The organism is Streptacidiphilus sp. MAP12-33 (genome assembly GCF_041261265.1).
GTDB lineage: Bacteria > Actinomycetota > Actinomycetes > Streptomycetales > Streptomycetaceae > Streptacidiphilus.
Window position 1 is genome coordinate 56,267 of record NZ_JBGCCA010000035.1, and the last position, 57,671, is coordinate 113,937.

Annotated in this window: 46 protein-coding genes (2 of these 46 running past the window's edge); 22 read left to right on the plus strand and 24 right to left on the minus strand. The window is 71.9% G+C overall.

Annotated features, from left to right (window positions below; translation table 11 throughout):
• On the plus strand, positions 1 to 897 hold the 3' portion of the coding sequence (locus ABH931_RS29820; RefSeq protein WP_370119937.1) for a phosphodiester glycosidase family protein. 276 nt of this gene lie to the left of the window's left edge; only the last 897 of its 1,173 coding nucleotides appear in the window; its start codon lies off the left edge, out of view; the stop codon is at positions 895 to 897.
• A gap of 64 nt (positions 898 to 961) precedes the next feature.
• Here the strand turns inward: ABH931_RS29820 and ABH931_RS29825 are convergent, their stop codons facing one another.
• From ABH931_RS29825 to ABH931_RS29860, 8 genes are all read right to left on the minus strand, one after another.
• Positions 962 to 2,248, minus strand: a complete 1,287-nt coding sequence (locus ABH931_RS29825; protein WP_370119940.1) for a thymidine phosphorylase — start codon at positions 2,246 to 2,248, stop codon at positions 962 to 964.
• Positions 2,249 to 2,406: 158 nt separating this feature from the next.
• Complete coding sequence (locus ABH931_RS29830; protein ID WP_370119943.1) at positions 2,407 to 2,790, minus strand: cytidine deaminase; 384 nt, start codon at positions 2,788 to 2,790, stop codon at positions 2,407 to 2,409.
• Between the two features lie 7 nt (positions 2,791 to 2,797).
• Positions 2,798 to 4,114 carry an ABC transporter permease gene (locus tag ABH931_RS29835; RefSeq protein ID WP_370119946.1) on the minus strand — a complete coding sequence of 439 codons (1,317 nt, stop codon included), beginning with the start codon at positions 4,112 to 4,114 and terminating at the stop codon, positions 2,798 to 2,800.
• On the minus strand, positions 4,111 to 5,457 hold the full coding sequence (locus ABH931_RS29840; protein WP_370119947.1) for an ABC transporter permease: 1,347 nt from the start codon (positions 5,455 to 5,457) through the stop codon (positions 4,111 to 4,113). Before ABH931_RS29840 ends, ABH931_RS29835 begins: the two co-directional genes overlap by 4 nt.
• The gene (locus ABH931_RS29845; RefSeq protein ID WP_370119949.1) at positions 5,454 to 7,088 is read right to left on the minus strand and encodes an ABC transporter ATP-binding protein; all 1,635 of its coding nucleotides are present in this window, start codon (positions 7,086 to 7,088) and stop codon (positions 5,454 to 5,456) included. Before ABH931_RS29845 ends, ABH931_RS29840 begins: the two co-directional genes overlap by 4 nt.
• Positions 7,089 to 7,243: 155 nt before the next feature.
• Complete coding sequence (locus tag ABH931_RS29850; RefSeq protein WP_370119951.1) at positions 7,244 to 8,335, minus strand: BMP family protein; 1,092 nt, start codon at positions 8,333 to 8,335, stop codon at positions 7,244 to 7,246.
• 361 nt (positions 8,336 to 8,696) lie between these two features.
• Positions 8,697 to 9,941, minus strand: a complete 1,245-nt coding sequence (locus ABH931_RS29855) for an amidohydrolase (protein WP_370120076.1) — start codon at positions 9,939 to 9,941, stop codon at positions 8,697 to 8,699.
• Between the two features lie 147 nt (positions 9,942 to 10,088).
• Positions 10,089 to 11,672, minus strand: coding sequence for a methylmalonyl-CoA mutase (locus tag ABH931_RS29860; RefSeq protein ID WP_370119954.1), 1,584 nt, complete (start codon positions 11,670 to 11,672; stop codon positions 10,089 to 10,091).
• A 126-nt stretch (positions 11,673 to 11,798) separates the two neighbouring features.
• Between ABH931_RS29860 and ABH931_RS29865 the strand changes: the two genes are divergently transcribed.
• The 6 genes from ABH931_RS29865 (at position 11,799) to ABH931_RS29890 (ending at position 17,212) form a co-directional block, all read left to right on the plus strand.
• Positions 11,799 to 12,545: an SDR family NAD(P)-dependent oxidoreductase gene (locus tag ABH931_RS29865; protein WP_370119956.1), complete on the plus strand. Its 747-nt coding sequence runs from the start codon at positions 11,799 to 11,801 to the stop codon at positions 12,543 to 12,545.
• Positions 12,546 to 12,926: 381 nt separating this feature from the next.
• Positions 12,927 to 13,463, plus strand: coding sequence for a 2-oxo-4-hydroxy-4-carboxy-5-ureidoimidazoline decarboxylase (locus ABH931_RS29870; RefSeq protein ID WP_370120079.1), 537 nt, complete (start codon positions 12,927 to 12,929; stop codon positions 13,461 to 13,463).
• A 303-nt stretch (positions 13,464 to 13,766) separates the two neighbouring features.
• Positions 13,767 to 14,144 (plus strand): succinate dehydrogenase, cytochrome b556 subunit, encoded by a 378-nt coding sequence (gene sdhC, locus ABH931_RS29875; RefSeq protein ID WP_370119959.1) that lies wholly within the window; start codon positions 13,767 to 13,769, stop codon positions 14,142 to 14,144.
• Between the two features lie 14 nt (positions 14,145 to 14,158).
• Complete coding sequence (locus ABH931_RS29880) at positions 14,159 to 14,629, plus strand: succinate dehydrogenase hydrophobic membrane anchor subunit (protein WP_370119962.1); 471 nt, start codon at positions 14,159 to 14,161, stop codon at positions 14,627 to 14,629.
• Positions 14,630 to 14,657: 28 nt separating this feature from the next.
• The gene (gene sdhA / locus ABH931_RS29885; protein WP_370119964.1) at positions 14,658 to 16,412 is read left to right on the plus strand and encodes a succinate dehydrogenase flavoprotein subunit; all 1,755 of its coding nucleotides are present in this window, start codon (positions 14,658 to 14,660) and stop codon (positions 16,410 to 16,412) included.
• Positions 16,412 to 17,212, plus strand: a complete 801-nt coding sequence (locus ABH931_RS29890) for a succinate dehydrogenase iron-sulfur subunit (protein WP_370119967.1) — start codon at positions 16,412 to 16,414, stop codon at positions 17,210 to 17,212. The genes sdhA and ABH931_RS29890 overlap by 1 nt, the downstream gene beginning before the upstream one ends.
• Positions 17,213 to 17,276: 64 nt before the next feature.
• On the opposite strand, the gene ABH931_RS29895 is transcribed toward ABH931_RS29890, so the two are convergent.
• Positions 17,277 to 18,062 (minus strand): hypothetical protein, encoded by a 786-nt coding sequence (locus tag ABH931_RS29895; RefSeq protein WP_370119969.1) that lies wholly within the window; start codon positions 18,060 to 18,062, stop codon positions 17,277 to 17,279.
• 47 nt (positions 18,063 to 18,109) lie between these two features.
• Positions 18,110 to 18,391 (minus strand): SCO4848 family membrane protein, encoded by a 282-nt coding sequence (locus ABH931_RS29900; RefSeq protein WP_370119972.1) that lies wholly within the window; start codon positions 18,389 to 18,391, stop codon positions 18,110 to 18,112.
• A 95-nt stretch (positions 18,392 to 18,486) separates the two neighbouring features.
• Here ABH931_RS29900 and ABH931_RS29905 point away from each other — a divergent pair, with 95 nt between their 5' ends.
• Positions 18,487 to 19,710 (plus strand): D-alanyl-D-alanine carboxypeptidase family protein, encoded by a 1,224-nt coding sequence (locus ABH931_RS29905; protein WP_370119975.1) that lies wholly within the window; start codon positions 18,487 to 18,489, stop codon positions 19,708 to 19,710.
• 16 nt (positions 19,711 to 19,726) lie between these two features.
• Here ABH931_RS29905 and ABH931_RS29910 read toward each other — a convergent pair whose 3' ends face one another.
• The 3 genes from ABH931_RS29910 to ABH931_RS29920 form a co-directional block, all read right to left on the minus strand.
• Complete coding sequence (locus ABH931_RS29910; RefSeq protein WP_370119978.1) at positions 19,727 to 20,596, minus strand: YihY/virulence factor BrkB family protein; 870 nt, start codon at positions 20,594 to 20,596, stop codon at positions 19,727 to 19,729.
• A 67-nt stretch (positions 20,597 to 20,663) separates the two neighbouring features.
• Positions 20,664 to 21,419: a decaprenylphospho-beta-D-erythro-pentofuranosid-2-ulose 2-reductase gene (locus ABH931_RS29915; protein WP_370119980.1), complete on the minus strand. Its 756-nt coding sequence runs from the start codon at positions 21,417 to 21,419 to the stop codon at positions 20,664 to 20,666.
• 94 nt (positions 21,420 to 21,513) lie between these two features.
• Positions 21,514 to 22,863 (minus strand): FAD-binding protein, encoded by a 1,350-nt coding sequence (locus tag ABH931_RS29920; RefSeq protein WP_370119983.1) that lies wholly within the window; start codon positions 22,861 to 22,863, stop codon positions 21,514 to 21,516.
• Positions 22,864 to 23,052: 189 nt separating this feature from the next.
• Here ABH931_RS29920 and ABH931_RS29925 point away from each other — a divergent pair, with 189 nt between their 5' ends.
• The 7 genes from ABH931_RS29925 (at position 23,053) to ABH931_RS29955 (ending at position 37,216) form a co-directional block, all read left to right on the plus strand.
• Positions 23,053 to 24,048: a decaprenyl-phosphate phosphoribosyltransferase gene (locus ABH931_RS29925; RefSeq protein WP_370119986.1), complete on the plus strand. Its 996-nt coding sequence runs from the start codon at positions 23,053 to 23,055 to the stop codon at positions 24,046 to 24,048.
• Positions 24,045 to 25,829, plus strand: a complete 1,785-nt coding sequence (locus ABH931_RS29930; RefSeq protein ID WP_370119988.1) for a hypothetical protein — start codon at positions 24,045 to 24,047, stop codon at positions 25,827 to 25,829. The genes ABH931_RS29925 and ABH931_RS29930 overlap by 4 nt, the downstream gene beginning before the upstream one ends.
• Before the next feature lie 77 nt (positions 25,830 to 25,906).
• Positions 25,907 to 27,724 (plus strand): hypothetical protein, encoded by a 1,818-nt coding sequence (locus ABH931_RS29935; RefSeq protein WP_370119991.1) that lies wholly within the window; start codon positions 25,907 to 25,909, stop codon positions 27,722 to 27,724.
• Between the two features lie 86 nt (positions 27,725 to 27,810).
• Positions 27,811 to 31,956, plus strand: coding sequence for a CDP-glycerol glycerophosphotransferase family protein (locus tag ABH931_RS29940; RefSeq protein WP_370119993.1), 4,146 nt, complete (start codon positions 27,811 to 27,813; stop codon positions 31,954 to 31,956).
• A gap of 196 nt (positions 31,957 to 32,152) precedes the next feature.
• Positions 32,153 to 32,968, plus strand: a complete 816-nt coding sequence (locus ABH931_RS29945; RefSeq protein WP_370119996.1) for a TylF/MycF/NovP-related O-methyltransferase — start codon at positions 32,153 to 32,155, stop codon at positions 32,966 to 32,968.
• 199 nt (positions 32,969 to 33,167) lie between these two features.
• The gene (locus ABH931_RS29950; RefSeq protein WP_370119999.1) at positions 33,168 to 36,053 is read left to right on the plus strand and encodes a CDP-glycerol glycerophosphotransferase family protein; all 2,886 of its coding nucleotides are present in this window, start codon (positions 33,168 to 33,170) and stop codon (positions 36,051 to 36,053) included.
• Positions 36,050 to 37,216 carry a glycosyltransferase gene (locus tag ABH931_RS29955; RefSeq protein WP_370120001.1) on the plus strand — a complete coding sequence of 389 codons (1,167 nt, stop codon included), beginning with the start codon at positions 36,050 to 36,052 and terminating at the stop codon, positions 37,214 to 37,216. Before ABH931_RS29950 ends, ABH931_RS29955 begins: the two co-directional genes overlap by 4 nt.
• Positions 37,217 to 37,367: 151 nt before the next feature.
• Here ABH931_RS29955 and ABH931_RS29960 read toward each other — a convergent pair whose 3' ends face one another.
• The 3 genes from ABH931_RS29960 to trpS are packed head-to-tail and all read right to left on the minus strand — an operon-like array spanning position 37,368 to position 41,127.
• Positions 37,368 to 39,551, minus strand: coding sequence for a CDP-glycerol glycerophosphotransferase family protein (locus tag ABH931_RS29960; RefSeq protein WP_370120004.1), 2,184 nt, complete (start codon positions 39,549 to 39,551; stop codon positions 37,368 to 37,370).
• A gap of 14 nt (positions 39,552 to 39,565) precedes the next feature.
• The gene (locus tag ABH931_RS29965) at positions 39,566 to 40,108 is read right to left on the minus strand and encodes a 2'-5' RNA ligase family protein (RefSeq protein ID WP_370120007.1); all 543 of its coding nucleotides are present in this window, start codon (positions 40,106 to 40,108) and stop codon (positions 39,566 to 39,568) included.
• Between the two features lie 2 nt (positions 40,109 to 40,110).
• Positions 40,111 to 41,127 (minus strand): tryptophan--tRNA ligase, encoded by a 1,017-nt coding sequence (trpS, locus tag ABH931_RS29970; protein WP_370120009.1) that lies wholly within the window; start codon positions 41,125 to 41,127, stop codon positions 40,111 to 40,113.
• Positions 41,128 to 41,285: 158 nt separating this feature from the next.
• On the opposite strand from trpS, the gene ABH931_RS29975 reads away from it, so the two are divergent.
• The gene (locus tag ABH931_RS29975; RefSeq protein ID WP_370120012.1) at positions 41,286 to 42,683 is read left to right on the plus strand and encodes a glycosyltransferase family 2 protein; all 1,398 of its coding nucleotides are present in this window, start codon (positions 41,286 to 41,288) and stop codon (positions 42,681 to 42,683) included.
• Positions 42,684 to 42,732: 49 nt separating this feature from the next.
• The gene (locus ABH931_RS29980; RefSeq protein WP_370120013.1) at positions 42,733 to 43,464 is read left to right on the plus strand and encodes a DUF1275 family protein; all 732 of its coding nucleotides are present in this window, start codon (positions 42,733 to 42,735) and stop codon (positions 43,462 to 43,464) included.
• Positions 43,465 to 43,673: 209 nt separating this feature from the next.
• Here ABH931_RS29980 and ABH931_RS29985 read toward each other — a convergent pair whose 3' ends face one another.
• Positions 43,674 to 44,966 carry a hemolysin family protein gene (locus ABH931_RS29985; RefSeq protein WP_370120016.1) on the minus strand — a complete coding sequence of 431 codons (1,293 nt, stop codon included), beginning with the start codon at positions 44,964 to 44,966 and terminating at the stop codon, positions 43,674 to 43,676.
• Positions 44,967 to 45,042: 76 nt separating this feature from the next.
• Positions 45,043 to 46,311 (minus strand): serine hydroxymethyltransferase, encoded by a 1,269-nt coding sequence (gene glyA, locus ABH931_RS29990; RefSeq protein ID WP_370120018.1) that lies wholly within the window; start codon positions 46,309 to 46,311, stop codon positions 45,043 to 45,045.
• Positions 46,312 to 46,483: 172 nt separating this feature from the next.
• Between glyA and ABH931_RS29995 the strand changes: the two genes are divergently transcribed.
• Positions 46,484 to 46,912 carry a hypothetical protein gene (locus ABH931_RS29995; RefSeq protein WP_370120021.1) on the plus strand — a complete coding sequence of 143 codons (429 nt, stop codon included), beginning with the start codon at positions 46,484 to 46,486 and terminating at the stop codon, positions 46,910 to 46,912.
• A 10-nt stretch (positions 46,913 to 46,922) separates the two neighbouring features.
• Here ABH931_RS29995 and ABH931_RS30000 read toward each other — a convergent pair whose 3' ends face one another.
• From ABH931_RS30000 to ABH931_RS30010, 3 genes are all read right to left on the minus strand, one after another.
• Positions 46,923 to 47,912 carry a malate dehydrogenase gene (locus ABH931_RS30000; RefSeq protein WP_370120023.1) on the minus strand — a complete coding sequence of 330 codons (990 nt, stop codon included), beginning with the start codon at positions 47,910 to 47,912 and terminating at the stop codon, positions 46,923 to 46,925.
• A gap of 205 nt (positions 47,913 to 48,117) precedes the next feature.
• Positions 48,118 to 48,534 (minus strand): DUF3017 domain-containing protein, encoded by a 417-nt coding sequence (locus tag ABH931_RS30005; RefSeq protein WP_370120025.1) that lies wholly within the window; start codon positions 48,532 to 48,534, stop codon positions 48,118 to 48,120.
• A gap of 13 nt (positions 48,535 to 48,547) precedes the next feature.
• Positions 48,548 to 49,402: a bifunctional methylenetetrahydrofolate dehydrogenase/methenyltetrahydrofolate cyclohydrolase gene (locus tag ABH931_RS30010; RefSeq protein ID WP_370120028.1), complete on the minus strand. Its 855-nt coding sequence runs from the start codon at positions 49,400 to 49,402 to the stop codon at positions 48,548 to 48,550.
• Positions 49,403 to 49,749: 347 nt separating this feature from the next.
• Here ABH931_RS30010 and ABH931_RS30015 point away from each other — a divergent pair, with 347 nt between their 5' ends.
• On the plus strand, positions 49,750 to 50,154 hold the full coding sequence (locus ABH931_RS30015; RefSeq protein ID WP_370120031.1) for a DUF2752 domain-containing protein: 405 nt from the start codon (positions 49,750 to 49,752) through the stop codon (positions 50,152 to 50,154).
• A gap of 78 nt (positions 50,155 to 50,232) precedes the next feature.
• Positions 50,233 to 50,928: an RDD family protein gene (locus ABH931_RS30020; protein ID WP_370120034.1), complete on the plus strand. Its 696-nt coding sequence runs from the start codon at positions 50,233 to 50,235 to the stop codon at positions 50,926 to 50,928.
• A gap of 78 nt (positions 50,929 to 51,006) precedes the next feature.
• Here ABH931_RS30020 and purH read toward each other — a convergent pair whose 3' ends face one another.
• Both purH and purN read right to left on the minus strand, forming a co-directional pair.
• Positions 51,007 to 52,590, minus strand: coding sequence for a bifunctional phosphoribosylaminoimidazolecarboxamide formyltransferase/IMP cyclohydrolase (gene purH / locus ABH931_RS30025; RefSeq protein WP_370120036.1), 1,584 nt, complete (start codon positions 52,588 to 52,590; stop codon positions 51,007 to 51,009).
• A 77-nt stretch (positions 52,591 to 52,667) separates the two neighbouring features.
• Positions 52,668 to 53,342, minus strand: a complete 675-nt coding sequence (gene purN / locus ABH931_RS30030) for a phosphoribosylglycinamide formyltransferase (protein ID WP_370120039.1) — start codon at positions 53,340 to 53,342, stop codon at positions 52,668 to 52,670.
• 393 nt (positions 53,343 to 53,735) lie between these two features.
• Between purN and ABH931_RS30035 the strand changes: the two genes are divergently transcribed.
• Positions 53,736 to 54,647 carry a hypothetical protein gene (locus ABH931_RS30035; RefSeq protein ID WP_370120041.1) on the plus strand — a complete coding sequence of 304 codons (912 nt, stop codon included), beginning with the start codon at positions 53,736 to 53,738 and terminating at the stop codon, positions 54,645 to 54,647.
• A gap of 54 nt (positions 54,648 to 54,701) precedes the next feature.
• On the opposite strand, the gene ABH931_RS30040 is transcribed toward ABH931_RS30035, so the two are convergent.
• Positions 54,702 to 56,255, minus strand: coding sequence for a DUF6350 family protein (locus ABH931_RS30040; RefSeq protein WP_370120043.1), 1,554 nt, complete (start codon positions 56,253 to 56,255; stop codon positions 54,702 to 54,704).
• 913 nt (positions 56,256 to 57,168) lie between these two features.
• On the opposite strand from ABH931_RS30040, the gene ABH931_RS30045 reads away from it, so the two are divergent.
• Positions 57,169 to 57,671 carry the 5' end (the start) of an RNA polymerase sigma factor gene (locus ABH931_RS30045; protein WP_370120046.1) on the plus strand. Its footprint extends 706 nt past the window's final position, so 503 of the gene's 1,209 nt are visible here — the first part of the coding sequence; its start codon is at positions 57,169 to 57,171; the stop codon falls past the right edge of the window.

Genomic DNA, 57,671 nt, shown 5'->3' on the forward strand with positions numbered 1-57,671 from the left:
ACGCTCGTCGCCCACGCGAGCCCCGTCCGTCCACGTCCCAGGCCGACGCCGACCGTGCCGCCGATCCCCCTGCACGCGGCGATCCGCCCGCTGGTCACCCCGGGGCAGCGCGGCGAGGGGGTCTTCGCACCGCTGGTCAAGGAGAAGGGCCAGCCGGTGATCCAGAGCACGACCATGCGGCCGGACGCCTACGACACCGACTTCCCGGTCGGCGTCGTCTGGATGAAGCAGCACGCGCTCCGCTTCCAGATGCACCCCGGCGTCTCCGAACCCGGAGGCAACTGGACCGTCCCGGCGACCATCACCCCGGCCGAACGCACCGGCCTGGTCGCCGCGTACAACGGCGGCTTCAAGGTCTCCAACGGGGACTCGCACGGCGGCTTCTACCTGAACGGGCAGACCATCGGCGAGCTGCGCACCGGCGCGGCCTCGGAGATCTTCCACCGCGACGGCTCACTGACCGTCGGCGTCTGGAACGAGGACGTGCGGATGGCCCCGGACGTCGTCGGCGTCCGCCAGTGCCTGGTACCGCTGGTCCGCCACGGGCAGGTCACCGAGGACGCGTACAACGGCGGCGTCGACACCTGGGGCCTGACCGACGGCGGCAACGCGGCCGTCGCCCGCTCGGGCATCGGCATCGACCGCAACGGCGACGTCGTCTACGTCGGCGGCCGCCTGCTCACCGTCCAGTCCCTGGCCACGCTGCTGCAGCGGGCGGGCGCGGTGACGGGCATGATGCTGGACATCAACCTCAGCTGGCCGTCGTTCATCTCCTACGACGCGACGAAGAACCCGCACGACCCGACCCCGCGCAACCTGGTCAACTTCGTCCGCGACGCCACGCGCTACTACGACTACTCCAGCCGCGACTTCGTCGCCGTCTACGCCCGCCCGTGACGGGGCCGGGCCGGCGCGGACGGACGGGCGCGGGCGGACGGGCGCGGGCGCGGGCGGGCGGGGCTTACGCGATGCGGTCGAGGATCAGCGGGGTCGGCTTGAAGTCCGCGCCCTCGGCGACGATGGTGACCGCGTCGGGGGCGGCCAGGGCCTCCAGGGCGTAGGCGAAGCGCTCCGGGGTGTCCGTGTGGAGGGTCAGCAGCGGCTGGCCGGCGGTCACGACCGCGCCCGGCTTGGCGTGGATCTCGACGCCCGCACCGGCCTGCACCGGGTCCTCCTTGCGCGCGCGGCCCGCGCCCAGGCGCCAGGCGGCGACGCCGACGGCGTAGGCGTCCAGGCCGGTCAGCACGCCGCCGGCGGGCGCGGTGAACACGTGCTGCTCGCGCGCGACCGGCAGTGCGGCATCCGGGTCGCCGCCCTGCGCCGCGATCATGCGGCGCCAGTGGTCCATCGCGGAGCCGTCGCGCAGCGCCACCTCGGGGTCCTTGCCGCCCGTGACGCCCGCCGCCGCGAGCATCTCGCGCGCCAGCGCGATGGTCAGCTCCACCACGTCGGCCGGACCGCCGCCCGCGAGCACCTCGACGGACTCCCGCACCTCCAGCGCGTTCCCGGCCGTCAGGCCGAGCGGGGTGCTCATGTCCGTCAGCAGCGCGACGGTGTTGACGCCGGCGTTGGTGCCGAGCCCGACCATGGTGCGGGCCAGCTCCTGCGCGTCGGCGAGGTTCTTCATGAAGGCGCCGGAGCCGACCTTCACGTCCAGGACGAGCGCGCCGGTCCCCTCAGCGATCTTCTTCGACATGATCGAGGACGCGATCAGCGGGATCGCCTCGACGGTGCCGGTGACGTCGCGCAGCGCGTAGAGCTTCTTGTCGGCGGGCGCGAGGCCGTCCCCGGCTGCGCAGATGACCGCACCGGCGTCGCGCAGCACGTCCATCATCTCGTCGTTGGACAGCAGCGCCTTCCAGCCCGGGATCGACTCCAGCTTGTCCAGCGTCCCGCCGGTGTGGCCGAGCCCCCGCCCGGAGAGCTGTGGCACGGCCGCGCCACAGGCCGCGACGAGGGGGGCGAGCGGCAGCGTGATCTTGTCTCCGACGCCGCCGGTGGAGTGCTTGTCGCTGGTGGGCAGCGGCAACGAGGAGAAGTCCATCCGCACGCCGGAACGGATCATCGCGTCGGTCCAGCGGGAGATCTCCCGCAGGTTCATCCCGTTCAGCAGGATCGCCATGGCCAGCGCGGACATCTGCTCGTCGGCGACCTCGCCACGGGTGTAGGCGTCGATCACCCAGTCGATCTGAGCATCGCTCAACTCGGCGCGGTCGCGCTTCGCGCGGATGACGGAGATGGCGTCCACGTGCACTCCATGGTTGTGCGAAGGGGGAGACAGACAGAACTCTACGCGCGTAACAGTCAGTTGCAAACGCCAGGGGGCGCGAGGCCGTGCTCGATCAACTGCGTGCGCGAGCAGGACCTCGCGCCCCTGGAGAGTGCCGCCACAGGCGGGAGCGAAGGCTAGAGCCGTTCGGGGCCGAAGGCGTCCGGCAGGAGTTCGGAGAGCGGGCGGATCCCCGACACCGACTCCACGATCAGCTCCGCTCCCCCGTGCTCCCACAGCAACTGCCGGCAGCGCCCGCACGGCATCAACGGCTCGCCGTCGCGATCGCAGCAGGTGAACGCGACCAGCCGGCCGCCGCCGGAGGCGTGGAGCGCGGACACCAGTCCGCACTCCGCGCACAGCCCGAGCCCGTAGGACGCGTTCTCGACGTTGCAGCCGCTGACGACGCGGCCGTCGTCGACCAGCGCCGCAGCGCCGACCGGGAAGTGCGAGTACGGCGCGTACGCGCGCCCCATCGCCTCCCGGGCCGCCGCCCGCAGCACGTCCCAGTCGATCTCCATGACGGCCTCAGCCCTTGATGTACGGCTTGCCGGACGCCGCCGGCGGGCGGGAGAGGCCGCTCAGCGCCGCCACGACGAAGATCGTCACCAGGTAGGGCGCCATGGCCAGGAACGCGCCCGGGATCGGGGTGCCGAGCGAGGTCAGGGCGACCTGGAGCTCGGTGGCGAAGCCGAACAGCACCGCCGCGCCCAGCGAACCGATCGGCGACCAGCGGCCGACGATCAGTGCCGCGATGGCGATATAGCCCTTGCCGGAGCTCATGTCCTTGCCGAACTGGCTGGCCAGACCGAGCGTCAGCCAGACGCCGCCGAGCCCCGACAGCAGACCGGCCGTGATGACGTTGCGGTAGCGCAGGCCGATGACCTTGATGCCGACCGTGTCGGCGGCCGTCGGGTGCTCGCCGACCGCGCGGGTACGCAGGCCCCAGCGGGTACGGAAGAGCAGGAACCAGACCACCGGCACCAGCAGGTAGGCGACGTAGAACAGGATGTTCTGGTCGAACAGCGGGCCGATGATCGGGATCGAGGCCAGACCGGGGATCCGGATGTTGTTGAAGCCCTGCGCCTTGTTGTACGTCCCGCCGTTGGTGGACATCAGCCGGTCGTAGAGGAAGCCGGTGACGCCCGAGGCCAGCAGGTTGAGCACGACGCCGAGGACGACCTGCTCGATCAGGTAGCGGTTGGCGAAGACCGCCAGCAGGGCGCACATGAGGGCGCCGCCGAGGCAGCCGGCGATCGCACCGGCCCAGATGGAGCCGGTCGTGGACGCGGTCAGCACCGCCGCGAACGCGCCGAAGAGGAACTGGCCCTCGACCGCGATGTTGACGACGCCGGACCGCTCGCACAGCAGCGCGCTCAGCGAGCCGAGCACCAGCGGGACGGCCTGGATGGCCGTCTGGGCGAGGATCGCCGGCACGTTCAGGCCGACCGAGGAGCCGGCCGCGGCCCAGACCAGGAAGCCCGCCGAGTACGAGGCGAAGTAGATGATGGCGGTCCAGAGCTGGTACCGCTTCGAGATCGGCGCGAAGGCGCGGACCAGGCCGCAGACGATGGCCAGCGACATCAGCGCGATCGCGAGCGCCTGCGAGGGCGCCGAGATCGGGCTCAGGCCACCGGCCGCGTTCGGGTCCTCCTTGAGGCCGAAGATCGTGTGCGCGGCCCCCGAGACCCGGGAGGTCAGGCCGAAGGCCCACAGCCCCAGGGCGCCGACGACGGCCATCGAGACGCCGCTGACCAGCTTGGACCGACGTGCGGCTGCTTCGGCGAGGGTGAGGGGGCCCTCGTTCGCTCCGTTGTCACCGGTAGCGGTGGATGCCGTGCTCATGCCTCGCCTCCGGCAGCGGTGGTGGTGTCGGTGTGGAACGGGTCGACGGGCGGCGGGGCGTCCTCGCCCTTGGCACCGGTGTCGATCTTGTGGGCGCGCAGGTGGAAGATCTCCTTCACCAGCTGCGGCGCGGCGACGAAGATGACGATCAGGGCCTGGATGACGGTGATGACCTCGATCGAGACCTGCGCCTGCGTCTGCATCAGGGCGCCACCGGCCTGGAGCGCGCCGAAGAGCAACGAGGCCCAGACGCAGCCCCACGGCTTGGTGCGGCCCAGCAGGGCGACGGTGATGGCGGTGAAGCCGAGGCCGGCGTCGAGGTTGGGGCTCAGCGAGTTGTTGTTCGGGTTGGCCAGACCGAGGGTCTGGGTGACACCGATCAGACCCATCAGCGCGCCGGAGATCAGCATGGCCGCGATCTGGACCCGGCTGACGTTGATACCGGCGGTGCGGGCGGCGCTCGGCCGCAGACCGACCGCGCGGACCTCGAAGCCGAGCTTGCTGCGCTTGAAGAACCAGGCGACGGCGGCGGTCGCGATCAGCGCGAAGACCAGGCCGATGTCGGTGAAGAGCTGGTCACCGAAGAGGTGCGGCAGCACCGCACTCGGGGTGGCCGGCTTGCCGACCGCCTGACCGGCCGCGGCGGCGTCGTGGAACACCGAGGTGTTCAGCAGCCAGCCGCCGAGGAAGAGGAAGGCGACGTAGTTGAGCATGATCGTGACGATCACCTCGTGCGCGCCGCGGTAGGCCTTGAGCCAGCCGACGACGCCGCCGTAGAGCATGCCGCCGACGATGCCGGCCAGGACCGCCGCGAACATGTGCAGCAGTCCGGGCAGCGCGGTCCAGGAGAAGCCGACGTAGGACGCGAAGATCGCGCCTACGATCAGCTGGCCCTGGCCGCCGATGTTGAACATCCCGGCGCGGAACGCGACCGAGATGGCCAGGCCGCCGAAGATCAGCGGCGTCGCGTACTCGAGGGTGTTCGAGATCGGGCCGAAGAACTGCGCCGGGGTGCCGGAGACCGTCGCCGGGTCGAAGATCGCGCCCTTGAACAGCGACGAGTACGCGCTGGAGACGTCGTTCCAGGCCGAGGAGAGGAAGTCGGTCGGCGAGGCGAAGAAGTAGCCGAGCTGGTTCATCGTGTCGGTGTTCGACAGCACGATCATGATCGCGCCGACGACCAGCGCGAGCACGATGGCCAGGAAGGTCACCGTGGCCGAGTTCTCGGCGGTGAAGACGTTGCGGACCACCGTGCCCCAGTCCCGCGAGGGCTTGGGTGCCGCCGGCTTGGCCGGCGTCGGGGCAGCGGCCGGCTCGTTCTTCTCAGGTTCGGGCGTGCTCACGAGTCCGCCTCCTCCGTGTTCGTGGTCTCAGCGGTGGTGCTCTCGGTGGCGGCCGTTCCCCGGGCCTCGCCGCCCTGGGCCTCGGCACCCGGGGCCCCGGCGGGGGCGGGGGCGGCCTCGCCGGTGATACCGGCCATCAGCAGGCCGATCGCGTCGCGGGAGGTGGTCGGCGGGACGGTGGCGACGATCTTGCCGCGGTACATCACCGCGACCTTGTCGGCCAGCGCCAGCACCTCGTCCAGCTCCGTGGAGACGACCACGACCGGGCGGCCCTGGTCGCGCTCGGCGACGATGCGCTTGTGGATGAACTCCATGGCGCCGACGTCGACGCCGCGGGTCGGCTGCGAGGCGACCAGCAGGCGCAGCGGGCGGGAGAGCTCGCGGGCGACGACGACCTTCTGCGCGTTGCCGCCGGAGAGCTTGCCCGCCGGGTGCTGCGCCGCGGCCGGGCGGATGTCGAACTCCTTGATCCGCGCGTCGGCGTTCTTGGCGATCTCGTCCAGGTCGATCGACAGGCCGCGCCCGAAGGGGGCCTTCGTGTACAGGTCGAGGACGAGGTTCTCGGCGATGGTGAACTCGCCGACCACGCCGTCGTGCCCGCGGTCCTCGGGGACGAAGCCGACGCCCGAGTCGAGCACCTGACGCGGGGTCCGCCCGGTCAGCACCTTGCCGTCCAGGGAGATGGTCCCGGCCGCGGTCGGCAGCAGGCCCAGGATGGCCTCGGCCAGCTCGGACTGGCCGTTGCCCTGGACACCGGCGATGCCGAGGATCTCGCCGTCGTGGACGGTGAAGGAGACGTCGTCGACGGCGGCCTGGCCGTTGGCGTCGAGCACCGTGAGGTTCTCGACCTGGAAGGAGGCATTGCCCGGCTTGCTGACGTCCTTGTCGACGACCAGCTGCACGCTTCGGCCGACCATCATCGAGGCGAGCTCCTGCTCGCTGGAGGTCGGCGAGGCCTGCCCGACGACCGCACCGCGCCGGATCACGGTGATCCGGTCGGCGATCGCCTTGACCTCCTTGAGCTTGTGCGTGATGAAGACGATCGACTTGCCCGCCTCGCGCAGCGAGTTCATGACGACGAACAGGTCGTCGATCTCCTGCGGGGTCAGCACCGCGGTCGGCTCGTCCAGGATCAGCGTCTGGGCGTCGCGGACCAGGGCCTTGACGATCTCGACGCGTTGCTGGACGCCGACCGGCAGGTCCTCGACGATCGCGTCGGGGTTGACCGGGAGGCCGTAGCGCTGGGAGACCTCCTGCACGTCCTTGCGGGCGCGACGGCGGTCCAGCAGGCCCAGCGGGCCACGGCTGGCGCCGAGCTCGACCTCGTCGCCGAGGACCACGTTCTCGGCCACGCTGAAGACGGGGACCAGCATGAAGTGCTGGTGCACCATGCCGATGCCGTTGGCGATGGCGTCGCGCGGGCTGGTGATGGTCTTGGCGACGCCGTCGACGACGATCTCGCCCTCCTCGGGCTGGAGCAGCCCGTACAGGACGTTCATCAGCGTGGACTTGCCGGCGCCGTTCTCACCCAGAAGACAGTGGACCTCACCTGGTTCGACCGTCAGGTCGATGTGGTCGTTGGCGACCAGCGAACCGAATCGCTTGGTGATGCCGCGAAGTTCCAGACGCACTTGTGAACACACTCCTCACGCCGGGCATCAAAAGTCGATCGGCGGAAGCTATCGAGGACTTGACGGACCCGCCAGCCCCTGGACGTGGACGATCCAGGTGCCGACAGGCCGGTGGGCGGGTGCGCGATGGCACACCCGCCCCGGACCGTCCGAAATCAGCCGGTCGGCTGGTTCTTGGACTGGATCTTGATGGTGCCGTTGATGATGTCCTGCTTCACCGTCGCGAGCTCGGTGGTCAGGCTGGCGGGCACCTTGGACGCGAAGTCGTGGAACGGCGCCAGGCCGGTGCCGTTGTTCGCCAGGGTGCCGACGAACGGGGTGGCGGAGAAGTTGCCCGCCGCGGCCTGCTGCACCGAGGTGCTCACCGCGGTGGCGATGCCCTTGGTCACGGACGTCATGATGACGGAGCCGTACTGCGGGTTGGAGACGAAGCCGTCGTCGTCGACCCAGATGGCGTTCAGCTTGCCGCCCGAGGACTGGGCCTGGGCCAGCGCGCCGATGCCGGTGCCGCCGGCGACCGGGAAGACGATGTCGGCCCCCTCCGACTGGAAGGTCGCGGCGATCTGCTTGCCGCCGGCCTGGTCGGTGAAGGACTGGGTCGGGTCGAAGGTGCCCGACTGCTTGGTCTCGTCCCAGCCGAGGACCTGCACGTGGGTGTTGTGCTTCTGGTTGTAGTACTGCACGCCCTCCCAGAAGCCGTCCATGTAGACGGTGACGGTCGGGTAGTTGGCGCCACCGAAGGTGGCGACCTTGCCGGTCTTGGTCATGCCGGCCGCGAAGTAGCCGCCGAGGAAACCGCCCTGCGCGGTGTTGAACTCCAGGCCCTGCACCTGCGGCTTGGTCGAGGTGTTGTCGACGATCGCGTAGTGCTGGGTGGGGTTCTTCTTGGCCGAGTCGACCGTGGCGGTGTTCATGGCAAAGCCGACCGTGACGATCAGCTTGCACTGGGCGGAGACGAAACCGGCGATGTTGCTGGTGTAGTCGTTCTCCGTCGCGGAGGTGGCGTTCTGAACCTTGATGTTCGGGTTGGCCTTGGCCGCGTCCTGCATACCGGCCCAGGACTCGGCGTTGAAGGAGTGGTCGTCCAGGCCGCCGGTGTCGGTGACCATGCACGCCTTGAAGCTGCCGCCGGCCTGGGCGGAGCTGCTGGAACCCGACGTCGACACGGGCTTCGATCCACACGCCGAGGCGGTCAGGGCGACCAGTGCCGTAGTCGCGATCGCTGCCAGCCGAACGGGCTTGTTCATCAATTCCTCCAGATAGGAGCCGACATCGCAGAGCCCGGGGGCAGGGAGCGGCTTTGCTCAACCGCAGCGAACCCGACAGCCGGGAGCATGGGTCTCCTTGGTCGACGCGCACCTGGTTCGGCGCGGATTGGATGCGAGGTTAACGCGCGTAGAACACATTTGGATTACGGCCACGGGGCCGTTATCAGATCGTCGCATTTCTACCCACCGGAGAACACCATTCGGGAGCACAAAGCGGACGATTCGCCTCCGATTTCGCTCGCACGGCGCACACTTATCACGACCATGAGACACCAAACGGCGCCGCCCCGGAGGGTCGGCGCCGTTTGTCGGGTTCGTGTTGCTTCGATCAGCCCAGTGGTCAGCCCAGCGCGAGGGCGCTGAACAGCTCCACGCCGATGCCGATGGCGCGCTCGTCCGCGTCGAAGGTGCCCTGGTGCAGGTCGCGCACGCCCTGCTCGTCCGGGGCCCGCACCCCGAGCCGCGCCAGCGCGCCCGGGACCTCCTGGAGGTACCAGGAGAAGTCCTCGCCGCCCAGGCTCTGCTCGGTGGGCTCGACCGCCGCCGCGCCGAACCGTTCCGTCATCGCGCGGTCCAGCATCGCGATCGACTCGGCCTCGTTGACGACCGGCGGCACGCCCCGGCGGTAGTCCAGCACCCACTTGGCCCGGTACGTCTCCGCGATCTGGCCGACCAGCTCGTCGATCGCGCCCGGCGCCTCGCGCCAGCCCGCCTGCTCCAGGCAGCGGACCGTGCCCTCCAGCTCGGCGTGCTGCGGGATCGCGTTCGCGGCCGAGCCGGACTCGATCCGGCCCCACACCAGGCTCACGCCCCAGCGAGGGTCCATCCGGCGCTGCAGCGCCGCCGGGAGCTCGGTGGCCGTCTTGGCCACGGCCATCACCAGATCGGTGGTCAGGTGCGGGCGGGCGGTGTGGCCGCCGGGCCCGTCGAGGCTGAGCTTGAGCAGGTCGCAGGCGGAGGTGATGGCGCCGACCTTCAGGCCGATCCTGCCGACCTCGACGCGCGGGTCGCAGTGGACGGCGAAGATCCGCTCCAGGCCGGGCAGCACGCCCGCCTTGATCACGTCCAGCGCCCCGCCCGGCATCTGCTCCTCGGCGGGCTGGAACACCAGCCGCACCGGCCGGCGCAGCCGGCCCTGCCGGGCGGCCTCGGCCAGCACGAGGGCGGTACCGAGCACGACGGCGGTGTGCACGTCGTGCCCGCAGGCGTGGCAGGTGCCGGGCACGGTGGAGCGGTAGGGGACGTCCAGCGGCTTGGCGTCCTCGATCGGCAGCGCGTCGATGTCGGCGCGGAAGCCCATCACGCCCCGCTCGGCGGAGAGCCCGGCGGGCACGATGTCGCAGAGCAGCCCGGTGCCGCCCGGCAGCACGCGCGGCGCGAGGCCTGCTGCTTCGAGCCTCGCCTTGACGATCCCGGTGGTGCGTACTTCCTGCCGACCGAGCTCCGGGTGCATGTGCAGGTCGCGCCGGAAGGCGATCAGCTCGGACTGGAGGACGTCGACGCGGGACCGCAGCTCATGGGACTGGTTCACCTCCACAAGGCTACGGCCCTGGGGCGGTTGGGGCAGGGGATCACCGAAATTCATACCGCCGGACGAGAAGGTTGTCGCCCGCTCGGCGCATGACTTGCCCCGGGCGGGGTAGGAGTTCTTCTTCATGCCTGCCTCCGCTGCTCGCTCAAAGGATCAACGAGCGAGCAGGCGGGAGGTTGCAGCAGGCGTCGGCGCGATCCGTCAGAAGCTGTCGACCGGCACGTAGGTGCCCCAGACCTGACGCAGCGCGTCGCAGGTCTCCCCGACCGTCGCGCGCGCGGCCAGAGCCTCCTTCATCGGGTACAGGACGTTCTCCCCCGGGGACTCAGCCGCTCGCCGCAGCGCGGACAGCGCACGGCCGACGGCCCCGTTGTCACGGTCCGCGCGCAGCCTGGCCAGCCGGTCCGCCTGCCGCGCCTCGATCGCCGGGTCGACGCGGAGCGGCTCGTACGGCTCCTCCTCGTCCAGCTGGAAGCGGTTGACGCCGACGACGGTCCGCTCCCCGGAGTCCGTCTCCAGAGCCACCTGGTAGGCGCTGCGCTCGATCTCGGCCTTCTGGTAGCCGCGCTCGATGCCGGCGACCGCACCGCCCATCTCCTCGACCTTGCGCATCAGGTCCAGCGCCGCGGCCTCGACCTCGTCGGTCAACTGCTCGACCACGTAGGAGCCGGCGAAGGGGTCGACCGTCGCCGTGACGTCGCTCTCGTACGCCAGCACCTGCTGGGTGCGCAGCGCGAGCCGCGCGGACTTCTCCGTCGGCAGCGCGATGGCCTCGTCGAAGCTGTTGGTGTGCAGCGACTGCGTGCCGCCCAGGACCGCGGCCAGTGCCTGGATCGACACGCGGACCAGGTTCACCTCCGGCTGCTGCGCCGTCAGCTGCACCCCGGCCGTCTGGGTGTGGAAGCGCAGCATCATCGACCTCGGGTTCTCCGCCTTGAACTCCTCCTTCATGACGCGCGCCCAGATCCGGCGGGCGGCACGGAACTTGGCAACCTCCTCCAGGATCGTGGTGCGCGAGACGAAGAAGAACGACAGGCGCGGGGCGAAGTCGTCCACGTCCATGCCGGCCGCGATCGCGGTGCGGACGTACTCGATGCCGTTGGAGAGCGTGAAGGCGATCTCCTGCGCGGGCGAGGCCCCCGCCTCGGCCATGTGGTAGCCGGAGATGGAGATGGTGTTCCAGCGCGGGATCTCGGTCCGGCAGTACTTGAAGATGTCCGCGATCAGCCGCAGCGAGGGCTTGGGCGGGAAGATGTACGTGCCGCGGGCGATGTACTCCTTCAGCACGTCGTTCTGGATCGTGCCGGTCAGCTCGGCGGACGGCACGCCCTGGCCCTCGCCGACCAGCTGGTAGAGCAGGAGCAGCAGCGAGGCGGGCGCGTTGATGGTCATCGAGGTGGAGACCTCGCCCAGCGGGATGCCGCCGAAGAGCACCCCCATGTCCTCGACCGAGTCGATCGCGACACCGACCTTGCCGACCTCGCCGTGGGCGATCGCCGCGTCGGAGTCGTAGCCCATCTGGGTGGGCAGGTCGAAGGCGACCGACAGGCCGGTGGTGCCGTTGGCGATCAGCTGCTGGTAGCGGGCGTTGGACTCGGCGGCGGTGCCGAAGCCCGCGTACTGCCGCATGGTCCACGGCTTCCCCGTGTACATCGTCGGGTAGACGCCGCGGGTGAACGGGTACCGGCCGGGCTCACCCAGCTTGGCCACCGGGTCCCAGCCCTCCTGGGCGTCCGGCCCGTAGACGGGCTCGATGGGCAGTCCGGACTCGGACAGGCGGGCCATGGGAGTCTCCTCCGCAGTGATGTCGCTACCTGGCTACGTAGGGTAATGATGCGCGCGGCACGGGAATAGTCGCATCCTCTGGGAGGCTGCTCACATCATCAGCACCCCATGGGAGGAACGGACAGGATGACAGTGCAGAAGGTCGCGGTCGTGACGGGCGCCAGCAGCGGCATCGGCGCGGCGACGGCACGGGGTCTGGCCGAGGCCGGCTACCGCGTGGCCCTGGTCGCACGGCGGGCGGAGCGGCTGGAGGCGCTGGCCAAGGAGATCGGGGACGCGGCGAGCGTCCACGCGGTCGACGTGACGGACCGCGCCGCGGTGGACGCGTTCGCGGCGACGCTCGACCGGGTGGACGTCCTGGTCAACAACGCCGGCGGGGCCTTCGGGGCGGAGCCGGTGGAGTCCGGCGACCCGGCGGACTGGCTGCGGATGTACCAGGTCAACGTCCTTGGCGTGCTGCACGCCACTCAGGCCTTCCTCCCGGCGCTGCGCGCCTCCGGCGACGGCACGGTGGTGGTCCTCTCCTCGACGGCGGCGTTCGGCGCGTACGAGGGCGGCGGCGGTTACGTCGCGGCGAAGGCGGGCGCGCACGCGATCGCGGGGACGCTGCGGCTGGAGCTGGTGGGCGAGCCGATCCGTGTGATCGAGATCGCGCCCGGCATGGTCAAGACGGACGAGTTCGCCCTCACCCGCTTCCGCGGCGACGCCGCGAAGGCCGCGTCCGTGTACGCGGGCGTCCCCGACCCGCTGAGCGCCGAGGACGTCGCGGACACCGTCGTCTGGTCGGTCACCCGCCCGGCCCACGTCAACATCGACCTCCTCGTCGTCCGCCCCCGCGCGCAGGCCGCCCAGCACAAGGTCCACCGGCGCTAGCCGCCCGCCCGGGCGGCGCAGCCGCCAGGGGCGCGAGGAACTGCGCGAGGAACTGCGCGAGCAACCCTCCCCCAGCCTTCGGCCGGGGGTGCCCCCATGCGGCGGATGGTCCTGTCCGCTCGGGATCTCAAGCCCACGGTGGCTTGTCGCGCAGTTCCTCGCGCCCCTGAGGGTTGCCACGTCGCTTGGCGGTGCGACAACCCGACTGCCTGACGCTGTCTCACATTGCGGTCGCACAGGTCTCGACTTAATCCCCCGTGCGAGTGAATCCTTGTCTCGGGCGTCGTTGCGGCACCGCCTCCGGCGTCTTCTGTAGTGCCGACGCAGTCAGTCGCACCCCTTAACCTCAAGGGCTCCAACCCGCTGTTCGAGGAGGACCCGCTGGCCAGGTCGCCGATCCCGTCGCCGTCCGCACCGCAGTCGCCCCTGCCGGGGCTCTCACGCCTCAACGACGCGGCGCCCGGCGCAGCCGAAGAGGCGCTGCTGGCCTGCTGCGGAAGCCGGCGATGGGCGATAAGGATGACCGCGCACCGCCCCTACCCGGACGTCGCCTCGCTGCTCGCCGCCGCGAGCGAGGCCTCGTACGACATGTCGAACCGGGATCTGACGGAGGCCCTCGCCGACGAGAGCATCATGCCGCAGCCCCTGCTCGGCATGCGGGCACCCGGCAGCAACGCCGCGCGTACCGCGCTGCGCGCCGCCCACGCCGCGTACGAGGCGCGCTTCGGGCACGTGTTCGTGGTGAGCCTGGAGGACTGCCCGCCGGAGGAGATGCTGGACACCGTGCTGGTCAGCATCCGCGCCCGGCTGGGCAACGACCCGGACGAGGAGCGCAGCACCACCGCCGAGGAGCTCCGCCGGATCACCCTCAGCCGGCTCACCCATCTCGTCTCGTCTCACGCCTCGGCGCCTTCGTGAGACCACGGGGGTGAGATCGCCCACACCGGGAGCCGTCGCCTTTGACGGCACGTAGGCGCAGACCCGGGCCCTGTCTGGGAAAACACAGGGCGGAAGACCCTTCCGGCGGATCACGGACGGGTCACAGGCAGATCATCGGAGTGGATCTCGGGCCGACGCAGGCCCCCCGACAGGCTGAGGGCCCTCCGGCCTGGCTACGATGGCCGCGGCCGGTGGACCGTATCCGGCCGGGCCGACCGACACCGACGACGATGCCGCCGAGCTGATCGGGCGACCCCCGCCCCGCTCCCGGAGGGTTCTTCCGTGCCGGCTGGAACGCTGTACCGCGGCCGGGAAGGCATGTGGTCGTGGGTGGCTCATCGAGTCACCGGCGTCCTCATTTTCTTCTTCCTGTTCGCCCACGTCCTCGACACCGCACTGGTCCGCGTCTCGCCGCAGGCCTACAACAGCGTGATCGCGACGTACAAGACGCCGCTCGTCAACCTGATGGAGTACGGCCTGACCGCCGCCATCCTCTTCCACGCGCTCAACGGCCTCCGGGTCATCGCGGTGGACTTCTGGGCCAAGGGGCCGAAGTACCAGGCGCAGATGCTGTGGACCGTCGTGTCCGTCTGGGTCGTACTGATGGCATTCGCCTTCTACCCCGTCCTGCAGGCAACCCTGCAGTGGCTCTTCAAGTGAGGGTGAGGTAACTGATGTCCACCGACTCCATCGGCAACGTCGAGCTCACCGACGCGACGCCCGCCGACCCGACGGCGTTCCTCATCGAGCCGCCGCGCAAGCGCACCAAGACCACCGCGGGCCGGCGCAGCCGGACCAACTTCGAGATGCTGGCGTGGCTGTTCATGCGCCTGTCCGGCATCGTGCTGGTCTTCCTGGTCCTCGGTCACCTGATCATCCAGCTGGTGCTGGACGGCGGTGTCTCGAAGATCTCCTTCGCCTTCGTGGCCGGCCGCTGGGCCTCGCCGTTCTGGCAGGGCTGGGACCTGCTCATGCTGTGGCTGGCGATGCTCCACGGCGCCAACGGCATGCGCACGGTCATCAACGACTACGCCGAGCGCCCGAACACCCGCTTCTGGCTGAAGGTCCTGCTGGTGGCCGCCACGGTCTTCACCGTGCTGCTGGGCACCCTGGTGATCTTCACCTTCGACCCGAACATCAGCTGACGCGGACGGACGAGGCAGCGACTCAGACATGAAGATTCACCAGTACGACACCGTCATCGTCGGCGCCGGCGGCGCGGGCATGCGCGCGGCCGTCGAGGCCACCAAGCGCAGCCGCACCGCTGTTCTGACGAAGCTCTACCCGACCCGCTCCCACACCGGCGCGGCCCAGGGCGGCATGGCCGCCGCCCTGGCCAACGTCGAGGACGACAACTGGGAGTGGCACACCTTCGACACCGTCAAGGGCGGTGACTACCTGGTCGACCAGGACGCCGCCGAGATCCTGGCCAAGGAGGCGATCGACGCCGTCCTCGACCTGGAGAAGATGGGTCTGCCCTTCAACCGGACCCCCGAGGGCAGGATCGACCAGCGTCGCTTCGGCGGCCACACCCGCAACCACGGCGAGGCGGCGGTCCGCCGCTCCTGCTACGCCGCGGACCGCACCGGTCACATGATCCTCCAGACGCTGTACCAGAACTGCGTCAAGGAGGGCGTGGAGTTCTTCAACGAGTTCTACGTCCTGGACCTGCTGCTGGTCGAGGTCGACGGCGTCAAGAAGGTCTCCGGCGTCGTCTCGTACGAGCTGGCCACCGGCGAGGTGCACGTCTTCCAGGCGAAGTCGGTCATCTTCGCCTCGGGCGGCAACGGCAAGTTCTTCAAGGTGACCTCCAACGCGCACACCCTGACCGGTGACGGCCAGGCCGCCGCGTACCGTCGTGGTCTGCCGCTGGAGGACATGGAGTTCTTCCAGTTCCACCCGACGGGCATCTGGCGCATGGGCATCCTGCTCACCGAGGGCGCCCGCGGCGAGGGCGGCATCCTGCGCAACAAGGACGGCGAGCGCTTCATGGAGCGCTACGCGCCGGTCATGAAGGACCTCGCGTCCCGTGACGTCGTCTCACGCGCCATCTACTCGGAGATCCGGGCCGGCCGAGGCTGCGGCCTCGACGGGGACCACGTCTACCTGGACCTCACCCACCTGCCGCCGGAGCAGCTGGACGCCAAGCTGCCGGACATCACCGAGTTCGCGCGCACCTACCTCGGTATCGAGCCCTACACGGACCCGATCCCGATCCAGCCGACCGCGCACTACGCCATGGGCGGCATCCCGACCAACAACGAGTCCGAGGTCCTGCTGGACAACACCACCGTTGTCCCGGGTCTGTTCGCCGCCGGTGAGGTCGCCTGCGTGTCCGTCCACGGCGCCAACCGCCTGGGCACCAACTCGCTGCTCGACATCAACGTCTTCGGTCGTCGCGCCGGCATCGCCGCCGCGAAGTACGCCGAGACCGCCGAGTTCGTGGAGCTCCCGGAGAACCCGGCCGCCAAGGTCGTCGAGCTGCTGGAGACCATCCGCACCGCGTCCGGCACCGAGCGCGTCGGCGACATCCGTGAGGCGCTGCAGCAGTCCATGGACACCAACGTGTCCGTGTACCGCACCGAGGAGACCCTGAAGCAGGCGGTGGCCGACATCGCCGAGCTGAAGGAGCGCTACAAGAACATCTCGGTGATGGACAAGGGCCAGCGGTACAACACGGACCTGCTGGAGGCCGTCGAGCTGGGCAACCTGCTCGACCTGGCCGAGGTCACCGCGGTCTCCGCGCTGGCCCGCAAGGAGTCGCGCGGCGGTCACTACCGCGAGGACTTCCCGACCCGTGACGACGTCAACTTCATGCGCCACACCATGGCGTACCGCGAGGTCGACGCGAACGGCGACACCACCGTGCGCCTGGACTACAAGCCGGTCGTGGTGACCCGCTACCAGCCGATGGAGCGTAAGTACTGATGAGCACCCCCACCATCGACGCAGCCAACCCGCACTCCGCCGCGCTGGACGCCGCCGAGTCGGGCAAGGTCGAGCTGATCACCATCACGCTCCGGATCCGCCGGTTCAACCCGGAGGAGCACCCGGAGGCGGTCTGGGTCGACTACCAGCTCACGGTGGACCCGAAGGAGCGCGTCCTCGACGCGATCAACAAGGTCAAGTGGGAGCAGGACGGCACGCTCACCTACCGTCGCTCCTGCGCCCACGGTGTCTGCGGCTCCGACGCGATGCGGATCAACGGCAAGAACCGTCTTGCCTGCAAGACCCTCATCAAGGACGTCACGAGCCTCGACAAGAACGGCGTGTCGAAGCCGATCACGATCGAGCCCATCAAGGGCATGACGGTCCTCAAGGACCTGATCGTGGACATGGACCCGTTCTTCCAGGCGTACCGCGACGTGATGCCCTTCCTGATCACCAAGGGCAACGCGCCGACGCGTGAGCGGATCCAGTCGGAGGAGGACGTCCAGCGCTTCGAGGACACCACCAAGTGCATCCTCTGCGCCGCGTGCACCTCCTCCTGCCCGGTGTTCTGGAACGACGGCCAGTACTTCGGTCCGGCCGCGATCGTGAACGCCCACCGCTTCATCTTCGACTCGCGTGACGAGGGTGCGGAGCAGCGGCTGGAGATCCTGAACGACCGCGAGGGCGTGTGGCGCTGCCGCACCACCTTCAACTGCACCGACGCGTGCCCGCGTGGCATCGAGGTCACCAAGGCGATCCAGGAAGTCAAGCGCGCGCTGATCACGCGTCGCTACTGAGCCTGATCCGCTGACGAGGTGAGGCCCGGCCCCTTCGGGGGCCGGGCCTCACGTCGTGCTTGCCTTACTTGACGGTCACGGTGCTGACGCCGGAGACCGCGGCGGCGCTCACGGCGTTGCCGTTGTAGACCACACGCCAGCTCCCGGTGGCGTAGTCACGCACGGAGGCGCTGACGGAGCCGTTGGCGGCGGTCTTCGCGTAGGCCTCGGTCACCCAGGTGCCGGTGCCGGCCTTGCGGAACTGGACCCGGACCCACTGGCCGCCGTTGCCGGCCCAGACGCCCTTGTTCCAGTCGGCGCGGTTGAGCTGCCCCTTGACGGTCAGCGCGGCGCCCTTGCGGACGCTGGATACGCTCGGCCTGGCGGAGAGCACGTCGGCCCGCTTGGCGGTGAAGTGGGCGGCGTTCGGGTCGAAGAAGACCCGGCCGTCCTTGGTGGTGACCAGGACGGCGAGGTTCCAGGTGCCCGCGATCTGGTTCGGCGGGCGGTTCGTGGCGGCGCTGTCGTGCTCCGTGTAGCCCACCGTCCACGAGGTGGCCGTCCGGTGCAGCGTCTTGAGGCCCAAGCTGAACTGGGCGACGTTCGACGCGCTCGGACCGCGGAAGGCCGGGTTGCCGGCTGCCGTCCAGGGCTCCGCCTTGATGCTCTTGATGCTGACGCCGTTGAGCGTGGACGTGGCGTTGACGGTGACCTGGAAGGTGTACGGGTTGCTCAACCCGATGGTGAACGACGCGGCCGAGGCGGAGATCTTGACCACCGGGCCGCTCGCCGCGAAGGCGGCGCCGGGGGTGGCGACGGCGGCCAGGGCGAGAGCGCCCGCGGCAGCGGGCACGGCTATGCCAAGGCGCATGGTGCTCCAAGCAGGTGATCCACCGAAAGGGTGGACGGGTGGAGCCCTTATAGATCACCACCGACGGCGGCCTCCACCGGTTCGGTGATCCTGCGGGCGGCACGCAGGCTGCGCACCCCGAGCGAGCCGACGACGACGCCCAGCACGAGGGAGCTGAGCGCGAGCAGCGCGTGGATCCAGAAGTAGGCGGTCGGCTTGCCGTGGTCGCCGCCGGTGAAGGCGAGGCCCTCGTGGTCGGCCCACAGATTCTTGAAGAACGTGACCCAGATCCAGATCGACCAGACGCCGAAGGCTGTCAGGAACCAGGAAGCACGTCGGCTCAGTCTCATAGGGTCAGTATGGTCGGCCGTCCGGCCGCGTCCGGACGAGGGGTCCTGTCTGCTTTTAGGACCGGGCGGGAATTGGATTGGGTACGGTCGAACGCGTGCAGCTACATGATCGCGTCCGCAGCAGTCGGACGGTACGGGGAACGGTCGCCACGGCGGCGGCCGCGACGGTGGTGCTCTCGATGACCGCGGCCGGCCACGCGCCGAGCCCGAGCGGCAGCCCCGTCAGACAGCCGCCCGCCGGAATGTCGACGGTCGGCGGCGAGGCGCTGGGCCGACCGGGCCCGCAGAAGGGCGCGGGCGCGCCCGCGCTGCCGGGCGGGCTGTCCGCCCTGTCCTGGATGGTCTCCGACGCCGACACCGGCCAGGTGCTGGCCGCGCAGAACCCGCACTGGGCGCTGCCCCCGGCCAGCACGCTGAAGACGCTCTTCGCCGACACCGTGCTGCCGAAGTTCCCGCAGGACGCGACGCACAAGGTCGTCGAATCGGACTTCGACGGGATGGGCGCGGGCAGCAGCGAGGTCGGGGTGATGCCCGGCCAGACGTACTCCGTCTCCGACCTGTGGCTCGGCGTCTTCCTGCGGTCCGGCAACGACGCGGTGCACGTGCTCGCCGCGATGAACGGCGGCGTCGCCTCGACGGTCCAGCAGATGCAGACGCAGGCGGACACGCTGGGCGCGAAGGACACCCACGTCGTCAGCCCCGACGGCTACGACATGCCCGGCCAGGTCTCCTCCGCCTACGACCTCACGCTGTTCGCCCGTGACGGACTGAAGAACCCCGTGTTCGCCAAGTTCTGCTCGACCGCGATCGCGAAGTTCCCCGGTGGCCCGAGCACGAAGGGCAAGCCCTTCGAGATCGACAACACCAACCGCCTGCTGACCGGCTTCGACGGGGTCGGCCACTACACGGGCCTGCTCGGCGTCAAGAACGGCTACACCACGAACGCGGGCAACACCCTGATCGAGGCGGCACGGCGTGACGGGCACACGCTGCTGGTCACCGTGATGAACCCGCAGAGCCACGCGTACGACGAGGTCTACCACGAGGCGCGCGCCCTGCTGGACTGGGGCTTCGCGGCCGACGGGCACACCGCGCCCATCGGCACCCTGGACGCCACCAAGTCCACCTCCACGGACGCCACCCACCCGACCACCGCGGCCAGGCCCGGCGGCACCTCCGCCGGCACCTGGCCCGCGGCGGCCTCCAAGCCCGCGGGCTCCTCCACCACGACGTACGCGGCGGCGGGCGTCGCGGCGGTCCTGCTCGCCGGCACGGCGGGCACGGTGGTCGTGCGCAGACGCCGCCGTCGCTCCCGTTAGCCGCGACGACGCTCCGCTAGACGTCCTCGTCGGCCTTGGCCACCGCCTCCACCGCGCGTTCGTGGGCCCGTGCCCGCGCCGCGGCGGGGTCGGCGGTGGCCGTCCAGGCGACGCAGTACAGGAGCCAGCGGCACATGAAGTTGATCCACAGCAGCAGCGCGATGGGTGTGCCGAACGCGCCGTAGACGCTCTTGGTCGCGATGTGGGCGACGTAGGCGGCGAGTGCCTGCTTGAGGATCTCGAACCCCACCGCGCCCATCAGCGCGGCCTGCAGGACGACCTTCCGCGGCTGCCCGAAGATCCGCGGGAGGCCGACCAGCAGGTAGGCGAAGACCAGCACGTCCACGCAGACCGCGAGGACGAACGCCAGCACCCCCAGCACCACCTGGCCCGCCGTCGAGCCGTCCAGGCCCAGCCACTTGGCCACCTGCCCGGTCAGCGACCCGGCGGCGGTCGACGCGCCGAGCGAGACCGCGCCGACGAGGCCGAGGCCGATCAGCATCAGCGTGTCCCACGCCTTGCGGATGGCGACGTTGCCGGGCTCGATCGGCAGGTACCAGGAGGTGCGGATGGCGACCCGCGTGGTGTCGACCCAGCCGAGGCCGGAGATCAGCAGGATCACGCCGCTGACCAGACCCACCGTGCCGGCGTTGGCCGCCACGTCGTGGAGGTTCAGCTGCTTGGACAGTCCGGGGATCTGCTCGCCGATCTTCTGCTGGAGCTCGGCGACCCTGCTGTCCGTCAGCACCGCCGCCGCGACCGCCAGGGCGACCGTCAGCAGCGGGAAGAGCGCGAGGAACCCGAAGAAGGTGACGGCGCCCGCCAGGCGGTTGGAGCCGACGTCGTTGAAGTGCTCGTAGACGCGGTAGGCCCGGGAGCGCGTCACCCAAGCCACCGCCGGTCCGATCAAAGGCAGTCGGGTCAGCCAGTCCATGCTCCGGAACGTACCCCGATCAGACCGGGAGCTTGCGGAACACCGCGCGGGGCACGTGCCGCAGGCCGGACATGACGTAGCGCAGGGCGCCCGGCACCCAGACCGTCTCGCTGCCCCGGCGCAGGCCGGTGACGACGGCCTCGGCGACGGCGTCGGCCGTCGTGGCGAGGGGGGCCTCCTGCATGCCCTCCGTCATCCGGGTGCGCACGAAGCCGGGCCGGACCACCATCACCTTGGCGCCCGTGCCCTGCAACGAATCCCCGAGGCCCTGGGCGAAGGCGTCGAGGCCCGCCTTGGTGGAGCCGTAGATGAAGTTGGAGCGCCGGGCCCGCTCACCGGCGACCGAGGAGAGCACGACCAGCGCGCCGTGGCCCTGGCGGCGCAGCGCCTGCGCGCAGACCAGCGAGGAGGTGACCGCGCCGAGGTAGTTGACCTGGGCCACCGCGGCGGCGGCCAGGGGCTCGCGCTCGCCCTGCTCCTGGTCGCCGAGGACGCCGAAGGCGAGCAGCGCGACGTCCACGTCGCCCTCGGCGAAGATCTTGCCGAGCACCGTCTCGTGGGTGTCCACGGCCGCCGCGTCGAAGTCGTGGACGTGCACCTGCGCGCCGAGCGCGCGCAGCTCCTGCGCGGCCGCGTCCAGCGCGGGCGAGGGTCGCCCGGCCAGGTGCACCACCTCGACCCGGGACCTGACCAGCCGTCGGGCCGTGGCGAGCCCGATCTCGGAGGAACCGCCGAGGACCAGCAGGGACTGGGGATCGCCCAGGGCGTTCATCATGGGACTACCTTTCGGGCTTGGCTCACGGCTTCGGTCGTCGTCCGGCCGGTCGGCCGGGCCCGGCGAAGCCGCGGGGCCCGGCCGTCCACCGGCGTCAGAGCGCGAGCCTGCGGGCGAGGTCGGAGGTGAAGGCGCCGCCGGGGTCGATCCGTTCGCGCAGGGCGCGGAACTCGGCGAGCCGCGGGTACATCGCGGCGAGCGTCTGCGGGCGCATCCGGGAGTCCTTGGCCAGGTAGATCCGGCCGCCGGCGGCGAGCACCTGCTCGTCGAGGCGGTCCAGCAGCGGGCCGAGGCCGGGGACGGAGGCGGGCAGGTCCAGCGCGAGCGTCCAGCCGGGCATCGGGAAGGAGAGCCAGCCGGGGCCGCCCTCGCCGAAGCGTTTGAGCACGGCCAGAAAGGACGGGCAGCCGTGCCGGCTGAGCTGCTCGACGATCGAGCGCAGCACCGCCTCCTGCCCGTAGGGGACGACGAACTGGTACTGGAGGAACCCGCCCGGCCCGTAGACGCGGTTCCACTCCGGGACGCCGTCGAGCGGGTGGAAGAAGGCGCCGATCCGCTGGAGCTGGCCGCGCCTCTCGCGCGGCGCCTTGCGGAACCAGAGCTCGTTGAACGCCCCGACCGTGCCGGTGCGCAGCAGACCGCCGGGGATGCCGCGCGGCGCCGGGGGGAGGCTGCGCGGCTGGAAGGCCAGCGGGTCCCGGCGCTGCCGCGGGGTCAGCAGGTCGACAGTGGCGTGCTCGCCGCGCGACAGCACCGCGCGACCGGTGGCGCCGCCGCGCGCGACCAGGTCGATCCAGGCCACCGAGTAGCGGTAGCGGTGGTCGGTGGCCTCCAGCCGCTGCATCAGGTCGTCGAGGTCGGTGGCGCGTTCGGTGTCGACGGACATCAGCGAGGTGGTGACCGGCAGCAGCGCGATCGTCGCGTCGAGGATGACGCCCGTCAGGCCCATGCCGCCGGTGGTGGCGTCGAACAGCTCCTCGCCGGGGGCGAGCTCGACCTCCTCCCCGGCGGCCGTCAGCAGCCGCATCCGGGTGACGTGGTGGCCGAAGCTGCCGCTGACGTGGTGGTTCTTGCCGTGGATGTCGGCGCCGATCGCCCCGCCGACCGTGACGTACCGGGTGCCGGGGGTGACCGGGACGAACCAGCCGAAAGGCAGCAGCAGCTTCATCAGCCGGTCCAGGCTCACGCCCGCCTCGCAGGTGACCACGCCCCGCTCCAGGTCGAGCGCGAGCACCCGTGCCAGCGACGTCATGTCGAGGACGGTGCCGCCCGCGTTCTGGGCGGCGTCGCCGTAGCTGCGCCCCAGCCCGCGGGCGAGCAGGCCGCGCCCGTCCGCGGCGCGCACGGCGGCGCGCGCCTCGGCGGCCGTCGTCGGCGTACGCAGCCGGGCCGTCGTGGGTGCGGTGCGGCCCCACCCCGTGAGTGGTCCTTCGGGTCCGTCCATGACCGCGACGCTAAGCCCGGCCACCGACAGTCCGCAGGAGGCGTCCCGGACGGTGATTCGTGACCAAAGCGCCAACGCACCGGTTAGGCACGCGGAATACGCACGGTCCCGGACGCGGGAACAGGTCGCGGAGCACACCCGAACGGGTGAGTGACGGCGGCGACGGCGAGTTGACGGCGAGGTACGCGCATGACGGAAGAGTCCTCCGTGACCACCCCGGGGACGGATCTCCTCGAACCCGCGACCGAAACGGACGGAGAGCACCCGGACGGCCCACTCGCACGCCGGGGCCCGCTGCCCGTCCCGCGCGGCCTGCTGCGAACGGCCCGCCCACGCCAATGGGTGAAGAACGTGCTGGTCCTCGCCGCCCCCGCCGCCGCGGGCGAGCTCGCGGCCCCGGGGGTGCCCGCCCGGCTCGGCGCCTGCTTCGCGTTGTTCACCTGCGCCTCCGCCGCGATCTACCTGGTCAACGACGCCAAGGACGTGGCCGCCGACCGGGCCCACCCGACCAAGCGGTTCCGGCCTGTCGCCGCGGGGACGGTGCCCGTCCCGCTCGCCTACGGCACCGGCCTGGTGCTCGCCGCCCTCGCGCTCGCGGGCGCCGCCCTGCTCTGCAGCGCGGCGACGGCCCTGGTCATCGGCTCGTACCTGGTGCTTCAACTGCTCTACTGCACCTGGTTCAAGCACCTGCCGGTGGTCGACCTGATGGTGGTGGCCAGCGGTTTCCTGCTGCGCGCGATGGCGGGCGGCACCGCGATCGGCATCCCGCTCAGCCGCTGGTTCCTGATCACGGCGGGCTTCGGGGCGCTGTTCATGGTGGCCGCCAAGCGCTACTCGGAGCGGGCCGGCGAGGGCGGCAGCGGCCGCACCCGGCCGCTGCTGGCCGCCTACTCCCCCGAGTACCTGCGCTTCGTCTGGCAGTTGGCTGCGGGGGTCACCATGCTCAGCTACTGCCTCTGGGCGCTGGGCAGCCCGCCCGAATCACCACACGTCACGGCGGGCGCGGTGCTGCCGTGGCGGCCGCTGTCGATCGTCCCGTTCCTGGTGGTCCTGCTGCGCTACGCCGTCTTCGCGGACCGCGCGGAGTCCGGCGCCCCCGAGGACGTGGTGCTGCGCGACCGCCCGCTGCAGATCGCCGCCGCGACCTGGCTGGTGCTCTACTGCTTCTCGGTGGCGGGGCTGTGACGGGCGAAGCGCGACCGGAGGACGCGGACGCCGAGGCCGCACCCGCTCCCGACGCCGTGCCCGAGATGCGCGCCGGCCGGCGGACCGGCCGGCTCCGGCGCCTGGCCGGACCGGCGTCCGTCCTGGGCGGGACGGCGCTGGTCGCCGCTCAGGCGGCGCGGATGAAGGCCTGGATCGTGGACGACGCGGCGATCACCTTCGCCTACGCGCGCAGCGTCGCGCACGGCCTCGGGCCGGTCCAGCAGGCGGGGGCGGCTCCGGTCGAGGGCTACTCGAACCCCAGCTGGCTGACGGTGCTGACCCTCGGTCACGGACTGGGCCTTTTCGACCACGGTTCGCTGTTCGGCGTCAGCGACCTGGTGTGGTTCCCCAAACTGCTGGCGCTGCTCTGCGTCCTCGGCGTGCTGGCGTGCGTGCGCGCCACGACGGGCTCCGCCGCGGCCACCCTGCTGGCGGCGGCGGTCCTCGCGACCAACTGGTCGTTCGTCATCTGGGCCTTCTCCGGACTGGAGAACCCGCTCTACGGCCTGCTCGCCGCCGCGCTGGCGGCGTTGCTGGCCCGTACCGCCGGGCGCGGCGCGCTGCCGGACGCGCGTACCGCCGTCTGGGCCGGCCTGCTGGCCCTCCTGGCGGCCCTGACCCGCCCGGACGGCCTCGTCTACGCGGGCGCCTACCCGCTGGCCCTGCTGCTGACGGTGCCGCGTGCGGCGCTGACGCGCGCCGGGGTCGCCCGGCGGCTGCTGCGGCCGGCGGCGCTCGAACTGGCCGTGTTCGGGGCGCCCTACGGGGTGTTCCTGCTGTGGCGCAGGGCGGAGTTCGGGCAGTGGGTGCCCAACACGGCCGTGGCCAAGGCCCAGGGGACGCCGGGCCTGGCCGAGATGTGGGACCGGGCCGTCGACGTGCTGGGCTACGCGGGCTGGGCGGGGGTCGCCGTGGTCCTGCTCGCGGCGGCCGTGGTGCTGCTCCGGCCCGGGACGGCGACGGCGCGGGCGGAGCTGGTCGCGGCCGGGGTACCACCGCTGCTCGCGCTGTTCGGCTTCGCGGTGCTGCGGCCGGACTGGATGGCGCTGTACCGGTTCGCCACGCCGCTGTGGACGGCCGGTGCCCTGTTCGGCGCGCTCGCGCTGACCCGCGCCTGGTCGGCGAGCTGGCCGGCGACGGTGCCGACGCGGGTCGTCCGGCCCGCGCTCGCGGTGGCCGCGGCCGTCGCGCTCGCCGTCTCCGCCGTGCCGCAGGCCGCCTCGGCGGCGTCCTTCCGGCAGTACCCGACCTTGTCGATGTGCAGCGTGGCCCAGCGCTACGGCCTGCTCTTCAACCAGTACGCCGACGCGCTCGGCCTGCCGCGCCGGACCAGCAGCCTGCTGCTCCCCGACCTCGGCGGAACGCTGCTGACGAGCGAGCTGCGCGTGGTCGACCTGGCCGGGCTGACCGACCCGACGATCGCACGCGCCTACGGCGCGGGCGACATGGCGGCGGTCCGCTCGTACGTGTTCCACGAGGTGCGGCCGACCTTCGTCCACGTGCACGGGCCGTGGGCGCGCATTCCCGGCCTGCTGCCGGGGACGCTGCGCGCGGCGGGCTACCTGCCGCTCTACGACTCCGGCACGGCCGGCGGCCCGAGCGCGTTCGACAGCGACTGGGTCCGCGCGGACGCGGTCACCTCGCCCGCCCGACTCGCGGCGGCGCAGAGCTTGGCGCACCATGAGGTCCCCGCACTCGAACAGCGTCGGGCGACCGCGCCCCTGGCGACCTGTGATCTCCCGTCAACTATTCCAAGATAGTCGGACAATTATTTTTCCCGGCGAATTCGTGGCTATTTTGCAATTCGCGCCGGATCACCCCAGGATTGTTTTTCGAAATGAAAGCCCTCGCGCGCTCCGCCACCCTTCTCGCCGGATTCGCCACAGCTCTGCTCGCCCTGCTCGGGGCAGGCGGTGCCTGGGTGCGACCGGCGGCCGACGACTGGTGCTACCAGACGAACATGCGCACCATGTCGGTCCGTCAGTTCGTCCACTTCCTCTATCAGGACAGCAACGGCCGGGCGGGCAACGCCGTGCTGCTGGCCTGGGTGCACGGGCTCGGGCCGCTCGGCCTGCAGCTCTACCCGGTCGTCGTCATCGCCCTGCTGCTCGGTTCACTCTGGTTGCTCATCGCCCGGCTGGTACGGCTGTTCGGCCGTCACGTGCCGGTCGCGGTCCAGCTGCTGACGGCGGCCGCGGCCGCCCTGGTGTTCCTGCTGGTCTGCCCGCAGCCCTACCAGACCACGTACTGGGCCTCCGGCGGCATCTCGCACACGGTCCCCGCGGTGCTGTCGACGGTGCTCGTCTCCGCCGTGCTGTGCCTGCCCGGGCGTGGCGGGCGCGCGGGGCTGGCCGGCCGGTGGACGGCCGCGCTCGCCCTGCTGCTCGGCTTCGCCTTCATCGCCCTGGTGTCCGAGGCCATGGCGCTGGTCGTCGGGGTCCTCGCGGCCGCCCTGTGGCTGCGCGCCGGCGACGTCTGTGCCGACCGGCCCGCCCGCCACGCTGCCCGCCTCGGCGCGCTGGCCGCCGCCGCGGGCTCGGCGGGCGGCCTGCTGGTGGAGTACCTCTCCCCCGGCATGCACGCCCGCAGCGCGGGCCTGGGCGTCCCCCACGGCGCGGAACTGCTGCACCGCCTCCGTGACGGCCTGGTCACCTGGCTCGGCGACCTGGCCACGACGCTGTCCAGCTGGGACTACGCGGCGGTCGTCCTGGCCGGCGTGGTCCTCGGCCTGACCACCCGCCACCTCGACCCGGCCGCCCTCACCCGCAGCGGTCTCTTCCCCCGCGCCTCGACACGCCGGGCCCGGACGGCGGAGCCCGCCGGTTCTGCGAGGACGGGTGACGAGGCAACGCTCGCCGCACCGGCCGGGGGCGGCCCCGCCGTGGTGACCGCGACCGCCCACGCCGACGGCGCGGCCGAGCACCCGACGGCCGCCGCGACGCCGACGACCTCAGGCGCCGTCGGCGCGGGCAGCGCGGGCGGCGCGGGCGGCGCGGGCGGCGCGGCCGTCGTGACGGCGGACGTCGCAGACGGCTCGGACGGTGGCACCGCGCCCGCGCCCGAGGTCCGGACCGAGCCGCCCGCGGGGCCCGCGCTGGCGGTGCGGTCGCCGCTGCGGCTGCTGGTGTGGGCCGCCGTCGCGGTCCTGCTCGGAAGTCTGCTGGTCACCGAGCTGGTCCAGGCCGTCTTCGGGTCCTGGATCTGGTACATGGTGCGCACCTGGAACGACTGGCGGCTGCCGTACACCCTGCTGCTCGCCGCCGCCGGCGTCGCCGCCGGGCGCCTGCTCGCCGGAGCCGTCGCCCCCGTGCCCGGCACACCGCGGCGGCGCAGGGCCGCGCTGCTGCTCCCGGCGTTGCTCGGGTTCGCGCTGGTGGGGCTGGCCCAGCCCGCCGTCGCCGTGGTGCACCAGACACGCGTGCGCGCCCACCACTGGGACGCGCAGCAACGCCAGCTGGAGGCCCAGCTGCGCCGGGGCGTCAAGAACCCGACGTACGTGCCCTCCTACATCGGCCACCTGCGCGACGCCTACACCCGCAGCGGCCGCGCGGACTGGGTCGCCTCCTGCATCAACGACTACTACGGCACGCACATCCACCTCCCCGCGCACAGCACCGACTGGCTGAACCAGGTGCAGAACGCCCCCATCCCCTGACCCCGACCCCGGAACCCCGGCCCTCCTCACGCCCCCTCACCGCCCGCACCAGCACCGACTGTCCCCGACCCGAAAGGCCCGAGCGGATGCCCCCGCGTCTCTCCGTCGTCGTCCCGATCTACAACGTCGAGCGGTATCTCGACGAGTGCCTCGCCTCGCTCGCGGCCCAGACCATGGGCGACTTCGAGGTCGTCATGGTCGACGACGGGTCGACGGACGGCAGCGGTGCGATCGCGGACGCCTGGGCACGGCGCGACCCCCGCTTCCGGGCGGTGCGCAAGGAGAACGGCGGCCTCGGCCCGGCCCGCAACACCGGCATCGACGCGCTGACGCCCGGCACCGAGTTCCTGGCCTTCGTCGACAGCGACGACACGCTGCCGCCGACCGCGTACGAGCTGATGCTCACGACCCTGGACCAGACCGGCTCCGACTTCGTCGCGGGCAACGTGCGGCGGTTCCGCATCGCCGGCGAGCGGCAGTCGCCGGTCCACGCGCGGCCCTTCGCCCGGACCCGGCTGAGCACGCACATCAGCGAGTTCCCCGCGCTGATCACCGACCGGACCGCGTGGAACAAGGTCTACCGGCGTTCCTTCTTCGACGCCCACGGCCTGCGCTACCCGGGCATCCTCTACGAGGACGCCCCGGTGAGCGTGCCGCTGCACTACCTCGCCGAGAAGGTCGACGTCCTCAGCGACCCGATCTACAACTGGCGCGAGCGCGAGACCGGCGAGCGCTCGATCACCCAGAACCGCAGCGACCCGCGCGGCCTGAGGGACCGGGTGGCCTCGATGCGGCTGGTCCGCGCGTTCCTGATCGCGCAGGCCGGTCCCGAGTACCGCGACTACCTGCGCGCCTACGACCGCAACGCGCTGGCCGAGGAGATCCCTCTCTTCTTCCAGGCGGCGATCGACGGTGACGCGGAGCTGCACCAGGTCTTCGCCGAGCACGTGGGCACGCTGGTGACGGAGATCGGCGCCAAGCAGATCGACCGGCTGCCGGTGCAGCACCGGCTGCGCTACTACCTCATCGCGCAGGGCCGGATCGACGACTTCCTGGCGCTGCTGCGCTGGCAGTGGGACCACAAGAACGCGATCCCGGTCCGGGGCGCGCTGCGGCCGCGTGCCGCCTACCCGGTGCTGGAGGGCCGCCCGCCGATCCCGGCGGGGGTGCTGCGGCTCGGCCCGGAGCTGGTGGTCCGCACGCAGTTGCGCGGGGCCGACTGGGACGACAAGGGCGCGCTCCGGCTGACCGGCTTCGCCTACCCGACGCATCTGGGCGCGCCGGCGCGCCACAGCGCGCTGAAGATGGTGATGCTGCGGGAGACCCACAGCCGCCGCACGGTGCTGCTGCCCGCGAAGACCGTCCGCACCCCCGAGGTGACGGCCGACCAGGGCCAGCTGCTGCGCGACTGCGACCTGGCGGGCTTCGCCGTCGGCATCGACCCGCGGCGGCTGCGCCAGGACGGCCGCTGGGTGGACGGGACCTGGCGGGTCACCGTCGCCGTGCTCGGCGCGGGCCGTCCACGCCGCAGCCGGATCAAGGCCGGGCACCACGCGTCCGGGCAGAGCCCGCGCTCCAGCTGGGTGGCCGAGGACGTCCGGGTGGTGCCGGAGATCCGGGACCAGCACCTCTACCTGCGGGTCGAGCACGCCCACGCCCTGGCCGGCCCGGTCCGCGAGGGCCGGGGCGCCGCAGCGGGCACCCTGGAGTTCAGCGGGCGGGTCCGCGCCGCACTGGCCCACCGCGTGCGGTCGCTGCGCCTGCGGCACCTGGAGGAGGGCTCGGCGGCGGTCGTCGAACTGCCCGTCACCTTCGCGGGAGCGGCTCGTCCCGTCGCGCTCGCCGACGCCGCCGGAGCGGAGGCGGACGCCTACCTGGCCGGCCGCGAGGACGCGCTCCGCGCGTTGGGCGCTGACGTCAGGGCCCAGATGGCCGCCGACCACATCCCGGCGGGAACGCCCACGAACGGCGAACCCGCCACGCGGAACGGCCCGCTCCCCGCCGACGACGCGGGAGGCCCGGCCCCTGCGGCGGGCCTCGTGGCCGACCCCGCCATCCGGGACGCGAGCGGCGCGACCGACGCGGCCCAGGCCACCGGCCTCGTCGGCGACCCCGCCACCCGGGACGCATACGGCGCCCCCGGCGCGATCTCCGTCGGCGCGGGCGGCGCGGCGGGCGGGGCGGGAGTCCGGCGCGTCAGCGGGCCCGAGGTGACAACTGCACCGTGGCCCACCACGGGTGTGAACCCGGTCAACGGCCGTTCCGCGGGGAACGGCACGGCCGCGGCAGTCGCGCCCGGGGCGGAGTTCACGCCCGACGCCGACGGATGGGTGCCCTTCACCGCCACGCTCGACCTCGCGAAGCTCGACCTCGCGCGCGAGGAGTACATCGCGGTCCGCTCGCACGTCGCCCCGACCCACGGCCACCGCTGGGCCGTCGACCTGCGCCTGGAGGTGCCGGAACGCGAGGACGCGGAGGAGGGGGAGGAGGCGGAGGAGCAGGACGCCTCGCTGCGCTTCGTCCACGACGAGCGGTCCCAGCCGGAGGCGGCGCAGGTGCGCCTGCCGGGTGACGGCGAGCCGGAGCGGGTGGTGTGCGTCAAGCGCTCGCCGACCGGCTACCTGCAGCTGGTCGACCAGCCCGCCCAGCCGCTGTTCGAGGCGGTCCGGGCCGACCTGGCCAAGGAGGGCTTCCGGCTCACCGGGAGCTATCCGCTGCCCGGCCGCCACCACCTGGAGCTGGTACTGCGTCACCCCACCCAGGCCCGGCCGGAGATCCACCCCTTCGAGGCCGTCGACGGACGGATCGACACCCTGCTGCCGGCCGTCCCGCTCTCCGGCTACGCCGGGGAGGTCCCGCTGGCCTGGGGCGAGTGGCGGATCCTGGTCCGCCGTCCGCTCCCGGCGGACTCAGCGCTGGATGCGGCCAAGCCGCTGGAGTGCCAGGCCAGGCTCTCCCCCGCCGCGCACGCCGGCATGCCGGTCGCGGTCCAGGCCCGCGGCAAGACGGTGCGGCTGACCCGCCACGGCTACGACGGGATGCTGCTCGAGGTCTCCTCGGCGCTCAGCCCGCACGAGCGCGGCGACTACCACCGGCGCCTGCTGCTGACGCGCGACCTGCCCGCGGCCCGCAGGCGGCCACTGCTGCCGCAGGTGCTGTACGACGTGTTCGAGGGCAAGTCCTACTCCTGCTCCCCGCGCGCCGTGCACCAGGAGATGCTGCGCCGCGGCGACGGCAAGGTCGCCCACCTGTGGACGGTGCTCGACCACCGGATGCCCACCCCGCCGGGCGCGCGCTCGGTGCTGATCGGCTCCGCCGAGTGGTACGAGGCGCTGGCGCGCAGCCGGTGGATCGTCGGCAACACCCACCTGCCCGAGCTGCTGGAGCGCCGCGAGGGCCAGGTCGTCGTGCAGACCTGGCACGGCACGCCGCTGAAGCGGATCGGCTACGACTTCGACAACGACTGGTTCACCGACACCGACTACCTGCGCCGCCTGGAGCACGAAGCCAGGCAGTGGCAGGTGCTGCTCTCCCCCAACCGGTTCAGCACCCCGATCCTGCGGCAGGCGTTCCGGTACGAGGGCGAGATCCTGGAGTCCGGCTACCCGCGCAACGACGTGCTGCTCTCCCCGGACCGGGACCACCGGGCGGCGGAGGTGCGCCGCCGGCTGGGGCTGCCGCCGGGCAAGCGGGTGGTCCTGTACGCGCCGACCTGGCGCGAACACCAGGTCCGCCTCCACCACGGCGGCCACCACCTCGACCTGCACCTGGACGTCGCCGAGATGCGCCGCGCGCTCGGCGAGGACCACGTGCTGCTGGTCCGCCCGCACGCGCACGTCGTCGACACGGTGCCGGGCGCGGGCAACGGCTTCGTCTGGGACCTGGGCAGCTACCCGGACATCCAGGACCTCTACCTGGTCGCGGACGTGCTGGTCACCGACTACTCCTCGGCGATGTTCGACTTCGCGGTGACCGGTCGGCCGATGCTCTTCTTCACCTACGACCTGGAGCTGTACCGGGACACGCTGCGCGGCTTCTACCTCGACTTCGAGGCCCAGGCCCCCGGCCCGCTGCTGCGCACCTGCGCCGAGGTGGTGGACGCGCTGCGCGACCTGGACGCCGCCGTCGAGCCGTACGGCGCCGCGTACGAGGTCTTCCGCAAGACCTACTGCGACCTGGACGACGGCGCCGCCTCGCGGCGCGTGGTCGACCGGATGCTGGAGCTGAGCTGATCCCCCGCACGGCTTCTGCGTGACCGCTGCTGTCGTGCACCGGGCGACCCGGTGCACAACAGAGGGTGATCGGTGCAAAGCCCACCACCTCGGGCGTCCGGCAGATGACGGCCACGCCGCTGAACGATGAAAAGCCGATTCAAAGGTCCTCCGTCCTAGAGACAGAGCCCCTGTCGGGGGCGTAGCCTCCGGACCCATGATCTGGCGCAAGACTGTCAACACGACTCTGCGGCAACTGACCGGCTACGAACTGCGCCGGATCCAGAGCCGCCCCGCCGTCGCCCCCGTCGCGACCCCGGCCAAGCCGGCCGCACCGGCGGGGCCGAAGCCGCTGAAGTTCCCGGCGGACTACGACGAGACCGCGAAGGAGATCATCACCGCGGTCAAGCCGTGGACGATGACCTCGCTGGAGCGCCTGAACGCGCTGATCCAGTCGGTGCGCTACGTCACGCGGCACGATCTCCCGGGTGACATCGTCGAGTGCGGCGTGTGGCGCGGCGGCTCGATGCAGGCGGTGGCGCGCACGCTGCTGTCGCTGGAGGCCACCGACCGCGAGCTGTACCTGTTCGACACCTTCGAGGGCATGAGCGAGCCCACCGAGGAGGACAAGCGCGTCGACGGCGCGAGCGCCGCGGACCTGCTGGCCACCCAGGGCAAGGACCGCCCGATCTGGGCGCTGGCCACGCTCGACGACGTGCAGGACGGCTTCTCCCGCATCGACTACCCGTCCGAGCGCCTGCACTACGTCCAGGGCAAGGTCGAGGACACCATCCCGGAGCAGGCACCCGAGCAGATCGCGATCCTGCGCCTGGACACCGACTGGTACAGCTCCACCAAGCACGAGCTGATCCACCTGTACGACCGGCTGGTCCCGGGCGGCGTGCTGCTGCTCGACGACTACGGCTACTGGCAGGGCTCCCGCCAGGCGGTGGACGAGTTCCTGGAGGAGACCGGCGCCCGGCTGCTGCTGACCCGCATGGACGAGGGCCGGATCGCGGTCAAGCCCTCCTGACCCGTCAGGTCCGGTCCCCCTCGCGTTCGCGCCGTGCTCACCCCCCGTTCGCGGGGGGTGTTCGGTCGGATGTCGCTGCCACGTTGACTGATGTTTGCATGTATTAAGGTATGAGCTGCAAGCAATCTCATAATCGAACGTGCGTGCCGCGGTCAACAGCGGGGATCGGCACCCTCACGAACAGGTCATGATCAGCGCCTTGAGTACGCCCGACGTCAGCGTCATCGTCATCGTCTTCAACGACGCCGAGCGCCTTCCACGAGCAGTCCAGTCCGTACTCGACCAAACCCTCCACAGCGTGGAGGCCGTGATCGTCGACGACTGCAGCACAGACGGCAGCTTCGAGGTCGCCCAGCGGCTGGCCGCCCAGTACCCGGGCCGGGTGCGGGCGTTCCAGCTGCCCGAGAACAGCAAGGGCTGCGGCGAGCCACGCAACCGCGGCATCGCCGAGGCACTCGGCACCTACGTCATGTACCTCGACAGCGACGACGAGCTCGAGCTCAACGCCTGCCGGAACATGGTCGAGGCCGCCGAGCGCACCGGCGCCGAGCTGGTGTCGGGCCTCAGCACGCAGATCTACATCGACACCCGCAACCAGCGCGAGCAGCCCTGGTACCGCTGGCTCTACCAGCGCCACCAGGTGCTGGAGGACGTCGCCGAGCTGCCCGACCTGTTCGTCTTCGACACCCTGTCGACGAACATGTGCTACCGGCGCGACTTCCTCCTCGACAACAAGCTGACCTTCGTCAAGGGTCTGCTCTACGAGGATCTGCTCTACTCGGCCCAGGCGTACCTGGCCGCCGACCGCATCGCCCTGATCCCCAATCAGGTCTACAAGTGGTACATGCGGCAGAACGTCGCCAAGGCGGACAAGTCGATCACCAACCGGCGCGACGAGATCCGCAACTTCTCGGACCGGATCGAGATCCACCGCCGCATCGACGCCCTGCTCGCCGAGAAGGGCAAGACCGGGCTGCGCCGCCACAAGGACCTCAAGTTCCTCAAGCACGACATCCCGCTCTACCTGCGCGAGTTCCCGCAGCACGGCCCGAAGTGGCAGCACCAGTTCGCCGAGCTGAGCCGCGAGTACCTGGCCACCATCCCGTACGACGTCTTCGACGAGTGCCAGCCGGTGCACCGCGTCTGCGCCTACCTCCTGATCAAGGAGGACTGGGCGAACCTGCTCCCGGCCATCGACTGGCTGCGCAACCCGCGCAAGACCCCGATGCCGCTGGTCGAGCGGGACGGCCGGATCTACTTCTGCGCCGAGCACCTCGACGACGAGGTCGGGCGCCGCATGCTCGACGTCACCGAGGTCGGCTTCCAGGCCCGCAGCCTGGGCGAGTCGATGCTGCGCACCCAGCTGCTGAGCTGGGAGCCGCAGGACGGCAACGCGGTCAGGATCACCGGGCGCACCGTCAACGCGCTCGGCCTGATCCCGCAGAAGGCGCAGCTCTCCGGCCGGCTGGAGGTCAAGGCCCGCCGCAAGGGTCTGCAGACCTTCTCCTTCCCGGTGACCTCGTTCACACACCAGGGCGACTACGTCGAGTGGGAGTCCACGCTCGACATCAGCAGGACCCTGCGCCCGCTCGGCCTGGTCGACACCATCTGGGACGTCTGGCTGAACCTCGGCGTCGACAAGCAGCGCACCCGACCGCCGCTGTCGGTGGACCAGCTGGACCTCGACGGCGTCTTCGCCGCCCGGCCCCGGCTGACCCGGCTGCTGGCCGACCGCCTGGAGCCCGAGGTCTCCCGCCCCGGCCACCTGGCGTTCCAGCTGACCGCCGTCGGCCCGGCCGCGAGCAAGGGCCGCGGCCTGCTCTTCGACCTGATGAGCGGTCCGGTCGGCAGCCCGCTCAAGCGCTCCGCCAAGCGTGTGCTGCAGGCGCGTCGCGACCTGGGTGCCGCGGACACCAAGGTGGGCTGGTACCACCGCGCGATGACCCGGATGCCCGTCAAGAAGGGCCTGGTCGTCTTCGAGAGCCACCTCGGCAAGCAGTACAGCGACAGCCCGCGCGCCATCTACGAGGAGATGCGCCGCCGCGGCGTGCCGTTCCACGCCGTCTGGTCCTACGAGGGCACCAAGCCCCCCAAGGGCTTCCCCAAGCCCGGCAAGGACGTCGAGGTCGTGGAGCGCTGGAGCTGGCCGTACCTGTACGCGCTGGCCCGCGCCGAGTACTGGATCGACAACCAGGGCTACCCGCTGGCGCTGCGCAAGCGCCCGGAGACCACCTACATCCAGACCTGGCACGGCTCCGCGCTCAAGCGCATGGGCTTCGACATGGCCGAGTACCGGATGCAGCCGCGCCACAAGCAGGACGAGTACCAGCAGGCGCTGGACCGGTTCGACCACTTCGTGGTCCGCACCGAGCACGACGTGGACACCCTGGTGCGCGCCTACCGGCTGCCCGAGTCCAAGGTGCTGCGCGTCGGCTACCCGCGCAACGACGCCCTGGTCGCGGCCCGCCGCGAGGAGGTGCTGACCGGAAAGCGCGAGCGCGGCCCGGTGGCCAAGGAGCTGGGTATCGACCCGGCCCGCACCATCGTGCTGTACGCGCCGACCTTCCGGGAGAAGGCCCCCGAGCTGGTGCTCGACCCGGTCGCCTTCGCCGAGCGCTTCGGCGAGGACACCACCCTGCTGGTGCGCTCGCACTACATGCAGCGCCTGGCCGTGCCGCGCACCCTCAAGGGCAAGGTCGTCGACGTCACCGACTACCCCGACATCACCCCGCTGCTCGGCCTCGCCGACGCGCTGGTGACGGACTACTCGTCGGTGATGTTCGACTACGCGCTGCTGGACCGCCCGATGGTGTTCTACGCGTACGACTACGAGGAGTACGCGGGCGCCGCCCGCGGCACCTACTTCGACCTGCGCGAGGCCGCGCCGGGTCCCTTCGTGGAGACCCAGGAGCAGCTCTTCGACGCGATCGAGGGGGTCCGCAACGGCGCCGACGCGGACGCGGAGAAGCGTCGCGCGTTCGCGAGCAGGTTCGGCGAGTACGACGAGGGCCGCGCCGCGGCCCAGATCGTCGACAGGTTCTTCGGCCCGGCGGCCGGCACGCAGCAGAAGGGCCAGCAGGCATGAGCACGAACGCCGCCGTGGGCACCGGCCGTGACGTCTTCATCATCTCCAACAGCGTCGACGAGCTCGGCGGTGTCACCACCTGGTCCCACCAGCTGGCCCGGATGCTGACCGAGCGCGGGCACAGCGTGCACGTGCTCGGCATCTGCGACACCGACACCCCCGCCGACCTGGGCCCGAACCTGCCCTACCCGACCACCACGCTGCACCCGGGCAAGGTCCCCTCGCCGTTCCACCCGCGCGGCGTCAAGCAGCGCCTGAAGGTCTCCGGCTACGCCCGCAACGCGCAGCGCGAGGCCGCGATCCGCGGCATGAAGACCAAGCTCGAAGCGCTCTTCGCGGCGGCCCGGCCCGGCGCGATGATCATCGTCACCCAGGTCTGGGCGATGGAGTTCGTCCGCCTCGCCGACCGGAGGAACATCCCCCTGATCGGGATGAGCCACGAGTCGTACGAGTACTCCAAGGACTCCTCGCGCTTCGCCCGCGTGAAGAAGTACTACCCCGAGGCCGACCGCCTCCTGCTGCTCACGCAGGAGGACGCCGACCTGTGGATCCTGGAGAAGCTGAACAACGTCGGCTTCATGCCCAACCCCCTGCCGGTCTGGCCGGAGGTGCCGTCGAAGCGGGAGACGAAGACCGTCGCCTGCATCGGCCGCCTGGACGACCAGAAGGGCATCGACATGCTGCTCGACGCCTGGGCGGTGGCCGCGCCGCAGGCGCCGGGCTGGACGCTGAAGCTCTACGGCAGGGGCGAGGACGAGGCGGAGCTGAAGGCGCAGTGCACGCGCCTGGGCCTGGACGGCTCGGTCGAGTGGATGGGCCAGACCTCCGACGTCCCCGGCGCGCTGCGCGACAGCAGCGTCTTCGTCCAGTCCTCGCGCGGCGAGGGCTTCCCGCTGGCGCTGCTGGAGGCCATGGCCTTCGCCGTCCCGTGCGCCGCGTTCGACTGCGCGCCGGGCGTCCGCGAGATCATCCGTGACGGTGTGGACGGCCTGCTGGCCGCACCGGGCAACACCGCGGAACTCGCCCGGCAGCTGGTGCGGCTGACGTCGAACCAGGACCTGCGCGACCGCATGGGCGAGGCGGCCCGGGTCAACGTGGCGCGCTACTCCAAGGAGACGATCCTGGAGAAGTGGGAAGAGCTGTTCGCTCTGCTCGAGCGGTAACCCCTCAGGAGCACGGGACGACGACAGGGCCCCGGCGGGAAGCCGGGGCCCTGTCATCGTCTCGTGGCCGAGTTCACCGCCACCGCGACGACTGTGGTCACGGAGAGCGTGCGGGCCATTCGGCGACAGTGAGGGACAGCCCGCGTTCCGCTCAGGGCGTCAGCGGTGCGGGGGTGCGGTCGGCCAGCGGCACGAACGGCATCGGGGTCTGCTCGCCCAGGAACACGGTGCGGACGACCCGCTCTGCCGCCCGGCCGTCGTCGAACTCGCAGAAGCGCTCCCGGAACGCCTGGCGCAACGCCGTCGACTCCGCGTCGCGCCACGCGCCACCGAGGAAGACCTCCGCGAGCTCCCCCTCGGTCCTGGCCACCGCTCCCGGCGTCTCGCCGGGCTTGCCGGAGACGAGGTCCAGGTAGACGCCGCGGGTCTCCCGGTAGACGTCCCAGTCGTCCGCGAAGACGACGATCGGGCGGTCCAGGTTCGCGTAGTCGAACGTCAGCGACGAGTAGTCCGCGATCAACGCGTCGGCGGCGAGCGCCAGCTGCTCGATCGACGGATGCCGGGAGACGTCGACGACGCGCGCGCCCGACAGCTTGGCGCCCGAGTCGTAGGAGTAGTGCGCCCGGTGCAGGATCACGTACTCCTCGCCGAGCCGCACGGCGAGCCTCGCCACGTCCAGCTGCGGCTCGTAGCCGACCCGGTAGTCGCGCATCGTCGGCGCGTACAGCAGCGCCTTGGCGCCCTCCGGAATGCCGAGCTCGCGCCGGGCCGCGCGGACCTGCTCCGCGCCCGCCGTCACGTAGACGTCGTTGCGCGGGTAGCCGGCCTCCAGCGTGCGGTAGTGCGCCGGGTAGACGCGCTCCCAGATCAGCGACGAGAAGCGGTTGGAGCTGAGGCTGTAGTCCCAGCGGTCGATCCGCGTGAGCAGCTTGTCGAAGTCCATCGTCAGGCCTGCCGCAGGGTAGTCGCGCAGGTCCAGGCCCATCTTCTTGACCGGCGTGCCGTGGTGCGTCTGGACGTGCACCGAGCCGGGCCGCTTCTTGGCGCTGTCGGGGAAGTTGACGTTGTTGACCAGGTAGCGGGCGCGCGCCATGGCCTCCCAGAAGCCGCGTGACCCCGGCGCCACGGTGGTGTACCCGGCCGGGACGTCCCGCTTGCGGCCCGCCTCGACGACCCACACCGTCCGCATGTCCGGGCGCAGTTCACGCAGCTTCGCCTCGATCGCGGCGGGGTTGCACGCCGGGACGCGGTTCCAGTACGCGGCGAAGACCGCCAGGTCGTCGTCGATCGGCAGCTGACGCTGCACCTGCGCGAAGCCGCCGACCAGCGGGCGGGAGATGGCCCGCTTCACCCCGGGCTGGGCCGCGACCGCGGCGTTCTTCGCGCGCCGCACCACGTCACCGACGGCGCTCGCCTTGAACGGCATCGACACCTCGATCGCCGCGGCGCCCTCGGGACGGTGCCGCTGCTCGGCCTCGGTGGCCTTCGCGAAGAACTCGCGGCGGTCGCCCATCGGCACCCGGTCCGGGTGTGAACCGATCGCGCGCAGGTGCTCGACCATCCGGCGGTGCAGGAACGGCCGCCACGAGTGCAGCTCGGGCCGGGCGTCGACGAAGGCGAAGACCCGGTCGTACTGGTCGAAGATCTCGAAGTGCTTGCGCGAGGTGGTCGCCAGGATGTTGCCGCCCATGCGGCGCTGGCGGTAGTGGACGACGACCCGGTCCAGCAGCGCGATCGTCTCCGCGGCCAGCGTGGTCGGGTAGGTCCACGGGGTGTCCTCGTAGTACCCGGGCGGGAAGGTGAAGGCGTTCCGCTCGACGAACTCCCGCTTGAACGCCTTGTTCCAGACCACCATCAGCATCCGCAGCAACTGCTCGCGCTCGGCGGTGCCGAACGCGTCCGGCGCGGCCTGGCACTCGCGCAGCATCGCCGAGTCCTGGTTGCGGACCACCCGGCCGTCCCAGAAGGTGCGGGCGTAGTCGAAGACCAGGATGTCCGGCCCACCGGTGGCGTCGAGCCGGTCGGCGATCGCCGTCAGCGAGCCGGGGGTGAGCGTGTCGTCGCTGTCCAGGAAGATCAGGTAGTCGCCGGTGGCGACCTCCATGCCGGCGTTGCGGGCGCGGCCCAGGCCGACGTTCCCGGGGAGGTGCAGCACCCGCACCCGGGCGTCCCGTTCCGCGTACTCGTCGAAGATCCGCCCCGACCCGTCGGGTGAGGCGTCGTCCACACCGATCAGTTCGAAGTCCGCGAACGACTGGTCGAGCACGGACCGCAGGCACTCGCCGAGGTAGGCCTGCACGTTGTAAGCGGGGACGATGACACTGAACCTGGGCACGGTTCCCGACCCTACTACGCTGGGCAGAAGCCGTAGTCGCGCACCGGGCGCCACACCTCGTCGGCGCCGAAGCGGTAGAGGCTGAACCCCTCCGCTGTGAACCGCGCCTCGAAGCCGCGCAGGTCCGCGTGGGCCCGGTCCAGCGCCTCGGCCGGCACGTCGTGGGCGACGGTGACGTGCGGGTGGTACGGGAAGGCGAGTTCGCGGGCGAGCGGGCCGGAGCGCACGGACGCCTCCAGCGCCCGGCACTCGCGCACGCCCTGCTCCAACTGGACGAAGACCACCTGCGACACCGGCCGGAAGGTGCCGGTGCCCCGCAAGGACACCCGGAACGGCCGATGGCCCGCGGCGGCGCGCGCGAGGTGGCCGTCCACCTCGGCCAGCGCCGCCGACGGCACCTCGGTCGGCGGCAGCAGGGTCACATGCGTGGGGATGCCGTGCGCCTGCGTGTCGCCGTACCCGGTGCGCGCGTCCTGGATCAGCGAGCCGTACGGCTCGGGCACCGCGAGGGAGACCCCGATCAGGACGCTGCCGCCTATGACCCCGTCGCCGCCCATGCTCAGAGCGCCACCGGGGGCAGGAAACCGATCCGGTCGTAGGCCTGCGCCAGCGTCGGCGCGGCCACGGCCCGGGCCTTCTCCGCACCGCGCGCGAGGACCTTGTCCAGCTCCGCCCGGTCGTCGAGGTAGGTGCGGGTGCGCTCCTGGATGGGGGCGACCCACTCGCTGTAGTAGTCGGCCAGCTCGGTCTTGAGCGCGCCGTACATCTTGCCCTCGAAGTGCTCCACCAGCTCCTCGACCGAGCGGCCGCTGATCGCGGAGTAGATGGAGAGCAGGTTGGAGACGCCCGGCTTCTCCTTCTCGTCGTAGACGATCACGGTGTCGGTGTCGGTGACGGCGCTCTTGAACTTCTTGGCGCTGCCCTTGATGTCGTCCAGCAGGCTGATCAGGCCCTTGGGCGAGGAGGCGGACTTGCTCATCTTCGCCGCCGGGTCCTGAAGGTCGAAGATCTTGGCCGTCTCCTTGGGGATGTACGGCTTCGGCACGGTGAAGGTCGCCCCGAACCGGCTGTTGAAGCGCTCGGCCAGGTCGCGGGTCAGCTCCACGTGCTGGCGCTGGTCCTCGCCGACCGGCACCTGGTCCGCCTGGTACAGCAGGATGTCGGCGACCTGGAGGATCGGGTAGGTGAACAGGCCGACGGTGGTGGAGTCCGCACCCTGCTTCGCCGACTTGTCCTTGAACTGCGTCATCCGGGAGGCCTCGCCGAAGCCGGTGAGGCAGTTCATCACCCAGGCCAGCTGCGCGTGCTCCGGCACGTGCGACTGGACGAAGAGCGTGCAGCGCTCCGGGTCCAGGCCCGCGCCGAGCAGCTGGGCGACCGAGACGCGGGTGTTCTCACGCAGCACGGCCGGGTCCTGCGCGACGGTGATCGCGTGCAGGTCCACGACCATGTAGAACGCGTCGTGCGACTCCTGCAGGGCCACCCACTGGCGCACCGCGCCGAGGTAGTTGCCCAGGTGGAAGGAGCCGGACGTGGGCTGGATGCCCGAGAGCACGCGGAGACGGTCGTTGGCCATGCGCTCATTCTCGCAGGTGGGCAGGCGATCTTTCTCGTGTCTCCGAGGGGCGGACGGCCACCGCGCGGCTCGGACACCAGTCCGCCCGCCACCTCGGCCCGGCCCCGCGCGTTGTTCACCGTGGTGGACCAGTGACGACGCCGGGAGGATCGGCCCCGATGACCCCACCCCTGGTGACGGTGATCACACCCGTCCACGACACCCGGGAGTACCTCGACGCCTGGTTCGCCACCCTGCGCGCGCAGACGACGGCGCCCGGGGAGCTCCAGGTGATCGCCGTCGACGACGGCTCCACCGACGGCAGCGGCGAGGAGCTGCGCCGCATCGCCGCGGCCTGGCCCGAGACCGTGACGGTGCTGAGCCTCCCCGACCGCGGCGGGCCCGCCCGCGCCCGCAACGCGGCGCTGCGCGAGGCGCGCGGCCGGTACGTCTTCTTCCTCGACTCCGACGACCGCCTCGGCCCGGACGCCCTGCGCCGGCTGACGGCGACCGCGGAGCGGGTCGGCTCGGACGTGGTGGTCGGCAAGGTGGTGGGCGTGAACGGGAGGTGGGTCTCGCCCGAGCTGTTCCGCGAGACGGCGACGGACGTGCGCTTCCCCGGCGCCTCGCTGGCCTGGTCCCTCTCCCCGGCCAAGCTGTTCCGCCGCGCGCTGCTGGAACGTCACGGCCTGCGCTTCCCCGAGGAACTGCCCGTCTACAGCGACACGCCCTTCGTGCTGGAGGCGTTCTTCCGGGCCCGCCGGATCTCGGTGCTGGCCGACTACGACTACTACTACCTGCTGGCCCGCGACGACCGCAGCAACATCACCACCCGCTCCCGCCTCACCGACCGCCTGCGCGGGACGACCGCGGGCGTCGCCGTCGCCGTCCGCTTCACCGCGCCGGGCGCGGTCCGGGACGAGGTGAACGACCGCTACATCCGCAGTGACGTGGTGAACCTGTTCGGCCGCGAGTTCCTGGCACTGGACGGCGCGGAGCGTGAACAGCTGGTCGCGGCGGCGGGCGAGCTGGTCCGTTCACATCTGACGGACCCGATCCGGGCGCGGTGCAACGAGTCGCAACGGCTCAAGCTGCACTGCCTGCAGCACGGGTTCACAACGGAACTGACCGCCCTGGTCCGCCACGAGTGTGAACACGGCACGCTGCCGCAGGCGGTCACGGCGACGGCGTCCTGGGCGGCGGACGGCTTGCGGGTCCACACCTCGCGTCCCCTCCCCGGCCTGGTGCCGGAGCCGGTCACCTGGCTGTCGGGCGCCGTCGGCCGGGTCGCCAGCGGCGACGAGACGATCGTCCCGCTGCGTGAGCTGCTCCCCCGTCAGCGCAACGCGCTGCGCGTGGAGGCGACCTACGCGGGGCGCGCCGTCGACGGCCCGATCGCCCTCGACCCCGGCCTCGGCCAGCGCCGCGTCTGGCGCGGCGGCCGCTGCTACCGGGTCACCCCCTCCCCCGGCCCGCAGGGAGAGCTCCTCGTCCACGTGGCCCCCATCCGGCTCCGCCGGGTGATACGGCTGCGACTGCGGCGCATCGTCCGCCACGGCCGGGTACCGCTCCGGTAGACGGCCAGCCCCGTCCGAGGGCCGGCCCGGTCAGGGAGCGAGTACCGGGATGAGTGCCTCAGCCAGCTCCGCCACCGCGGCCGTCCCGCCCCGCGGCGAGGTCCGGACCAGCCTCGTGCTGCTCGCGCTGACCCTGACCGCGGGAGCGGTCGACGCGGTCACCTTCCTGGGCCTCGGTCATGCGTTCGCCGCGCTCACCACCGGCAACGTCCTGCTCCTCGGCTTCGGGGTGTCCCGGACCGCCGCCACCCCCGTCGCCCGCCCCGCCGAGGCGCTGGCCGCGTTCGCGGCCGGGCTGATCGCGGCTCACGCCCTGCTGGCCCGCCTGAAACGGCGCGAACAGCGGTGGTTCGTCGGCGGCCTCGCGGTCGAGGTCGCGCTGCTGGCCGTGGCCGGCCTGTTCGCCGTCGGCACGAGCGGCTCGGCGCACCTGTCCGACCACGCCCAGGCCGTGACAGTCCTGCTGCTCGCCGGGGCGATGGGCTGGCGCACCCGGGTGCTGCTGGAGGCCGGGATCCCCGAGATGCCGACGACGGTCCTGCAGATCGCCCTGGCGAAGACGGTCACCGAGTTCCTCACGACCGGTCTCCGCGGGCCCGCCGAGACACGACTGGCCCGGGCCCGGCGCGCCGCCACCATCCTCGGCCTCTTCGCCGGCGCCGCGCTCGGCGCGCTCCTGCTCCGCCTCGGCCCTGGCCCCGCGCTGCTGTGCCTTGCCGCCTTCGAGGCCTGCGTCGTCACCGCCTACTCCCGCACCCCCCGCCTGCGGCCACCCGCGTGAGCCGGTTGCCCTACCCGGGGGCGCGAGGCTCTGCCGATGTGCGGCTCCGCCGCGTCTGCGCGACGAGCCACCGACATGCGGGTGGTCCTCATCGCGCAGGGCCATCCGCACAGGGGCTTTCTCGCGCCCACGCAGGGGCACCTCGGGGCACCTCCCGGCCGAAGGCCGGGAGAGGAGCCGCGGATCGGCAGAGCCTCGCCCCCTCAGGGCTACTCCGTAGCCCCGGACGGCGGAGCCGTCACGCGGACGCGGTCGACGCGGCGGCCGTCGAGGCGGGCGACCTCCAGCAGGTAGCCGTCCTCCGTGGTGATCCGGTCACCCACCAGCGGCAGGCGCCCCAGCTCCGCGACGAGGTACCCGGCCACCGTCTCGTACGGGCCCTCCGGGAGTTCCACCCCGGTCTCCTCCTCGAAGTCGCCGAGGTTCAGCAGCCCGTCCACCTCGATCGAGCCGCCCGCCAGCCGGCGCGTGGTCGACAGCTCCTGCGAGTCGTACTCGTCACGGATCTCGCCGATGACCTCCTCGACCAGGTCCTCCAGCGTGACGATCCCGGCCGTGCCGCCGTACTCGTCCACCACGATCGCCAGGTGGTGGCCCTCGTGCCGCATCTCCGACATGGACGGGAGCACCCGCTTGGTCGCGGGCAGCAGCTTCACGGGGCGGGCGATGTCGCGGACCGCGCCGATCGCGTCCGCGCGGTACAGGTCGCGGACGTGGACGAAGCCGACGACCAGGTCGTAGGAACCGTCGACGACCGGGTACCGCGAGTGCGGGTACGCCCGCACCTCGTCGCGGACCTCCGCGACCGTCCGCGACGCGTCGAGGAAGGTGACCTCGGTGCGCGGCACCATCACCTCGCGCAGCTGCCGCTCGCCCGCCGCGAAGACCTCGCCGATCAGCTGGCGCTCGTCCGAGCCGAGCTCGGTGTTGGCGGCCACCAGGCCGCGCAGCTCCTCGGGGCTCATCGCGTCACGGCCGGCCTTGGGGTCCCCGCCGAGCAGACGGACCATCAGGTTGGTGGAGACCGACAGCAGCCAGATGACCGGGCGCAGCACCCGCGAGATGACGTCGACCAGCGGCGCCGCCGCCAGCGCGATCGACTCGGCGCGCTGCAGGCCGATCCGCTTGGGGGTCAGCTCGCCCAGTACCAGCGAGACGTAGGAGATCAGCAGCGTCAGCAGGACCAGGGCGAGAGCGTCGGCCACACCGCTGTCCATGCCCCAGCCCACGAACACCGGCGAGAGCTTCTTCGCCAGGGTGTCCGCGCCGAACGCCGCCGACAGGAAACCCATGCAGGTGACGCCGACCTGCACCGAGGCGAGGAACCGGTTGGGGTCCGCGGCCAGGTGGGCGGCCCGCGACGCGCGCTTGGTGCCGCGCTCGGCGAGCGCGCGGATCTGGCCCTCACGCAGGGAGATCAGCGAGATCTCCGCGACGTTGAAGATCCCGCCGATGAGGATGAAAACAAGGACCAGCCCGGCGTCGCTCAGCGTCTCGCTCACCGGGCCAGTGTAGGGACCGCCGCCGCCCGTCCCGGACCGCCTCCGGGGCGGGCGGCCGACGCGCCCGCCGGACGACCTACCGGACGGCCAGGCCCGGCGCCGGGTGGGCGTCCATCAGCGCCTTGACCTCCGCGCGGACCTTGGCGACCGTCTCCTCGTCGCCGGTCTTCGCCGCGCCCACGACCAGGTCGATCCAGGTCGCCACGGTGGCCATCTCGCTCGCGGGGATGCCGCGCGAGGTCAGCGCCGGGGTGCCGATGCGGATGCCGGACGGGTCGAACGGCTTGCGGGTGTCGTAGGGGACGGTGTTGTAGTTCACCACGATGCCCGCGCGGTCCAGCGCCTTCGCCGCGACCTTGCCGGGCACGTCCTTGCCGCTGAGGTCCACCAGCAGCAGGTGGTTGTCGGTGCCGCCGGAGACCAGCTCGAAACCGCGGGCCGCGAGCTCCTCGCCGAGCGCCTGCGCGTTGGCCACCACCTGGTGGGCGTAGGCGCGGAAGTCCGCGCCGGACGCCTCCTTCAGCGCCACCGCGATCGCCGCCGTGGTGTGGTTGTGCGGGCCGCCCTGCAGACCGGGGAAGACGGCCCGGTCGATCGCCTTGGCGTGCTCCTCGGTGGAGAGCAGCATCGCGCCGCGCGGGCCGCGCAGCGTCTTGTGGGTGGTGGTGGAGACGACGTCCGCGTGCCCGGCCGGCGAGGGGTGCGCCCCACCCGCGATCAGGCCGGCGATGTGCGCGACGTCGGCCACCAGCACCGCACCGACCTCGCGGGCGATATCGGCGAAGCCGGGGAAGTCGACGGTGCGCGGGACGGCCGTGCCGCCGCAGAAGATCACCTTGGGCCGCTCGGCCAGTGCCAGCTCGCGCACCTTGTCCAGGTCGACCCGGCCCCCCTTCTCGGAATTCGCAGCCCGCTCCACGCCGTACTGCACACCGCGGAACCAGCTGCCGGTCGCCGAGACGCCCCAGCCGTGGGTGAGGTGGCCGCCCATCGGCAGCGCCATGCCCATCACCGTGTCGCCTGGCTTGAGGAAGGCCAGGTAGACGGCCAGGTTGGCGGGCGAGCCGGAGTAGGGCTGCACGTTGGCGTGGTCCATCGCGAACAGCGTCTTGGCCCGCTCGATCGCCAGCGACTCGACGAGGTCGATGTTCTGCTGGCCCTCGTAGTAGCGCTTGCCCGGGTAGCCCTCGGAGTACTTGTTCTGCAGGACCGTGCCGGTCGCCTCCAGCACAGCGTGGGAGACGTAGTTCTCACTGGGGATCAGGCGCAGCGTGTCGGCCTGCAACTGCTCCTCGGCGACGACCAGCGCGGCGATCTCGGGGTCCACGTGGGCGAGATGCGACATCTCAGCTCTCCTCCGGGTCTCTGCCCGGCTCTACGTCCGTCGTAGGCCGGTCCGACCCGGCTGCCCAGGCGTACGGCAGTCCGGCGGTGGTGCGCCTCGCCGCTCCCTCGGGGTCCGTTCCCCGTGCGCCAGTCGCGACCCGTTCAGCCTACAAGGCGGCTAGTCTGCGGCGGTGGAGACGCTCACGGATCGAGACTTCTACCCCGCCTGGCACGACGCGCTGGTCCTGCTCAACCGGGACCTGGCCGCGAGCGAGCCGGAGGCGGAACCCTTCGCCCTGCTGCTGAACGAGTACGGCGTCTACGTCGGCTTCCCCTCCTGGGGCGCGCAGGGCAGCCCGCTGCCCGAGGATCCGGAGGCCGGGCTCCACCAGGTCGCCGACGCGGCGCAGGAGTCGGCGATGGAGCACCTGTGGCGGGTCTGGCCGGTCTGCCCCGACCACGGCTTCGGCGTGCACCCGCGCACCGAGGACGGGCAGGTGCTGTGGTGGTGCGCCGGCCGCGGCCCGGACGAGGGCCACGGAACGCCGGTGGGAACGTTCGAGGCCCGGCGGGCAGTGAGCCGCCGGGCCTCGAAGCGAAGGCGTGGAGAGGTCAGCTGAGACCTGAGCCTCAGATGAGACCGAGCTCCTTGACCGCGTCGCGCTCCTCGATCAGCTCCTGGACGGAGGCGTCGATGCGGGTGCGGGAGAACTCGTTGATGTCCAGGCCCTGGACGATCTCGAACTTGCCGTTCTTCGCGGTGACCGGGAAGGAGGACATGAGACCGGCCGGCACGCCGTAGGAGCCGTCGGAGACGACACCGGCGGAGGTCCAGTCGCCCTCGGCGGTGCCGTTGACCCAGGTGTGCACGTGGTCGATGGCGGCGTTGGCGGCCGAGGCGGCGGAGGAGGCGCCACGGGCGTCGATGATGGCCGCGCCACGCTTGGCGACGGTCGGGATGAAGTCCTCGGCCAGCCACTTCTCGTCCGCGATGGCCTCGGCGGCGTTCTTGCCGGCGACCTCGGCGTGGAAGATGTCCGGGTACTGGGTGGCGGAGTGGTTGCCCCAGATGGTGAGGCGCTTGACCTCGTCGACGCCCACGCCGAGCTTCTTGGCCAGCTGCGCGACGGCGCGGTTGTGGTCCAGGCGGGTCATCGCGGTGAAGCGGTCGGCCGGGACGTCCGGGGCGTTGTTCTGGGCGATCAGCGCGTTGGTGTTGGCCGGGTTGCCGACGACCAGGACACGGATGTCGTCCGCGGCGTTGTCGTTGATCGCCTTGCCCTGCGGGCCGAAGATGCCGCCGTTGGCGGAGAGCAGGTCGCCGCGCTCCATGCCCGCCGTGCGCGGACGGGCGCCGACCAGCAGGCCGATGTTGGCACCGGCGAAGCCCGCGTTCGGGTCGTCGAAGATGTCGATGCCCTTGAGCAGCGGGAAGGCGCAGTCGTCGAGCTCCATGGCGGTGCCCTCGGCGGCCTTGACGCCCTGCGGGATCTCCAGCAGACGCAGCTTCACCGGCACGTCGGCGCCCAGCAGGTGGCCGGAGGCGATGCGGAACAGCAGCGCGTAGCCGATCTGGCCGGCCGCGCCGGTCACGGTGACATTGACGGGGGTGCGGGTCATTTCTACCTTCTCCAGCAGCAGTCGCCGACAGTTTCTCGACATCGAGAGAACCAGCGTCAGGCTATCGCAACCGGACCGGACCGGAGGCGCGGCGTCGCCACGCCTCCGGGAGTCCTTCGTCACGTTTCCGAACGCCTCAGGCCGCCCCGGCATAAACCCAGTTCACAGTGGTCTTACCGGTGCTTGCCGACAGCCGCTGTGAACGTCAGTCCCCGGTGCCGTCGCTGTGAACCATGTTGCCCAGCCGCCCGACGAACGGCAGATGAATCACCGGATCGGGGAGAGCGGCGAGCGCGAGGACGACGATCAGCGCCCCCATCAGACCCATCACCACGATGTCCGTGAACCGGCTGCGCACCGCCAGCATGCCGACCTCCGGGAGCGCAGCCCGCAGCGCAGCCCCGAGCAGCATGCCGACGCCGATCGTGACGATGCCCGCCCGCCACGCGTCCAGCGCAGTCACCAGCAACCCGACGCCGACAACCGTCAGCACCAGCACGATCGGCCACTGCCGCACCGGCACCGGCTTGTCCCGTCCGGCCGCCGCGGATCCGCCCTCGGGCCGGAACGTCCCGGTGGTCTTCACCGGCGGCCGGTGACGCGCCTTGGGCTTGCGGGCCATCGCGTCAGCATCCTCAGATACCGGCAGCACGTTCGGCCGCCTCGACGACATTGGCCAGCAGCATCGCGCGCGTCATCGGGCCCACGCCCCCCGGGTTCGGGGAGATCCAGCCGGCCACCTCGGCCACGGCCGGGTCCACGTCACCGGTGTAGACGCCGTCGACGCGGCTGACGCCGACGTCCAGCACCGTCGCGCCGGGGCGGACGTGCTCGGGCTTGATCAGGTGCGGCACACCGGCGGCAGAGACGATGATGTCCGCGCTGAGCAGGTGCTCGTCCAGGTTGCGGGTGCCGGTGTGGCACAGGGTGACCGTCGCGTTCTCGCTGCGGCGGGTCAGCAGCAGGCCGATCGAGCGGCCCACGGTGATGCCGCGGCCGACGACGGTGACGTTCGCGCCGTCCAGCTCGATCTTGTGGCGGCGCAGCAGCTCCACGATGCCGTACGGCGTGCACGGCAGGGGCGCCTCGACGCCCAGCACCAGACGGCCCAGGCTCATCGGGTGCAGGCCGTCGGCGTCCTTGGTCGGGTCGATCAGCTCCAGCACGCGCTTCTCGTCCAGGTGCTTGGGCAGCGGCAGCTGGATGATGTAGCCGGAGCAGGCCGGGTCGGCGTTGAGCTCACGCACGACGTCCTCGACCTGCTCCTGGGTCGCGTCGGCGGGGAGTTCGCGCTGGATGGAGGCGATGCCGACCTGCGCGCAGTCGCGGTGCTTGCCGCGCACGTAGGCGTGGCTGCCGGGGTCGTCGCCGACCAGGACGGTGCCGAGACCGGGGTTGACCCCCCGCGCCTTCAGCGCCTCGATCCTGGTGACGAGCTCGGACTTGATCGCTGCGGCGGTGGCCTTGCCATCGAGAATCTGGGCGGTCATGGCGCCATTCTCCCGGATCGTGGAAGCGGTCGTGGCCACCGGGCGTTCATCCGCCGGGCGGACGGGACGCGACATGGTCGCACATGGACTGTTCGGATCCGGTTGCAAATCCGCCACAACCATGTGCGGGACCTGCGAACGAGGTGGACATGTCGACGGGGGCTCGCGACGATGGGTGCCGGTAAGAACGGTAAGGGGCAAGGACGGGGGCTCGGGGGGACGTGAGCACGGGGGCTGTCACGACGACGGCTGTCACGACGGGGGCTACGGGGACTGCGGCCGCCGGGCCTGCGACCACGGGCGCAGATGCCGGCGACGGCCGGACTGTCGCCGAGGGCCGACGCGCCGTGTGGGAGCGCCGCTGGGCGACGCTCGCGGTCGGCCGCTACGGGGGCCCGCTGCGCGTGCTGCTCCGCGGCGGCGGCGCGGCGGTCGTGGCCGTGGTGGCGGCCGAGGTGCACCGCAGCCACGATCCGGGCGTGCTGTGCCCGCTGCGGCGCTTCACGGGCATTCCCTGCCCGGGCTGCGGCAGCACGACCGTCTTCATGGAGTTGGGCGCGGGGCACGTAGGTGCCGCGATCGCGGCCAACCCGGTCACCGTACTGGTCGGCCTCTGCCTGCTGCTCGCCCCGCTCGGCGGCGGCGCGCGGTGGCGGAGGTTGTCCTCACGCACCCGATGGGCCGTCATCATCCCGGCGTTGACGGCCTCCTGGCTGTGGCAACTGCACCGGTTCGGCTTTCTGCCCACCTGAGCGTCGTTCCTCTCCGATAATCTCACCGGCTGTCAGCGCTTCACCATCCATCACGCATCCCTGCCCGGAGGCACGAACATGAGCTACCCGCCCGACCCGAACAACCCGTACGGCCAGCCGCAGCAGCCCCAGCAGCCTGGTTACGGCTACCCGCAGCAGCAGCCGCAGCAGCCGCAGCAGCCGGCCTATGGGTACCCGCAGCAGCCTCCGGTGGACCCGTACGCCCAGGCCCAGCAGCAGCAGGCCTACGGCTACCCGCAGCAGCCCCAGTACCCGGGCTACCCGGTCGCCGACCCGTACGCGGGCTACGTACAGAACGCCTACGCGAGCTGGGGCTCCCGTGTGGCGGCCAAGCTCATCGACTTCGTGGTCGTGGGCCTGCTCCCGCTCATCCTGTACATCGTCGGTGCCGCCATGTCGGCGACCAGCATGACGTACGACCCCAACACCAACCAGTACACCTCCTCGGGCGGCAACGGCTTCGGCGTGGTGCTGATCCTCCTCGGCGGTCTGCTCGGCCTGGCCGGCGGTCTCTGGCTGATCCACCAGGAGGGCACCACCGGTCAGACCATCGGCAAGCGCGCCGTCAACATCCGCGTCGTGCGCGAGGCCGACGGCCAGTACCTCGGCTTCGGTGGCGCGTTCGTGCGTCAGCTCGCCCACTTCCTGGACGGCTTCGTCTGCTACCTCGGCTACCTCTGGCCGCTGTGGGACGCCAAGAGCCAGACCTTCGCCGACAAGGTCATGAACACCGTTGTCGTGAAGTCCGCCTGATCCAGGACCTCCTGACAGACGAAGGCCCGCCGCACCGAGGAGGAGCGGCGGGCCTTCGTCATGCCCTACAGGTCGGGCTCAGTGGAAGAAGTGACGCGTCCCCGTGAGGTACATCGTCACGCCGGCCGCCTTCGCGGCCTCCACCACCAGGTCGTCGCGGACCGATCCGCCGGGCTGGACCACGGCCTTGACGCCGGCCTCGGTCAGCACCTCCAGGCCGTCCGGGAACGGGAAGAACGCGTCGGAGGCGGCGTAGGAACCCTGCGCCCGCTCACCGGCGCGGGTGACCGCGAGGCGAGCGGAGTCGACACGGTTGACCTGACCCATGCCGACGCCCACCGAGGCGCCGCCCTTGGCGAGCAGGATCGCGTTGGACTTGACGGCCCGGCAGGCCCGCCAGGCGAAGGCCAGCTCGGCCAGCTCGGCCTCGGACAGCGCCTCGCCGCAGGCGAGCGTCCAGGTCGACGGGTCGTCGCCCTCGGCATCGATCCGGTCGGCCTGCTGCAGCAGCATGCCGCCGGTCACCGCACGGGTCTCCACCGCCGGCAGCGCCGGAGTGCCGCGCAGCACGCGGATGTTCTTCTTCTGCGCCAGCACCTCGACCGCGCCCGGCTCGTAGTCCGGGGCGAAGACGACCTCGGTGAAGATCGGCGCGATCTGCTCGGCCAGCGCGACCGTGACGGGTCGGTTCACAGCGATGACACCGCCGAACGCGGAGACCGGGTCGCACTCGTGCGCCTTGCGGTGCGCCTCGGCCACGTCCTCGCCGATCGCGATGCCGCACGGGTTGGCGTGCTTGATGATCGCGACACACGGCTCGGTCTGGTCGTACGCGGCACGGATCGCGGCGTCCGTGTCGGCGTAGTTGTTGTACGACATCTCCTTGCCGTGCAGCTGCTCGGCGGCGGCGATGCCCTTTCCGCTGCCGTCCACGTACAGGGCGGCGGCCTGGTGCGGGTTCTCGCCGTAGCGCAGCACGTTCTCGCGCTGGTAGGTGGCGCCGAGGAACTGCGGGAAACGCTCCTCGTCGGCCGGCGCGTACTCGCTCGCGAACCAGGAGGCCACGGCCACGTCGTAGGCGGCGGTGTGGGCGAACGCCTCACCGGCCAGACGCTTGCGGGTGGCCAGGTCGAAGCCACCGTCGGTGACGGCCTGCAGCACGTCCGCGTAACGCGCGGGCGAGGTGACCACGGCCACGGAGGGGTGGTTCTTGGCGGCGGCGCGGACCATCGACGGGCCGCCGATGTCGATCTGCTCCACGCACTCGTCCGGGCTGGCGCCCGAGGCCACGGTCGCGGCGAACGGGTACAGGTTCACGACCACGAGGTCGAACGGCGCGACGCCCAGCTCCTCCAGCTGCGCGCGGTGCGACGCAAGGCGCAGGTCGGCCAGGATGCCGGCGTGCACGCGCGGGTGCAGGGTCTTCACACGGCCGTCGAGGCACTCGGGGAAGCCGGTCAGTTCCTCGACCGGGGTGACCGGCACGCCCGCGCCGGCGATCTTCGCCGCGGTCGAACCGGTGGAGACCAGCTCGACGCCGGCCGCGTGCAGACCCTGGGCCAGCTCCGTCAGGCCGGTCTTGTCGTAGACGCTGACGAGCGCCCGACGGATGGGACGAACGTTCTCGGAGGTGGGCTGCGGCTGGTTGCTGCCTGAGCTCATTACCGAATCCTTCTGCAATGCCCCGGCGAGATGACCACCCCACCGGCGCGGTTGATGTGTTGTCCCCGCGGCGACGGTCAGGCGACCGGCACCGGGATCAGCACCCGGCGTCCGTCCACCCGGTGGCCCTCGCGGGCCATCCGTCCCACGGCGTCGACGAGCAGTTTCCGCTCGACGTCCTTGATGCGCTCGTGGAGCGCCTCGCCCTCGTCCTCGTGGTCCGAGTCGGCGACCTCGACCACGCCCTGGGCGATGATCGGTCCGGTGTCCACGCCCTCGTCCACCAGGTGCACGGTGCAGCCGGTGACCTTGACCCCGTACGCCAGCGCGTCGCGCACGCCGTGCGCGCCGGGGAAGGAGGGGAGGAGGGCGGGATGGGTGTTGACGATGCGGCCCTCGAAGCGGCGCATGAAAGCGCCACCGAGGATCTTCATGAATCCGGCCGAGACGACCAGGTCCGGCGCGTACGCGGCGGTGGTCCCGGTCAGCGCGGCGTCCCAGTCGGTGCGCACGGGGTAGTCCTTCACCCGGTGCACGAAGGTGGGGATGCCGGCCTTCTCGGCGCGCTCCAGGCCCGCGATCGCGTCCCGGTCGGCGCCGACGGCCACGATCACGGCGCCGTAGGCCGGATCGGCGGCGGCGTCGATCAGCGCCTGGAGGTTGGTGCCGGAGCCGGAGACGAGGACGACGAGTCGGGCCGGAGTCGCGGGGGCGGCGAAGTCCAGCGGTGCACTACCGGGCGCAAGAGCCACAGCTCGGTCCTTCAGGTCGGGCTCTCCGCCGTCCGGTGCCGTGTCGCGCTTCGCCTACCTCGCGCGTCATCCGCGGGTCACGCCGCCGGGCCGTACGTCGAGCTCATTCGGGTGGCCGCCGCGGGGTGTCATCCTGTGACCGGCATCCGCGTCCGCCGAACGGTGCCCGCGGTTGTCCCGCGGGCCGGACGGGAACCTCGGGAGCGCGCCGTCCGTCAGCAACTTTACCGGCAACGCGCGCGCATCCCCGCACCCGCCCGAACCGACGATCATCCTGGGGTCGCACGCCACGCGGCCCCGCCAGGTGAGAGGGTGTCCCTGCGGGCCCCTGCGGGAGGTCCGCGCACGCGCGCACAGTGCAACGGCAGGCGATCAGGAGTTACGGCGAAGACCATGGGCCACAGCGGCGACACCACCCAGACCGGCGCGACCGGCGCGACCGGCGCCGAGGCGCGGGATCCCTTCGCGCCGCCGCCCGCGGGCGCGCCCGACCGCCCCTGGGAGCCGCGCAGCCCGATCTCGCGCGCCGGCCTGGAGTCAGGCGGCCCCGGCGAGGGCCACCCGCACGACGCCCGCCCGGGCGCCGGCGTCGACCCGGGCTCCGCGACCGGCACCGGCGCGCCCCGCCCCGCCGGCGGCTCCCCTGACGGCGGGTCCAGCGACGGATCCGACGGGCCCGGCTCGTCCGGTTCGCCGGACGACCCCGGAACGCAGGGAACACCCGGCGTGCCCGGCTCGCGCGGCCGCGCCCAGGTCCCGCCGCCGCACCCGTGGAGCCCCGGCTACCAGGGTCAGCAGCCGCCGACGCCGCGCTTCCCCTACCCGCCGCCCGGTCCCCGCTACGACCCGACCGACCCGGTGTTCCGCCGGTCCCGGCTGGCGCTGCTCTGCGGCATGTGGGGCTTCTTCTTCATGGTGCTCGGCGTCCCCTACGTCACCCTGCTGCTCGGCGCGCTCGCCCTGTACTGGGGCATCAGCGCCCTGCGCGGCGACGTCAGGAAGGCCCCGGCCGCCACAGCCGGTGCGACGCCCCCCGGCGTCCAGCCGATGCCGGCCCGCCCCGGCCACTACACCCCCGCGTACAGCCCCGCACCGGCGCGGCCGCACGTCCCCGCCGCGCTGGGCGGCGTCATCGCCGGTGCGGTCAGCCTGGCGCTGGTCGCCGTGGTGTTCGGCGTGCAGCTGTACTACAAGAGCTACTACGACTGCCAGGCCAACGCCCTGACCAAGGCCGGCTACGACGCCTGCGCCACCTCGGTCTCCCCGCGCCCGCCGGCCTGGCTCACCCAGCTGAACGGCAGCTGACCCGGCCCGAGCCACCGGTCCGCCCGGACGCGGCACCCGGGCGCGGCACCTGGATCACTTCGTGGCCGGGGTGCGCCGCCACAGCCTGAACCACGGTGCCCCGGCCGTGTCCTCGACGCCCGCCTCCCAGGCCAGGCCCGGAACGACCAGGGCACCGTCGTCGTCACTCACGCCCTCGCCGTAGCGGTCCGTCTCGTCCACGGCGGCCGGACGCGTGCCCGCTCGCGCGTGCCACCAGCGCAGCAGGAACGCGGTCGGCAGACCCACGGTGCCGGTCCAGACGAAGGCCGCGAGCGCGGTCCAGCCGACGGGCGGCCCGACCACGGCCAGGGCACCGTCGCCCAGCGCGCCTCCCGCCCACAGGGCGGCCGTCCCCGCCAGCAGACCCGTGCAGACCGCGGCGCCGAGCACGCGCGCCGCCAGGGACGCCGCACCGCGCGACGGGACCGGCGGCCCCTCCCCGGCGCCCGCCTCCTCCAGCGCGGGTACCGCCCCGTCCGTGCCCGGCCCCGTCCCGATCCCTGCGCCGATCCCTGCCCCTGCCCCTGCCTGGAGCCGCGCCCAGAACCCCGCCTCGGTCTCCGCTCCCGTCCCCGCTCCCGTCTCCGTCGCGGAGGCCTTCGCGACGTCGCGCCCGTCACGGCCCGCCGACCCCGCGTCGCGGCCCAGCGCCCAGCCCACCACCGCGCCGGCGGCGAGCGGCGCGGCCAGCGCCGCCAGCCCGAGCGCCGAACGGCCCGGCGTGGGCGCGTCCGCCAGCAGTGGCAGGGCGACCGGGGCGAGCGGCGCGGTGCCGACCGCGGCCGCGTGCCCGCCCAGCGCGAAGCCGGTGCCGAGCGCGTACGCCGCGGACCAGATCACGGCGTTGGGCAGCAGCACCACGCAGAGCAGCAGCAACGACAACCGACCGACGAGATCCGGCGCGAGCAGCGACGCGAGCGTCCCGACGGCGCCGAGGTGGACCAGCATCGAGACGCCGAACACCACCGCGCCGCCGCCCAGCAGGGCGAGCGCACCGGCGAGCCCGGCGCGCAGCGCCTCGTCTCGCTCGGGCGCGAAGGTGCGCGCCCGCTCCAGCAGTCGGGCCAGGCCGCCGTCCGGCGCCGGGACCGGCCAGACGCCCAGCCACTCGCCGCGCGTCCTGACCACCCGCCAGGCGGCCACGACACCCCACTCGCCCGTGGCCCGACGTGCGCCCGCCATCGCCGCGAACAGCGCGAGCAGCGCCGCCCAGAACAGGTCCGGCAGCGGCTCGGTCCTCGGCGCGCTGCCAAGCCCCAGCAACGACGCGGGCACGGCGACCGCGAGATACCCGGCCACGACCTCGCCGCGTCGCCCGGTGCGCGCCGCCGCCTGCCACACCAGCCCGGCGGCCAGCGCGGTCACCAGCAGCGGTGCCACGCCGAGCGTCGCGTGCCCGGCGGGCCCGTCCCATCGCAGTGGCCCGCCGTGCCCGAGCAGCCACAGGGCCGCCGCGAGTCTCGGTACGGCCGTCAGATCCCCGTCGGCATACGGGGTCGCCACCCACAGCAGCAACACGGGCACCGCGACGATGCCCCACCCCGCTGCGGCCGCGCCGGCACCGGCGAGCAGAGCGGGTCGGTCCAAGAGCGCCATGCTCCAGATTCGGCACGTGACACGCCCGATCTGTCGCAAAACATGCAGTTGTCACTCTTTGCTCCAACAATTCATATATGCGACTGAGCCTCACCGTGGCCTCGACGACCCCTGCGGGGCTCGCATGACGCCGCCTGCCGACTCCCCCAACAGCCCACGTTCCCGGACCAAACGCCAAGCGCAGGCCGCCCGCCGCGCCGCGTCCCGCCCCCGCGCGACCACCCCGCCGCCTCTTCCGCTGACACCGTCCGTACGCGGCAGCGAGGCTGACGCACAGCCAGCATCGACGCCCCCCACCGGGCACCCAGACCCGGCGCAGCGCCGGGTACCCGGCACCCCGTCAGACCCCGCCATGACGGGCGCCTCCGGCGCCCCGGCTGCGGCTGCGCTTCCGGCGGCGGCCTCGGCTCCTGCTCCGGCTCCTGACGGTCTGACTCCCCTGGCGCCCGCCGTGTCGGGCACGCGCGCGCCCGACACGGCAGAGCGGGCCACCGCAGCGAGGTCCGGGGCGGCGTCCCCGGCGAAACCCACCTCGGTCGACGCACCGTCAGCGCAAGAACCCCTCAGTGCCCGTCGACCTCTGACGGCCTCCCCCGCTCCCACCCCCACCCCCACTCCCGCAAGCCCGCTGTCGCCGCCGGAGGACGCCCCCTCGGCGAAGGGCACCCGCACTCCTCGGGGTCGCGCGGGTCTCGTGAACCGGGCCGAACGGGCCGAACGCGCCGAACCCATCACCGGAGGCGACAGGGCCGAGCGGGCTCCCGGGCGGGAGCAGCCCCCGCGGGAGGCGGCGGCTCCGTCGCTGTCCTCGCTCACCCCCGCACCCGCAGGGCCGCGGCCGCACGGGACGGCGGGCTCGGGGCACGCGGCGGTGGCGGGAACGCGCAGTGTCGGGTCCGAGACGATGGGACACCCGGCAGGCCGGGACGGCACCAACGGCGCCCCCGTCGGCCACCTCCCGGGTGCCGCGAGTCTGCCCGCCCACCCGGTACCGGACGGCGCGGCTACGGAGGCCGGGACGGCCGAGGCCGAGGCCGTGGACGCGTCCGTCGCGGCCACCCCGGAGGCGTTCGACGCCCTCTACGCCGCCCTCGTGCCACGCCTGACCTGGCAGACGTACCTGCTCACCGGCAGCCGCCACCGCGCGGCCCACTGCGTGCGGCGCGCCTTCCAACTGGCCTGGACGAACTGGCAGGCCGTCAGCGCCGACCCGTCGCCCGAGGGCTGGCTGCGCGCCGCCGCCTGCGAGCTCGCGCTCTCGCCCTGGCACAGCGCAGGGCCGCGCGCACAGAGCGCGCTCCGCCTGCCGCACCGCCGCCTGCCGGGGGCCGACGTGGAGGACACGGAGCTGCCTCTCACCGCGCAGGACCGCGCGCTGCTCAAGGCACTCCAGCGGCTGCCGCGCCC

Excerpts from the sequence above, each read along its gene's own strand:
- ABH931_RS29830 (WP_370119943.1), bottom strand. The coding sequence starts at position 2,790 with ATGGAGATCGACTGGGACGTGCTGCGGGCGGCGGCCCGGGAGGCGATG.
- ABH931_RS29835 (WP_370119946.1), bottom strand. The coding sequence starts at position 4,114 with ATGAGCACGGCATCCACCGCTACCGGTGACAACGGAGCGAACGAGGGC.
- ABH931_RS29850 (WP_370119951.1), bottom strand. The coding sequence starts at position 8,335 with ATGAACAAGCCCGTTCGGCTGGCAGCGATCGCGACTACGGCACTGGTC.
- ABH931_RS29855 (WP_370120076.1), bottom strand. The coding sequence starts at position 9,941 with ATGAATTTCGGTGATCCCCTGCCCCAACCGCCCCAGGGCCGTAGCCTT.
- ABH931_RS29860 (WP_370119954.1), bottom strand. The coding sequence starts at position 11,672 with ATGGCCCGCCTGTCCGAGTCCGGACTGCCCATCGAGCCCGTCTACGGG.
- ABH931_RS29865 (WP_370119956.1), top strand. The coding sequence starts at position 11,799 with ATGACAGTGCAGAAGGTCGCGGTCGTGACGGGCGCCAGCAGCGGCATC.
- ABH931_RS29880 (WP_370119962.1), top strand. The coding sequence starts at position 14,159 with ATGTCCACCGACTCCATCGGCAACGTCGAGCTCACCGACGCGACGCCC.
- sdhA (WP_370119964.1), top strand. The coding sequence starts at position 14,658 with ATGAAGATTCACCAGTACGACACCGTCATCGTCGGCGCCGGCGGCGCG.
- ABH931_RS29890 (WP_370119967.1), top strand. The coding sequence starts at position 16,412 with ATGAGCACCCCCACCATCGACGCAGCCAACCCGCACTCCGCCGCGCTG.
- ABH931_RS29895 (WP_370119969.1), bottom strand. The coding sequence starts at position 18,062 with ATGCGCCTTGGCATAGCCGTGCCCGCTGCCGCGGGCGCTCTCGCCCTG.
- ABH931_RS29900 (WP_370119972.1), bottom strand. The coding sequence starts at position 18,391 with ATGAGACTGAGCCGACGTGCTTCCTGGTTCCTGACAGCCTTCGGCGTC.
- ABH931_RS29915 (WP_370119980.1), bottom strand. The coding sequence starts at position 21,419 with ATGATGAACGCCCTGGGCGATCCCCAGTCCCTGCTGGTCCTCGGCGGT.
- ABH931_RS29920 (WP_370119983.1), bottom strand. The coding sequence starts at position 22,863 with ATGGACGGACCCGAAGGACCACTCACGGGGTGGGGCCGCACCGCACCC.
- ABH931_RS29925 (WP_370119986.1), top strand. The coding sequence starts at position 23,053 with ATGACGGAAGAGTCCTCCGTGACCACCCCGGGGACGGATCTCCTCGAA.
- ABH931_RS29935 (WP_370119991.1), top strand. The coding sequence starts at position 25,907 with ATGAAAGCCCTCGCGCGCTCCGCCACCCTTCTCGCCGGATTCGCCACA.
- ABH931_RS29940 (WP_370119993.1), top strand. The coding sequence starts at position 27,811 with ATGCCCCCGCGTCTCTCCGTCGTCGTCCCGATCTACAACGTCGAGCGG.
- ABH931_RS29945 (WP_370119996.1), top strand. The coding sequence starts at position 32,153 with ATGATCTGGCGCAAGACTGTCAACACGACTCTGCGGCAACTGACCGGC.
- ABH931_RS29955 (WP_370120001.1), top strand. The coding sequence starts at position 36,050 with ATGAGCACGAACGCCGCCGTGGGCACCGGCCGTGACGTCTTCATCATC.
- ABH931_RS29965 (WP_370120007.1), bottom strand. The coding sequence starts at position 40,108 with ATGGGCGGCGACGGGGTCATAGGCGGCAGCGTCCTGATCGGGGTCTCC.
- trpS (WP_370120009.1), bottom strand. The coding sequence starts at position 41,127 with ATGGCCAACGACCGTCTCCGCGTGCTCTCGGGCATCCAGCCCACGTCC.
- ABH931_RS29975 (WP_370120012.1), top strand. The coding sequence starts at position 41,286 with ATGACCCCACCCCTGGTGACGGTGATCACACCCGTCCACGACACCCGG.
- ABH931_RS29980 (WP_370120013.1), top strand. The coding sequence starts at position 42,733 with ATGAGTGCCTCAGCCAGCTCCGCCACCGCGGCCGTCCCGCCCCGCGGC.
- glyA (WP_370120018.1), bottom strand. The coding sequence starts at position 46,311 with ATGTCGCATCTCGCCCACGTGGACCCCGAGATCGCCGCGCTGGTCGTC.
- ABH931_RS30000 (WP_370120023.1), bottom strand. The coding sequence starts at position 47,912 with ATGACCCGCACCCCCGTCAATGTCACCGTGACCGGCGCGGCCGGCCAG.
- ABH931_RS30005 (WP_370120025.1), bottom strand. The coding sequence starts at position 48,534 with ATGGCCCGCAAGCCCAAGGCGCGTCACCGGCCGCCGGTGAAGACCACC.
- ABH931_RS30010 (WP_370120028.1), bottom strand. The coding sequence starts at position 49,402 with ATGACCGCCCAGATTCTCGATGGCAAGGCCACCGCCGCAGCGATCAAG.
- ABH931_RS30020 (WP_370120034.1), top strand. The coding sequence starts at position 50,233 with ATGAGCTACCCGCCCGACCCGAACAACCCGTACGGCCAGCCGCAGCAG.
- purH (WP_370120036.1), bottom strand. The coding sequence starts at position 52,590 with ATGAGCTCAGGCAGCAACCAGCCGCAGCCCACCTCCGAGAACGTTCGT.
- ABH931_RS30035 (WP_370120041.1), top strand. The coding sequence starts at position 53,736 with ATGGGCCACAGCGGCGACACCACCCAGACCGGCGCGACCGGCGCGACC.